The organism is Empedobacter sedimenti, assembly GCF_030005555.1.
In the GTDB taxonomy this organism is placed as follows: domain Bacteria; phylum Bacteroidota; class Bacteroidia; order Flavobacteriales; family Weeksellaceae; genus Empedobacter; species Empedobacter sedimenti.
In genome coordinates, this window is sequence record NZ_JASCQG010000012.1 from 57672 (window position 1) to 115342 (window position 57671).

Annotated in this window: 63 protein-coding genes, 1 other RNA gene and 1 pseudogene (2 of these 65 cut by a window edge); 16 read left to right on the forward strand and 49 right to left on the reverse strand. The window is 31.2% G+C overall.

The features are described from left to right. The 4 genes in view from thiE to QHG34_RS11955 are tightly spaced (each overlapping or abutting the next) and all read left to right on the forward strand, a layout consistent with a single transcriptional unit that may run on beyond the window. Positions 1 to 469: the 3' portion of a thiamine phosphate synthase gene (thiE, locus tag QHG34_RS11940; protein ID WP_282630435.1), read on the forward strand. 191 nt of this gene lie to the left of the window's left edge; the window shows 469 of its 660 coding nt (coding positions 192–660); its start codon lies off the left edge, out of view; the stop codon is at positions 467 to 469. Continuing rightward, positions 444 to 1280 (forward strand): bifunctional hydroxymethylpyrimidine kinase/phosphomethylpyrimidine kinase, encoded by an 837-nt coding sequence (thiD, locus tag QHG34_RS11945; RefSeq protein WP_282630436.1) that lies wholly within the window; start codon positions 444 to 446, stop codon positions 1278 to 1280. The genes thiE and thiD overlap by 26 nt, the downstream gene beginning before the upstream one ends. Next, positions 1264 to 1926 (forward strand): thiaminase II, encoded by a 663-nt coding sequence (tenA, locus tag QHG34_RS11950; protein ID WP_282630437.1) that lies wholly within the window; start codon positions 1264 to 1266, stop codon positions 1924 to 1926. Before thiD ends, tenA begins: the two co-directional genes overlap by 17 nt. After that, a complete protein-coding gene (locus QHG34_RS11955; RefSeq protein WP_282630438.1) occupies positions 1911 to 2546 on the forward strand; it encodes an HAD family hydrolase in 636 nt (211 codons plus the stop codon). Before tenA ends, QHG34_RS11955 begins: the two co-directional genes overlap by 16 nt. A gap of 59 nt (positions 2547 to 2605) precedes the next feature. On the opposite strand, the gene rpsN is transcribed toward QHG34_RS11955, so the two are convergent. From rpsN to rpsL, 19 genes are all read right to left on the reverse strand, one after another. Then, positions 2606 to 2875 (reverse strand): 30S ribosomal protein S14, encoded by a 270-nt coding sequence (rpsN, locus tag QHG34_RS11960; RefSeq protein WP_282630439.1) that lies wholly within the window; start codon positions 2873 to 2875, stop codon positions 2606 to 2608. A 6-nt stretch (positions 2876 to 2881) separates the two neighbouring features. Beyond that, positions 2882 to 3445, reverse strand: coding sequence for a 50S ribosomal protein L5 (gene rplE, locus QHG34_RS11965; protein ID WP_038335516.1), 564 nt, complete (start codon positions 3443 to 3445; stop codon positions 2882 to 2884). Position 3446: 1 nt separating this feature from the next. Then, complete coding sequence (gene rplX, locus QHG34_RS11970; RefSeq protein ID WP_038335509.1) at positions 3447 to 3761, reverse strand: 50S ribosomal protein L24; 315 nt, start codon at positions 3759 to 3761, stop codon at positions 3447 to 3449. Between the two features lie 9 nt (positions 3762 to 3770). Then, complete coding sequence (rplN, locus tag QHG34_RS11975; RefSeq protein WP_019974196.1) at positions 3771 to 4139, reverse strand: 50S ribosomal protein L14; 369 nt, start codon at positions 4137 to 4139, stop codon at positions 3771 to 3773. An 8-nt stretch (positions 4140 to 4147) separates the two neighbouring features. Then, positions 4148 to 4402 (reverse strand): 30S ribosomal protein S17, encoded by a 255-nt coding sequence (gene rpsQ, locus QHG34_RS11980; protein WP_019974197.1) that lies wholly within the window; start codon positions 4400 to 4402, stop codon positions 4148 to 4150. Between the two features lie 16 nt (positions 4403 to 4418). Continuing rightward, entirely contained in the window at positions 4419 to 4607 is a 189-nt protein-coding gene (rpmC, locus tag QHG34_RS11985) for a 50S ribosomal protein L29 (RefSeq protein ID WP_282630440.1), read from the reverse strand. A 23-nt stretch (positions 4608 to 4630) separates the two neighbouring features. Beyond that, positions 4631 to 5050 carry a 50S ribosomal protein L16 gene (gene rplP / locus QHG34_RS11990; RefSeq protein WP_019974199.1) on the reverse strand — a complete coding sequence of 140 codons (420 nt, stop codon included), beginning with the start codon at positions 5048 to 5050 and terminating at the stop codon, positions 4631 to 4633. Positions 5051 to 5086: 36 nt separating this feature from the next. Next, positions 5087 to 5815 carry a 30S ribosomal protein S3 gene (gene rpsC / locus QHG34_RS11995; protein WP_282630442.1) on the reverse strand — a complete coding sequence of 243 codons (729 nt, stop codon included), beginning with the start codon at positions 5813 to 5815 and terminating at the stop codon, positions 5087 to 5089. A 4-nt stretch (positions 5816 to 5819) separates the two neighbouring features. After that, positions 5820 to 6236, reverse strand: coding sequence for a 50S ribosomal protein L22 (gene rplV, locus QHG34_RS12000; RefSeq protein ID WP_282630443.1), 417 nt, complete (start codon positions 6234 to 6236; stop codon positions 5820 to 5822). Positions 6237 to 6245: 9 nt separating this feature from the next. Further along, positions 6246 to 6524: a 30S ribosomal protein S19 gene (gene rpsS / locus QHG34_RS12005; RefSeq protein ID WP_171623142.1), complete on the reverse strand. Its 279-nt coding sequence runs from the start codon at positions 6522 to 6524 to the stop codon at positions 6246 to 6248. Positions 6525 to 6527: 3 nt separating this feature from the next. Then, entirely contained in the window at positions 6528 to 7352 is an 825-nt protein-coding gene (gene rplB / locus QHG34_RS12010) for a 50S ribosomal protein L2 (protein WP_282630444.1), read from the reverse strand. 15 nt (positions 7353 to 7367) lie between these two features. After that, positions 7368 to 7652, reverse strand: coding sequence for a 50S ribosomal protein L23 (gene rplW / locus QHG34_RS12015; RefSeq protein ID WP_282630445.1), 285 nt, complete (start codon positions 7650 to 7652; stop codon positions 7368 to 7370). 7 nt (positions 7653 to 7659) lie between these two features. Then, on the reverse strand, positions 7660 to 8289 hold the full coding sequence (rplD, locus tag QHG34_RS12020) for a 50S ribosomal protein L4 (RefSeq protein ID WP_282630446.1): 630 nt from the start codon (positions 8287 to 8289) through the stop codon (positions 7660 to 7662). Next, positions 8280 to 8909, reverse strand: coding sequence for a 50S ribosomal protein L3 (gene rplC / locus QHG34_RS12025; protein ID WP_282630447.1), 630 nt, complete (start codon positions 8907 to 8909; stop codon positions 8280 to 8282). Before rplC ends, rplD begins: the two co-directional genes overlap by 10 nt. A gap of 194 nt (positions 8910 to 9103) precedes the next feature. Next, positions 9104 to 10657: a hypothetical protein gene (locus tag QHG34_RS12030; protein ID WP_282630448.1), complete on the reverse strand. Its 1554-nt coding sequence runs from the start codon at positions 10655 to 10657 to the stop codon at positions 9104 to 9106. 113 nt (positions 10658 to 10770) lie between these two features. Beyond that, positions 10771 to 11076: a 30S ribosomal protein S10 gene (rpsJ, locus tag QHG34_RS12035; protein ID WP_019974208.1), complete on the reverse strand. Its 306-nt coding sequence runs from the start codon at positions 11074 to 11076 to the stop codon at positions 10771 to 10773. Positions 11077 to 11086: 10 nt separating this feature from the next. After that, entirely contained in the window at positions 11087 to 13210 is a 2124-nt protein-coding gene (gene fusA, locus QHG34_RS12040; RefSeq protein WP_282630449.1) for an elongation factor G, read from the reverse strand. A 6-nt stretch (positions 13211 to 13216) separates the two neighbouring features. Further along, positions 13217 to 13693, reverse strand: a complete 477-nt coding sequence (rpsG, locus tag QHG34_RS12045; RefSeq protein ID WP_121933331.1) for a 30S ribosomal protein S7 — start codon at positions 13691 to 13693, stop codon at positions 13217 to 13219. A gap of 12 nt (positions 13694 to 13705) precedes the next feature. Beyond that, a complete protein-coding gene (rpsL, locus tag QHG34_RS12050) occupies positions 13706 to 14089 on the reverse strand; it encodes a 30S ribosomal protein S12 (RefSeq protein ID WP_019974211.1) in 384 nt (127 codons plus the stop codon). A 365-nt stretch (positions 14090 to 14454) separates the two neighbouring features. Here rpsL and QHG34_RS12055 point away from each other — a divergent pair, with 365 nt between their 5' ends. The 3 genes from QHG34_RS12055 to QHG34_RS12065 all read left to right on the forward strand — a co-directional run bounded on the left by QHG34_RS12055 (position 14455) and on the right by QHG34_RS12065 (position 17430). Continuing rightward, positions 14455 to 15099 carry a DUF47 domain-containing protein gene (locus tag QHG34_RS12055; protein ID WP_282630450.1) on the forward strand — a complete coding sequence of 215 codons (645 nt, stop codon included), beginning with the start codon at positions 14455 to 14457 and terminating at the stop codon, positions 15097 to 15099. A gap of 24 nt (positions 15100 to 15123) precedes the next feature. Continuing rightward, a complete protein-coding gene (locus tag QHG34_RS12060; RefSeq protein WP_282630451.1) occupies positions 15124 to 16230 on the forward strand; it encodes an inorganic phosphate transporter in 1107 nt (368 codons plus the stop codon). A 102-nt stretch (positions 16231 to 16332) separates the two neighbouring features. Next, entirely contained in the window at positions 16333 to 17430 is a 1098-nt protein-coding gene (locus QHG34_RS12065; protein ID WP_282630452.1) for an inorganic phosphate transporter, read from the forward strand. Between the two features lie 68 nt (positions 17431 to 17498). Here the strand turns inward: QHG34_RS12065 and QHG34_RS12070 are convergent, their stop codons facing one another. Genes QHG34_RS12070 through QHG34_RS12085 form a run of 4 tightly spaced genes read right to left on the reverse strand, consistent with a single transcriptional unit; the run spans position 17499 to position 21484 of the window. Then, positions 17499 to 19214, reverse strand: coding sequence for a phospho-sugar mutase (locus tag QHG34_RS12070; protein ID WP_282630453.1), 1716 nt, complete (start codon positions 19212 to 19214; stop codon positions 17499 to 17501). 10 nt (positions 19215 to 19224) lie between these two features. Then, entirely contained in the window at positions 19225 to 19929 is a 705-nt protein-coding gene (locus tag QHG34_RS12075; protein WP_282630454.1) for a GIN domain-containing protein, read from the reverse strand. Positions 19930 to 19948: 19 nt separating this feature from the next. Continuing rightward, positions 19949 to 20911: a glycosyltransferase family 2 protein gene (locus QHG34_RS12080; protein ID WP_282630455.1), complete on the reverse strand. Its 963-nt coding sequence runs from the start codon at positions 20909 to 20911 to the stop codon at positions 19949 to 19951. Between the two features lie 3 nt (positions 20912 to 20914). Then, positions 20915 to 21484, reverse strand: a complete 570-nt coding sequence (locus tag QHG34_RS12085) for a DUF4199 domain-containing protein (protein WP_282630456.1) — start codon at positions 21482 to 21484, stop codon at positions 20915 to 20917. A 187-nt stretch (positions 21485 to 21671) separates the two neighbouring features. Between QHG34_RS12085 and ffs the strand changes: the two genes are divergently transcribed. The 4 genes from ffs (at position 21672) to QHG34_RS12105 (ending at position 26106) form a co-directional block, all read left to right on the forward strand. Further along, positions 21672 to 21770, forward strand: an RNA gene (gene ffs, locus QHG34_RS12090) — signal recognition particle sRNA small type. 81 nt (positions 21771 to 21851) lie between these two features. Then, positions 21852 to 23504 carry a CTP synthase gene (locus tag QHG34_RS12095; RefSeq protein ID WP_282630457.1) on the forward strand — a complete coding sequence of 551 codons (1653 nt, stop codon included), beginning with the start codon at positions 21852 to 21854 and terminating at the stop codon, positions 23502 to 23504. Continuing rightward, positions 23482 to 25326, forward strand: a complete 1845-nt coding sequence (gene yidC, locus QHG34_RS12100) for a membrane protein insertase YidC (protein ID WP_282630459.1) — start codon at positions 23482 to 23484, stop codon at positions 25324 to 25326. Before QHG34_RS12095 ends, yidC begins: the two co-directional genes overlap by 23 nt. 213 nt (positions 25327 to 25539) lie before the next feature. Beyond that, positions 25540 to 26106, forward strand: a complete 567-nt coding sequence (locus tag QHG34_RS12105; RefSeq protein ID WP_282630461.1) for an acetate uptake transporter — start codon at positions 25540 to 25542, stop codon at positions 26104 to 26106. A 65-nt stretch (positions 26107 to 26171) separates the two neighbouring features. Here QHG34_RS12105 and QHG34_RS12110 read toward each other — a convergent pair whose 3' ends face one another. Continuing rightward, positions 26172 to 26486, reverse strand: coding sequence for a GlsB/YeaQ/YmgE family stress response membrane protein (locus QHG34_RS12110; RefSeq protein ID WP_282630462.1), 315 nt, complete (start codon positions 26484 to 26486; stop codon positions 26172 to 26174). 123 nt (positions 26487 to 26609) lie between these two features. Between QHG34_RS12110 and glmM the strand changes: the two genes are divergently transcribed. The 4 genes from glmM (at position 26610) to QHG34_RS12130 (ending at position 31817) form a co-directional block, all read left to right on the forward strand. After that, entirely contained in the window at positions 26610 to 27992 is a 1383-nt protein-coding gene (gene glmM, locus QHG34_RS12115) for a phosphoglucosamine mutase (RefSeq protein ID WP_282630463.1), read from the forward strand. A 91-nt stretch (positions 27993 to 28083) separates the two neighbouring features. Beyond that, positions 28084 to 29457 (forward strand): tetratricopeptide repeat protein, encoded by a 1374-nt coding sequence (locus tag QHG34_RS12120; protein WP_282630464.1) that lies wholly within the window; start codon positions 28084 to 28086, stop codon positions 29455 to 29457. 74 nt (positions 29458 to 29531) lie between these two features. After that, positions 29532 to 30125 (forward strand): acyl carrier protein phosphodiesterase, encoded by a 594-nt coding sequence (locus QHG34_RS12125; RefSeq protein ID WP_282630465.1) that lies wholly within the window; start codon positions 29532 to 29534, stop codon positions 30123 to 30125. Between the two features lie 63 nt (positions 30126 to 30188). Further along, positions 30189 to 31817 carry an acyl-CoA carboxylase subunit beta gene (locus QHG34_RS12130; RefSeq protein ID WP_282630466.1) on the forward strand — a complete coding sequence of 543 codons (1629 nt, stop codon included), beginning with the start codon at positions 30189 to 30191 and terminating at the stop codon, positions 31815 to 31817. Positions 31818 to 31871: 54 nt separating this feature from the next. Here QHG34_RS12130 and QHG34_RS12135 read toward each other — a convergent pair whose 3' ends face one another. From QHG34_RS12135 to QHG34_RS12235, 21 genes are all read right to left on the reverse strand, one after another. Next, complete coding sequence (locus QHG34_RS12135; protein WP_282630468.1) at positions 31872 to 32447, reverse strand: sugar transferase; 576 nt, start codon at positions 32445 to 32447, stop codon at positions 31872 to 31874. Between the two features lie 5 nt (positions 32448 to 32452). After that, on the reverse strand, positions 32453 to 34936 hold the full coding sequence (locus tag QHG34_RS12140) for a polysaccharide biosynthesis tyrosine autokinase (RefSeq protein ID WP_282630469.1): 2484 nt from the start codon (positions 34934 to 34936) through the stop codon (positions 32453 to 32455). Then, positions 34936 to 35721 (reverse strand): polysaccharide biosynthesis/export family protein, encoded by a 786-nt coding sequence (locus QHG34_RS12145; protein ID WP_282630470.1) that lies wholly within the window; start codon positions 35719 to 35721, stop codon positions 34936 to 34938. The genes QHG34_RS12140 and QHG34_RS12145 overlap by 1 nt, the downstream gene beginning before the upstream one ends. Before the next feature lie 9 nt (positions 35722 to 35730). Continuing rightward, the gene (locus QHG34_RS12150; protein WP_282630471.1) at positions 35731 to 36825 is read right to left on the reverse strand and encodes a glycosyltransferase family 4 protein; all 1095 of its coding nucleotides are present in this window, start codon (positions 36823 to 36825) and stop codon (positions 35731 to 35733) included. Beyond that, entirely contained in the window at positions 36812 to 37576 is a 765-nt protein-coding gene (locus tag QHG34_RS12155; RefSeq protein WP_282630472.1) for a glycosyltransferase family 2 protein, read from the reverse strand. Before QHG34_RS12155 ends, QHG34_RS12150 begins: the two co-directional genes overlap by 14 nt. Beyond that, complete coding sequence (locus QHG34_RS12160) at positions 37561 to 38586, reverse strand: EpsG family protein (protein WP_282630473.1); 1026 nt, start codon at positions 38584 to 38586, stop codon at positions 37561 to 37563. Before QHG34_RS12160 ends, QHG34_RS12155 begins: the two co-directional genes overlap by 16 nt. Before the next feature lie 98 nt (positions 38587 to 38684). Next, positions 38685 to 39674, reverse strand: coding sequence for a glycosyltransferase family 2 protein (locus tag QHG34_RS12165; protein ID WP_282630474.1), 990 nt, complete (start codon positions 39672 to 39674; stop codon positions 38685 to 38687). Continuing rightward, a complete protein-coding gene (locus tag QHG34_RS12170) occupies positions 39674 to 40738 on the reverse strand; it encodes a glycosyltransferase (protein ID WP_282630475.1) in 1065 nt (354 codons plus the stop codon). Before QHG34_RS12170 ends, QHG34_RS12165 begins: the two co-directional genes overlap by 1 nt. A gap of 6 nt (positions 40739 to 40744) precedes the next feature. Further along, entirely contained in the window at positions 40745 to 41293 is a 549-nt protein-coding gene (locus QHG34_RS12175) for a serine O-acetyltransferase (RefSeq protein WP_282630476.1), read from the reverse strand. 3 nt (positions 41294 to 41296) lie between these two features. After that, the gene (locus QHG34_RS12180; protein ID WP_282630477.1) at positions 41297 to 42439 is read right to left on the reverse strand and encodes a glycosyltransferase; all 1143 of its coding nucleotides are present in this window, start codon (positions 42437 to 42439) and stop codon (positions 41297 to 41299) included. Beyond that, a complete protein-coding gene (locus QHG34_RS12185) occupies positions 42439 to 43947 on the reverse strand; it encodes a hypothetical protein (protein ID WP_282630478.1) in 1509 nt (502 codons plus the stop codon). The genes QHG34_RS12180 and QHG34_RS12185 overlap by 1 nt, the downstream gene beginning before the upstream one ends. A gap of 31 nt (positions 43948 to 43978) precedes the next feature. Beyond that, positions 43979 to 44569: an HAD-IB family phosphatase gene (locus tag QHG34_RS12190; protein ID WP_282630480.1), complete on the reverse strand. Its 591-nt coding sequence runs from the start codon at positions 44567 to 44569 to the stop codon at positions 43979 to 43981. Then, the gene (locus tag QHG34_RS12195) at positions 44569 to 45294 is read right to left on the reverse strand and encodes an SDR family NAD(P)-dependent oxidoreductase (protein ID WP_282630481.1); all 726 of its coding nucleotides are present in this window, start codon (positions 45292 to 45294) and stop codon (positions 44569 to 44571) included. Before QHG34_RS12195 ends, QHG34_RS12190 begins: the two co-directional genes overlap by 1 nt. Beyond that, a complete protein-coding gene (locus tag QHG34_RS12200) occupies positions 45291 to 46613 on the reverse strand; it encodes an FAD-binding oxidoreductase (RefSeq protein WP_282630482.1) in 1323 nt (440 codons plus the stop codon). Before QHG34_RS12200 ends, QHG34_RS12195 begins: the two co-directional genes overlap by 4 nt. Beyond that, entirely contained in the window at positions 46603 to 47478 is an 876-nt protein-coding gene (locus QHG34_RS12205) for a UbiA prenyltransferase family protein (protein ID WP_282630484.1), read from the reverse strand. The genes QHG34_RS12200 and QHG34_RS12205 overlap by 11 nt, the downstream gene beginning before the upstream one ends. Further along, the gene (locus tag QHG34_RS12210; protein ID WP_282630485.1) at positions 47478 to 48236 is read right to left on the reverse strand and encodes a hypothetical protein; all 759 of its coding nucleotides are present in this window, start codon (positions 48234 to 48236) and stop codon (positions 47478 to 47480) included. The genes QHG34_RS12205 and QHG34_RS12210 overlap by 1 nt, the downstream gene beginning before the upstream one ends. 74 nt (positions 48237 to 48310) lie before the next feature. Then, entirely contained in the window at positions 48311 to 49468 is a 1158-nt protein-coding gene (locus tag QHG34_RS12215; RefSeq protein WP_282630486.1) for a glycosyltransferase, read from the reverse strand. 1 nt (position 49469) lies between these two features. Continuing rightward, positions 49470 to 50405 carry a hypothetical protein gene (locus QHG34_RS12220; protein WP_282630487.1) on the reverse strand — a complete coding sequence of 312 codons (936 nt, stop codon included), beginning with the start codon at positions 50403 to 50405 and terminating at the stop codon, positions 49470 to 49472. A 3-nt stretch (positions 50406 to 50408) separates the two neighbouring features. Further along, the gene (locus tag QHG34_RS12225) at positions 50409 to 51851 is read right to left on the reverse strand and encodes an MBOAT family O-acyltransferase (RefSeq protein ID WP_282630488.1); all 1443 of its coding nucleotides are present in this window, start codon (positions 51849 to 51851) and stop codon (positions 50409 to 50411) included. 3 nt (positions 51852 to 51854) lie between these two features. Further along, positions 51855 to 52766 carry a glycosyltransferase family A protein gene (locus QHG34_RS12230; RefSeq protein ID WP_282630489.1) on the reverse strand — a complete coding sequence of 304 codons (912 nt, stop codon included), beginning with the start codon at positions 52764 to 52766 and terminating at the stop codon, positions 51855 to 51857. After that, entirely contained in the window at positions 52753 to 53937 is a 1185-nt protein-coding gene (locus tag QHG34_RS12235; RefSeq protein ID WP_282630490.1) for a glycosyltransferase, read from the reverse strand. The genes QHG34_RS12230 and QHG34_RS12235 overlap by 14 nt, the downstream gene beginning before the upstream one ends. A gap of 106 nt (positions 53938 to 54043) precedes the next feature. Here QHG34_RS12235 and QHG34_RS12240 point away from each other — a divergent pair, with 106 nt between their 5' ends. Next, positions 54044 to 54559, forward strand: a complete 516-nt coding sequence (locus QHG34_RS12240) for a hypothetical protein (RefSeq protein WP_282630491.1) — start codon at positions 54044 to 54046, stop codon at positions 54557 to 54559. Positions 54560 to 54606: 47 nt separating this feature from the next. On the opposite strand, the gene QHG34_RS12245 is transcribed toward QHG34_RS12240, so the two are convergent. The 4 genes and pseudogenes from QHG34_RS12245 to QHG34_RS12260 all read right to left on the reverse strand — a co-directional run. Further along, positions 54607 to 55257, reverse strand: a complete 651-nt coding sequence (locus QHG34_RS12245; RefSeq protein WP_282630492.1) for an alpha/beta hydrolase — start codon at positions 55255 to 55257, stop codon at positions 54607 to 54609. A 114-nt stretch (positions 55258 to 55371) separates the two neighbouring features. Continuing rightward, the gene (locus QHG34_RS12250; protein ID WP_282630494.1) at positions 55372 to 55956 is read right to left on the reverse strand and encodes a helix-turn-helix domain-containing protein; all 585 of its coding nucleotides are present in this window, start codon (positions 55954 to 55956) and stop codon (positions 55372 to 55374) included. 134 nt (positions 55957 to 56090) lie between these two features. After that, positions 56091 to 56360, reverse strand: a pseudogene (locus tag QHG34_RS12255) (DUF2400 family protein); the annotation flags it as partial. 17 nt (positions 56361 to 56377) lie between these two features. Next, positions 56378 to 57671 carry the 3' portion of a recombinase family protein gene (locus tag QHG34_RS12260; protein WP_276681396.1) on the reverse strand. 452 nt of this gene lie beyond the right edge of the window, so the window shows 1294 of its 1746 coding nt (coding positions 453–1746); its start codon lies off the right edge, out of view; it ends in the stop codon at positions 56378 to 56380.

Sequence of the window (57671 nt, forward strand, 5' to 3'; positions counted from 1 at the left end):
TCTATATAACATTCCGTTAATTATCAATGATTCTCTAGAAGTTGCTATTAGTGTTCAATCGTGGGGAATACATGTTGGACGAAGCGATATAAAACCATCAGAAATAGATAGAAATACAAACTCTCCAAAAAACATTGGCTGGTCTATAGAACTTTGCGATCAATTAAATGAAAAACAAATTGATTATGTCAATCACTTAGGTGTTAGCCCTATTTTTTCTACTTCTACTAAAACGAATACCATTACCGAATGGGGATATGAAGGAATACATAAACTGAAGAAGCTAACAACTCTTCCTTTAATTGCAATAGGAGGAATTAATGAAATCAATGTCTCTGAAATAATTAAAGCTGGTGCAGATAGCGTAGCTGTGGTCTCTGCTATCTGTGGAAGCAGTAATCCCAAAAGATCAGCTCAAATATTAAAACAAATTATCAACAACAATGAGTATAATCCAAAAAACATATAGTGTCTTAACAATAGCAGGATTTGACGGGAGTGGTGGTGCTGGAATACAGGCTGATACCAAAACAATTTCTGCGCATGGTTGCTACGCAACAAATGTATTAACAGCATTACCCATACAAAATACGCAGGGAGTAAAAAATATTTATGAAATCTCAACTGAATCCATTCGAGAACAAATTCAATCTATTTTAGAAGATATTTATCCAGATGCAATCAAAATAGGAATGGTTCATAGTATAGAACTAGTCAATATCATTGCTGAAGAATTAAAAAATTATAACAATCCAATAGTATTTGATCCTGTCATGGTATCAACAAGTGGTCATCAATTAATCAAAAAAGAAACAATTACGGCTTGTATTGAGAAACTTTTTCCTTTAGCAACGCTCATAACTCCAAATCTTGATGAAGCAAGTGTTTTGGCAAATCATAAAATAGACTCTGCAGAATTGATGTTAATACATGGAGAAAACATCATGAATTTAGGTTGTCAAAATCTATTATTAAAAGGTGGTCATCTGGAGCAAAAAGAAATTGTAAGTTATCTATTTCAAAAAAATCAACCTATCCAAAGTTATACTTCAAAAAAAATTGATACAAAAAACACCCATGGTTCAGGTTGCTCATTATCTTCAGCTATTGCATGTAATTTAGCTTTAGGTTTTTCTCTTTCAGAAAGTGTACAATTTGCTCAAGAATATATTGAGCGGGCAATACTTGGTAGCAAAGATTTAACAATTGGCAAAGGAAATGGACCTTTAAATCATTTTTTCAATCCTCAAAAATTAAAAACATATGACATTCACAACTAAAGCTTGGGAAACTATAACGCCTATTTATAATGATATTCTAAATATGCCATTTATAAAAGAATTAGAAAATGGAACATTACCAATAGAAAAATTTCAGTTTTACATGTTACAAGATGCAAAATATTTAGAACATTTTGGTCGTGTGTTAGCAGCAATTGGAGCAAAATCTGTAGACAATCAACAAGCTATTGATTTTTTCGAATTTGGTAAAAATGCCTTGATTGTTGAACGCGCTCTACACGAATCTTATTTTCAGGATTTTGGTTTGACTCAAAACGTAAAGATAGAAATAGAACCAGTATGTCATCATTATTCACATTTCTTAAAAAGTACAGTAGCATTCGACCCCATCGAAGTTGCTTTGGCTGCAGTTTTACCTTGTTTCTGGATTTATAAAGAAGTTGGCGATGAGATTATCAAAAATCAATCTAAAGAAAATAATCCGTACCAGAAATGGATTGAAACTTATAGTGGAGATGAGTTTGGTGAAGGTGTAAAAAAAGCTAAAGACTATATTAATAAAGCGGCAGAAGAAACTACTGATAAGATAAAAGATCAAATGTTAGAAGCTTTTGTAAAAGCTAGCGAATTAGAATATCAATTTTGGAAAGCTGCCTATGAAAATATTACATGGAACAGAAAATAAAAGCCATCTTTTTTGATTTTGATGGAGTAATTGTAGATAGTTTACAATTGTGGAATTTGATGTTTGATAAAGTTGTAGAAACATACAAACTAGATGCAAGCTGCTTACTTGAAAATGATGGATTAAATTTCACCACAAACGAAGCAATACAATTAATGTTAGAATATCAGTTACGATTTACAACAGATTTATACAACGAAATTCTTGATTGGACAGAAAAATTTTATGAAGATCACTTTCATCATTATATAAAACTAAATCAATATGTTATTGAAATTTTAGAAGAACTAAAACTTCATCAAATTCAGATTATTCTTGTTTCAAATTCATCTAGAAAACAAATTGATTTTGCTATCAAACAATTAAATCTTCAAGGATATTTTGATAACACCATTACAGCAGACGATGTAATAAAAGGTAAACCAAATGCAGAACCTTATCAAAAAGCATTGTCATTATCAAAATTAGCTAAAAATGAAGTCTTAATTATTGAAGATTCAACGACTGGAATAACTGCTGCTAAAAATGCAGAAATAGCATACAAAATTTATAATAATCCAAATTTTATCCATCACACTAATTATTTGAATGACTTTAGAGATATCATCAAATTTATATAACAAAAAAATCCTTACTCAATAAAGAGTAAGGATTTAATATTTCTAAAGCTATTGGTAAATTACCAAGACGCTTTTTTAACACCTGGGATTAACCCTTCGTTCGCCATTTCACGGAATGTTACACGAGAGATCCCGAAAGTTCTCATGTATCCTTTTGGACGACCTGTTAATTTACAACGATTGTGTAAACGTACAGGAGAAGCGTTTTTAGGTAATTTTTGTAATGCTTCGTAGTCACCAGCTTCTAATAAAGCAGTTCTTTTCGCAGCATACTTAGCAACTAATGCTTGTCTTTTGCGCTCACGCGCTTTCATTGATTCTTTAGCCATGACTTCTTATTTTTCTTTAGTAAATGGTAATCCGAATTTAGATAATAAAGCTTTCGCTTCTTTATCAGTATTCGCTGAAGTTACAAAGGTAATATCTAAACCTTGAATTTTCTTGATTTTATCAATATTAATTTCTGGGAAGATAATTTGCTCTTTGATACCTAAGTTATAGTTACCTCTACCGTCGAAACCTGTAGAAGAAATACCGCTAAAATCACGTACACGTGGTAAAGCTGCAGATACTAAACGATCTAAGAATTCGTACATTTTCTCACCACGTAAAGTTACTTTAGCACCAATTGGCATTCCTTTACGTAATTTGAAAGCTGCTTCATCTTTCTTAGAGATAGTTCCAACTGCTTTTTGACCAGTGATTAATTCTAACTCTTCAATAGCGTAATCAACGATTTTTTTGTCAGCTGTAGCAGCACCTAAACCTTGAGATAAAACAATTTTCTCTAATTTAGGAACTTGCATAATAGATTTGTATCCAAACTCTTCTTTAAGAGCAGCTACAATCTCTTCTTTATATTTAACCTGCGGACGAGGTGTGTATGTTGTTGTACTCATCTTAGATAGCTTTTCCTGATTTTTTAGCAATTCTTACTTTTTTCCCTCCTTCTTCTTTGATCGCTACTTTCGTTGCTTTCCCAGTTTCTGGATCTACTAAAGCCAATTTGCATAAATAGATTTGAGCTTCTTTCTCAACAACTCCACCTTGTGGATTTTGTGCGCTTGGCTTTACACGTTTTTTTGCAATATTAACCCCTTCAACGATAGCTTTAGCTTTGTCAGGGAATACGCGTAACACAGTACCAGTTTGACCTTTGTTAGATCCTGATAATACGACTACTTTGTCTCCTTTTTTAATTTTTAACTTTGCCATGTTGTTCTATTATAATACCTCTGGGGCTAATGATACAATTTTCATATATTCTTTATCACGTAACTCACGAGCAACTGGACCGAATACACGAGTACCACGCATTTCTCCTTGAGTGTTCAATAATACACATGCATTATCGTCGAAACGGATATATGAACCGTCTTTTCTGCGAACTTCTTTTTTAGTTCTAACTACAACAGCTTTTGATACAGCACCTTTTTTAACGTTTCCTGAAGGTGTAGCTTCTTTAATCGCAACAACGATTTTGTCACCTACTGATGCGTATCTTCTTTTAGTACCACCTAAAACGCGGATTACTAATGCTTCACGAGCTCCTGTGTTATCTGCAACTTTTAATCTAGATTCTTGTTGTAACATAACTTATATTATTTAGCTCTTTCAATGATTTCTACTAATCTCCATCTTTTGTTTTTAGACAAAGGACGAGTCTCCATGATACGCACTGTGTCACCTTCGTTACACTCGTTATTTTCGTCGTGCGCTGTATATTTCTTCGTTTTTAAAACGAATTTCCCATAGAATGGGTGCTTTTGTTTCTTAGTTTCAGCTACAACAATGGTTTTTTCCATTTTGTTTGAAGTAACTAAACCAACTCTTTCTTTTCTTAATTTTCTTTCCATCAGTTACAGATTGCTGTTATGATTGTTTTTCGTTTAAAACGGTATTCAAACGAGCAATTGTTCTGCGTAATTGTCTGATACCGATTGGATTTGCGATTGGCGAAACTGCGTTAGTCAATTTTAATTGATCGTAGTTTGCTTGTTCTTCAGCTATTTTAGCTTGCAATTCCTCTACACTTAGATTTCTAATATCTGCTGCTTTCATTTTTTCTTAATTTTTTGAAATAATTAATTTTGGAAATCACGTGCAACGATAAACTTAGTCTTAACAGGTAATTTCTGAGCTGCTAAACGCAATGCTTCAGTTGCAACCTCTAATGGCACACCTCCTACTTCGAATAAGATACGACCTGGTTGTACAGGAGCTACCCAATATTCTGGTGCACCTTTACCTTTACCCATACGTACCTCTGCTGGTTTCTTAGTAATTGGTTTATCTGGAAATATTTTAATCCATAATTGACCCTCTCTCTTCATGAAACGAGTTGCAGCAATACGAGCTGCCTCGATTTGACGAGCTGTAATAAACGCTTCGTCTAAAGATTTGATCCCGAAAGTCCCGTAAGCTAATTGAGTTCCTCTGTGAGAAACACCTTTCATCTTACCTTTTTGGGTTTTTCTAAATTTTACTCTTCTCGGTGATAACATATCTACTTAATTCTTTATGTTAGTTGTTAAACTAAATTATCGCTTTCTATTATTAGATCTTTCACCTCCTTTTCTGTTACTGTTGTTATCAGATTTTTTTTGTTTTTTCTGTAACCCAACTAACGGAGATAATTCTCTCTTACCATATACCTCACCTTTCATAACCCATACTTTGATCCCTAAACGACCGTAAGTTGTGTGAGCTTCTGAAATGTGGTAATCAATGTCTGCACGGAATGTAGACAAAGGAATACGTCCATCTTTGTAAGTTTCTGAACGTGCCATCTCTGCACCGTTTAAACGACCCGAGATTTGAACTTTAATTCCTTCAGCGTTCATTCTCATTGCAGATTGAATAGCCATTTTGATTGCACGACGGTAAGAAATACGATTCTCAATTTGACGAGCGATACTATCACCTACTAAGATTGCATCTAATTCTGGTCTCTTAATTTCGAAGATGTTAATTTGAACCTCTTTACCAGTGATTTTCTTTAACTCTTCTTTTAATTTGTCAACTTCTTGTCCACCTTTACCAATAATGATACCTGGACGAGCAGTAGTTACAGTTACTGTAACCAATTTTAAAGTACGATCGATGTAAATACGAGAAACTCCGGCTTTAGACAAACGCGCTCTTAAATAAGTACGAATTTTTGCATCTTCTGCGATCTTATCACCGTAATCATTTCCACCGTACCAGTTAGAATCCCATCCTCTGATGATTCCTAAACGATTTCCGATTGGATTAGTTTTTTGTCCCATATTCTTAATCTTGTACTTTTTGTTTATCTTCTTTAGTTCCTAAAACCAAAGTTACATGGTTTGAACGTTTTCTGATTCTATGTGCTCTACCTTGAGGTGCAGTACGAATTCTTTTTAATTGACGTGCACTGTCAACAGAGATTTCTTTTACATATAATCCAGCTTCTTCAACATCAGCTCCTTCGTTTTTAACTTGCCAGTTAGCGATAGCGCTTAATAACAATTTTTCTAAACGGATTGAAGCGTGGTTTTTAGTATATTTTAAAATACCTAAAGCTTTTTGAATTTCAACTCCACGGATAATATCTACTACTAATCTCATCTTACGAGGAGAAGTAGGAACATTATTTAATTTCGCAAAAGCTACCTGCTTGTTAGCTTCTTTGATTTTTTCGTTACTTAATCTTTTTCTAGATCCCATGGCCTTCTACTATTTTTTTCCTTTGTTTTTAGCTCCGGCATGACCTCTAAAAGTACGTGTTGGAGCGAACTCACCTAATTTATGACCTACCATATTCTCAGTAACATAAACTGGGATAAATTGTTTCCCATTGTGTACTGCGATAGTTTGACCAACAAAATCAGGAGAAATCATAGATGCTCTTGACCATGTTTTGATCACGTTTTTGCTACCCGCTTCTACGTTAGCTAAAACTTTCTTTTCTAATTTATAGTGGATGAATGGTCCTTTTTTTAATGAACGTGCCATAAATTATTTTTTTCTTCTTTCAACAATATATTTGTTAGACGCTTTCTTCTTGTCACGAGTTTTGTAACCTTTAGCTGGAATACCGTTACGAGAACGAGGAATACCTCCTGTCGCACGACCTTCACCACCACCCATTGGGTGATCAACTGGGTTCATAACCATTGGACGAGTTCTTGGACGACGACCTTGCCATCTAGAACGACCTGCTTTACCAGAAACTTCTAACTGATGATCTGTGTTAGAAACAACACCTACTGTTGCTTTACACTCCACTAAAATCATTCTTGATTCACCACTTGGTAACTTAACGATAGCATATTTACCATCACGCGCAACTAATTGAGCATAAGTACCTGCACTTCTTGCCATAACAGCTCCTTGCCCTGGACGTAACTCAATACAAGAGATTACAGTACCTAATGGCATACTTTTAAGCTTCATAGCATTACCTACTTCTGGTTCTACGTTATCTCCTGAAACAATTACTTGTCCAGCTTTCAAACCATTTTGAGCAATAATGTAACGTTTTTCACCATCTTCGTAAGATAATAAAGCGATGAATGCAGTTCTGTTAGGATCGTATTGTACAGATTCTACAGTTGCAGCACCTTCTTTATCACGTTTGAAGTCGATGATACGATATTTTTGTTTGTGTCCACCACCGATATAACGCATTGTCATTTTACCAGTGTTGTTACGTCCACCCGATTTAGATTTTCCTTCAACTAATGTCTTTTCTGGCTTAGCATTTTTATCTACTGCCGCAAATTCATTAACCACTCTAAAACGTTGTCCCGGGGTGATAGGTTTTAATTTTCTTACTGACATTTTTTAATTCTTAAATTATCCGAACAACTCTATTTCTTGACCTTCAGCTAAGCTAACGATCGCTTTTTTCAACTTATTTGTTTTTCCAGTTTGAAAACCTGTTTTTGTGTAACGAGTTTTCACTTTTGGCATAGAAACTAAAGTACTAACAGAAACAACAGAAACACCGTAAGTTTTTTCTACAGCTTCTTTGATTTGTAATTTGTTAGCTTTTGTATCTACATAAAACGAATATTGCCCTAATAACTCACTGTTACTAGTTGCTTTTTCTGAAATTACTGGTTTAATTATGATTCCCATTTTCGTCTTATTTTGTTAAATTTTCTTGAACTGTTGCTAAAGAATCTTCTAAAAACACAATTTGAGAAGCATTGATTAAATCAAAAACATTTAATTCTGAAGTAGTTACTACTTTTACTTTTTTCAAATTACGAGAAGACAAATATACGTTATTATTTGACTCTCCTAAAACGAATAAAGATTTAGTATTATCTAATCCTAAATCAGTTAAAACTGTTTTGAATTCTTTTGTTTTTGGAGCTTCGAATGAAAAGTTTTCAACAACTTTAATTTCGTTTTCAGCTAATTTTTGTGATAACACAGATTTTTTAGCTAATCTCTTTTGTGCTTTGTTTAATTTGAAAGAGTAGTTTCTTGGACGTGGTCCGAAAACTCTACCTCCTCCTCTAAACACAGGAGATTTAATAGAACCTGCACGAGCAGTACCTGTTCCTTTTTGTTTTTTGATTTTACGAGTTGATCCCGCAATCTCAGCTCTTTCTTTTGCTTTGTGAGTTCCTTGGCGTTGAGCTGCTAAATATTGTTTAACCTCTAAGTACACTGTGTGTGTAGAAGGCTCAATTCCAAAAACTGCCTCGTCTAAAGAAACTTTTCTTCCAGTCTCTTGACCTTTGATGTTTAATACTACTACTTCCATCTTCTAACGATTACGTATGAATTTTTAGGACCTGGGATAGCTCCTTTTACTACTAAAAGGTTTTTCTCAGCATCAACTTTAAGTACTTTTAAGTTCTGAACAGTAACTTGTTTACCACCCATTCTTCCAGCCATACGCATTCCTTTGAATACACGAGATGGATCTGAACCAGCACCGATAGAACCTGGAGCTCTTAAACGGTTATGTTGACCGTGTGTAGCTTGACCTACTCCACCAAAACCGTGACGTTTTACAACACCTTGGAAACCTTTTCCTTTTGAAGTACCTGTAATACTTACAAATTCTCCCTCGTTGAATAATTCAACGTTCACTTCATCTCCTAAATTAATAGAGTTTACGAATTCTTCTCCGTAAAACTCAACTAATTTTCTTTTTGGAGTTGCACCTGCTTTTTTAAAGTGACCTTTTAAAGCATTAGTCGTGTTTTTTTCTTTTGCGTCATCGAAACCAAGTTGAGCAGCAACGTACCCATCTTTCTCTACGGTTCTGACTTGAGTAACCACACATGGCCCAGCCTCTACGATAGTCACAGGAATATTTTTCCCGTTCTCATCAAATAAGCTAGTCATCGCGATTTTTTTACCAATGATACCTGACATTTGATTAAAATATGTTAATAATTTGTTTAATATTTCAGAGAATGTGGGCTTTCGACCACTAGAGATCTTCTCTAAAATTAGCATGCAAATGTACAAAATATTTTATAAACTACAAATTTTCAATTAATTATTTATTTTGATTATCAAAATTGATCTAACCAAAATAATTAGTAAATGAAGATTTCTATATTTTACTAAAGTTTTTTTCCTTGTAATGAATAAATTGTTTCTTTATAGTCTTCTGTTTTTGCAACCCATTTACCATCCTTATAAACTACATTATAATAAATTAATGGCACAACAATTTCTCCCGTCAAACCATTTACAACACCTTCTTTACCATTAATTCCTTTTTCTACAATACAATATTTTTCATCATACAACTCTAAACTATCTGGAATATAATCAACTAATTTCAATGTTTTATTCTGATGATCAAACCAGTATACTCGATCATAACTCTTTTCATCTGATGTATCACCATAATCAATCTGATCTCGGTAGAAATATTTATTCATTTCTCTAACATACTCTGTTAAGAATGGCTTTACTACCCAATTACCTTTTACATCAAGAATTCCATAAAAATCTGAATTCAGATCTTTTGAAAGGATAAATTCTTTATCATCATTCCGTACAGTTGCTGAAATTTTAAACAACTCTGGTTGATCTTCTAAGTTAAGTACCTTAATTTTTAAATGATCGATTGGTCCTGCGAAATCAAATTTGTAATTGTAATTAGTTGGTTCGAAATAATTACTGTCAGAAAATGGAGATTTTGTATTAATAAATTTCTTTAACTGATCAATATTTTGAATTGATTTACGATTTACTTCAGTTTCTGCCAATTCATAAACGTGAAGTAGATCAGCAAAACCTTTCTTCTGCTCATCACTATAAACAGTATTTGAGTTTTGTGACAATTGCTTCATTACTCTTCCGTCTTTATAAATTGCGTATATCTCAAATTTCTTTTTAAGTTGAGATGGAATCAGAAGACTTGCGGTTGCATTAATTATTTCAAGCAATTTGATTTCACCAAAGCTAGTTGAAGCAACTTTATTCGCTGTCGATAAAATATAAGTTTCAGATCGTGGAATTACAAATTCAATTTGATAATCTAATGAAGCTACTGGCTTAGAAGAATTAATCGCAAAATGATATTTGAATGTATTACTTTCGTTCCATATCAACTTTTCTATATCAGATAATTTTTCTTCATCAACATCTACAAAACCATCCTCATCTTCTATTCCATATTTTTTCTGAATCGTTTCAACTGATATTTTATACTTATCTGCATTTATAGATGTACCATCCAAAAAATTTATTTTAGTTGGAACAAACGAAGCTTCTAAATGAGGATTATTCATAAAATAAAAATTATCCATTCCTAAGAATTTAATCAAATCAAATTGATCTTTATCTATATTAAAAACATTATAAGGATAAATAGAACTAACACCTACTCTTAGTTCTTTAAAAAAAGAATCCAACGCAACCTTAGAAACAGTGTGATCAAACTTGATTTTATCAAAGTTTGAATTATCTTTTGGATTAAAATCTTTACTTCCTGCTTTAAGTTTAAAACTTAAATTCTCAATATTAGCTAAGTAATTGATTGTTTCTTTTTCACTTTTTAAAGCTTCAAGTAATTCCTCTTGCGTTTGACTTTTACAAATACCAACACACAAAAGGAGAATAAATGTAAAATAATAGCAAAATTTTGAGTTAGATAATTTTTTCATAGAATAAAGGATTGAATAATTTAAAGTTAAAAAAAATAGCAAAATAAATTGCACAAAAAAACCCTGAGATGTGCACTTCTCAGGGGTTATATTTATTTAAAGTTAGCTGATAACTATACTTTAATTTCTACTTCAACACCACTAGGTAATTCTAACTTCATTAAAGCATCAACTGTTTTAGATGAAGAAGAATAAATGTCTAATAATCTTTTGTGAGCTGATAATTGAAATTGCTCACGAGATTTTTTGTTAACGTGTGGAGATCTTAAAACTGTAAAGATTCTTTTGTGAGTTGGTAATGGAATTGGTCCATTAACAACAGCTCCTGTAGCTTTTACAGTTTTTACGATTTTTTCAGCTGATTTATCAACTAAAGAATAATCGTAAGATTTTAATTTTATTCTAATTTTTTGACTCATTTTTCTTGAATTAAGCGTTACCTTTTGCTTTAGCGATTACAGCTTCAGACACGTTTGTTGGTGCTGGAGCGTAGTGATCAAATTCCATTGTAGATGTAGCACGACCAGAAGATAATGTACGTAATGATGTTACGTATCCGAACATTTCTGCTAATGGAACTAAAGCTTTAATAACTTTTGCGTTATTTCTATCGTCCATACCAGAAACTTGTCCACGTCTTCTGTTTAAGTCACCTACAACATCTCCCATGTTTTCCTCTGGAGTTAATACTTCTAACTTCATAATAGGCTCTAAGATTTGAGCACCAGCAGCTTTAGCAGCAGCTTTGTACCCCATTTGAGCAGCTAATTCGAAAGATAAAGCATCAGAATCCACAGGGTGGAAAGATCCATCTTTTAAAGTAACTTTTAACGAATCCATTTCGAATCCTGCTAAAGGTCCATTCTTCATTGCAGCTTTGAAACCTTTCTCGATTGAAGGGATATATTCTTTTGGAACGTTACCACCTTTAATTTCAGAAACGAATTCTAAACCTGTTTTACCTTCATCTGCTGGTCCCATTTCGAAAACGATATCAGCAAATTTACCACGACCACCTGATTGTTTTTTGTAAACCTCACGGTGATTAGCTGGTTTTGAGAATGATTCTTTGTACTCTACTTGAGGCTCACCTTGGTTAACCTCTACTTTGAACTCTCTTCTTAAACGATCAACAATGATATCTAAGTGTAACTCACCCATACCAGAGATAATTGTTTGTCCAGAAGCTTCGTCTGTTTTAACAACAAATGTAGGATCCTCTTCAGCTAATTTAGCTAAAGCCATACCTAATTTATCAACGTCAGCTTTTGTTTTAGGCTCAACTGCGATACCAATTACTGGATCTGGGAAGTCCATAGACTCTAATACGATAGGTGCTTTTTCTTCACATAAAGTATCTCCTGTTTTGATATCTTTGAAACCTACTGCAGCTCCAATATCACCTGCTTCGATTCTCTCGATAGGCTCTTGTTTGTTAGCGTGCATTTGGAAGATACGAGAAATACGCTCTTTGTTACCAGAACGAGTATTCAATACATAAGAACCTGCGTCTAAAGCTCCAGAATAAGCACGGAAGAAAGCTAAACGACCTACGAATGGGTCAGTAGCAATTTTGAATGCTAATGCTGAGAATGGCTCATCAACTGAAGGTTTTCTTGAGATAGGCTCATCAGTTTTTGGGTCAGTACCGTGAATCGCTTCTTTATCCATCGGAGATGGTAAGTAACGACATACAGCATCTAACATGAATTGTACACCTTTGTTTTTGAACGAAGATCCACAAGTCATTGGGATGATAGACATATCTAATGTTGCAGCACGTAATGCAGCGTGAACTTCTTCTTCAGTAATAGAGTTTTCGTCCTCCATGTACTTCTCTAATAAGTTCTCGTCGTACGCAGCTACTTCTTCAATTAATTGACCACGGAATTGTCTTACATCGTCAACCATATCAGCTGGGATTTCAACAACATCAAATGTAGAACCATGATTCTCATCATGCCATACAATTGCACGGTTTTTAATTAAATCTACAACTCCTTTAAAATCTGCTTCGTCACCGATTGGTAATACGATAGGAACAGCGTTTGATCCTAACATTTCACGTACTTGACGACATACATTTAAGAAGTCAGCTCCTTGACGGTCCATTTTGTTAACGAAACCTAAACGAGGAACTTTATAGTTATCTGCTAAACGCCAGTTTGTTTCAGACTGAGGTTCAACTCCATCTACTGCTGAGAATAAGAAAACTAAACCATCTAAAACACGTAAAGAACGGTTTACCTCTACTGTAAAGTCAACGTGACCAGGAGTGTCGATAATATTAAAGTGGTATCCTTTAGCGTCTGGTAATGGTTTACCTTGTTCTGTTGGGAATGTCCAATCTACTGTTACAGCTGCAGAAGTAATTGTAATACCTCTTTCAGCCTCTTGCTCCATCCAGTCAGTTGTAGCTGATCCTTCGTGAGTTTCTCCAATTTTGTGATTCTTACCTGAATAGAATAAGATACGCTCTGTCGTTGTAGTTTTTCCTGCATCGATGTGAGCAGCAATACCAATGTTTCTTGTGTATTTTAAATCTCTTGCCATCGTGTATTAGAATCTAAAGTGTGAAAACGCTTTGTTAGCTTCTGCCATTTTGTGAGTATCTTGACGTTTTTTAACGGCAGATCCTTCTTCTTTAGCAGCTGCAATAATTTCTCCAGCTAATTTTTGTGCCATAGATTTCTCATTACGCTTACGTGAATAAGAAATTAACCATTTCATTGCTGTTGAAATTTTACGGTCTGGACGAATTTCCATTGGAATTTGGAATGTAGCTCCACCTACACGGCGAGAACGTACTTCTACGTGAGGCATTACATTAGATAATGCTTCTTTCCAAATGTCTAATGAAGTTTTTTCTGCATCTTCTTTACGAGAATCTACGATTTCTAACGCATCATAGAAAATTTTGAATGCTACAGATTTTTTTCCGTCATACATTAAGTTGTTTACGAAACGAGTTACTAACTGATCATTAAATTTAGGATCTGGAAGTAAAGGTCTTTTTTTAGCTCTTGTCTTTCTCATCTTACCTTAAATTTATTTTTTAGCATCTTTAGGACGTTTCGCTCCATACTTACTTCTACGTTGAGTACGTCCGTTTACTCCCGCAGTATCTAACGCACCACGAACAATGTGGTAACGTACACCTGGTAAATCTTTAACTCTACCACCTCTAACCAATACTATCGAGTGCTCTTGAAGATTGTGACCTTCACCACCGATGTACGCGTTAACTTCTTTTCCATTTGTTAATCTAACACGCGCTACTTTACGCATTGCTGAGTTAGGTTTTTTTGGAGTTGTAGTGTAAACACGTGTACAAACACCGCGGCGTTGTGGACATGATTCCAATGCAGCCGATTTACTCTTCTTGGTTAGTTTTTTTCTACCTTTTCTAACTAATTGTTGAATTGTTGGCATACTAATTAAATTTCCTTTTAAATTTGGATTAAACCCATTTTTTGGGCATGCAAAACTACAAATTAATTTGTGAAATAAAAATATTTATCCATTTATTTTACACTGATTTATAATTTTTTATAAATAAATAAGTAATTCTTTATAATTTATTTACAATAAGATAACATCTTAAAAAATTCACAACAACGTATTGTTTATAGCTTTCATTTATACTTTTACTACTACAACCGTCATCATCAACTAAATTAAAGGACTCTATATGATATTTATTTTATTATTTCTTTATGGTTTATTGTTACGAAAACATTTATTTAATGTTAACTTTACATTAGAAAAATTAATTTTGCACCACAAAACATTATTAAATGTCAGTAAACTCATTTTTTAAATTATTTACTCCAAAGGATAAGGTATTCTATCCTTTGTTCGAGGAAGCTTCAAAAAGTTTAATCAAATTAGCTGAATTATTACACGAATGTGTAAATGCTCCTATTGAAGAACGTGAAGATTACATTGCACAAATCTCTAAAATTGAAAGTAAAATTGAGTACTTAACTCAAAAAACAAATTTAGAGTTAAGTAAAAACTTCATTACTCCTTTTGATAGAGAAGATATTTACTCATTAGTAAAATCTATCGATTATGTTGCAGATAACTTAAATGGTGCTGCTAACAGAATCAACATCTATCAAGTAGAAAAAATCACAAAATCTATTCGTAAAATTACAGCTGTTAACTTAGAAGCTTGTCAATTAATCGGAGAAGGTATTGAACAATTAAAAGATTTAAGAAATGTAGAACGCATTTACGAAATCTGTGAGCGTATCAATAAATTAGAAAACAAATCGGATCGTATTTTTGATAAAGCAGTTCAAGAAATTTTCGAGAACGAGACTGATGCAAAAAATATCATCAAATACAAAGAGGTTTTATCATCTCTTGAATCTGCAACAGACAAATGTAAAAGTGTTGCAAATGTGTTAGAAGCAGTAGCCGTAAAACATTCGTAAAAATTTAATCTTAAACATTAAGATATGACAGAATTTTTCAATGCGTTTTCGAGTATGCTCACGTCAACGCCAGGGATTTTATTGATAACAATTATCGTTTTATCATTCGTTTTTGATTACATCAATGGATTTCATGACGCAGCAAATTCAATTGCAACAATTGTTGCTACAAAAGTATTAACTCCATTTCAGGCTGTACTTTGGGCTGCATTATTCAACTTTGCAGCATACTTTATCTCGGTTTATTGGATTGGAGAATTTAAAATTGGTAATACAATTGCAAAATCGGTTAACGAGAACTTCATTACATTAGAAGTTATTTTAGCCGGAATTATCGCTGCCATTTCTTGGAATTTACTTACTTGGAAATTTGGTATTCCTTCTTCTTCATCTCACACATTAATTGGTGGATTTATTGGAGCTGCATTAGCTCACGCTGGCGGTTTTTCTGCTGGTGGTGAAGATGTAATTGTTTACAAAAAAGTTGTTCCTATTGTATGCTTCATTGTTTTAGCACCATTAATTGGTATGACAATCGCTTCCATATTAACCATTATTACACTTCATATTTGTAAAAAAGCCAAACCAGCTAGAGCTGAATGGTGGTTTAAGAAATTACAATTAGTTTCTTCTGCCTTATTCTCTTTAGGACATGGTATGAATGACGCGCAAAAAGTAATGGGTATTATTGGAGCAGCAGTTATTTTTTACCATATGAATGTTGATTTTGATCCTGCTTATGTACAAGCAGAAGATAAATTTCAGTATTTTGTATCTCACTGGATGTGGGTTCCTATTACATCATTTATTGTTATCGCATTAGGTACAATGGGTGGTGGGTGGAAAATCATCAAAACAATGGGATCTAAAATTACAAAAGTAACACCATTAGAAGGTGTAGTTGCAGAAACATCTGGAGCCATGACGCTTTATATTTCTGAACATTTCGGAATTCCAGTATCTACAACACACACAATTACAGGTTCTATTATCGGTGTTGGATTAACGAAACGTGTTTCAGCAGTACGTTGGGGAGTAACAATTAGTTTACTTTGGGCATGGGTACTTACCATTCCTGTCTCAGCTTTATTAGCAGCTCTAATTTATTATATTATAACATTATTTGTTTAATACATAACGATTTAAAAGGAACTCATTAAGAGTTCCTTTTTTTATTAAAATATTTTCTACTAATCCATTATAATAATTTTCAGAAAGTTTTAAATTTGCGCAATGCAATTAACTGTATTATTTATTATAATCGGACTAGCTATCTTATTCGATTTCTTAAACGGTTTTCACGATGCTGCAAACTCTATCGCAACCGTTGTCACAACAAAAGTTTTAACACCAGTTCAAGCAGTTATATGGGCTGCTTTTTTCAATTTTGTTGCTTTTTTTATCGCTAAATTCGTCATTGGAGAATTTGGAGTCGCAGACACAATCGCTAAAATCATCAAAGAAGATGTTGTCGTCGCATTGGGCTCTAATCCTTCTATAGTTGTTATGGCTGCACTTTCTGCAGCAATCACTTGGAATATTTTAACTTGGAAATTAGGAATCCCTTCTTCCTCATCTCACACATTGATTGGGGGATTAGCTGGAGGCGCATTAGCCGCAACAGGTTATGATTTTTCTGCGATTAACAGTACAATTATCTTAACAATTATCGCGTTTATCTTGGTTGCACCAATTATTGGTTTAGTTGCGGGTAATGTTATTTACATCATCACACTAAATCTTTGTCGAAATGCAAAACCGCATAAAGCAGATGCTTGGTTCAAAAAATTGCAATTGGTTTCTTCTGCAATGTTAAGTATTGGTCATGGTTTGAATGATTCACAGAAAGTAATGGGAGTAATCACGTTTGCTTTACTTGCCAATCAAACTGCGATTATTAATACTGATATGAATGGTTGGATTTTGAATGACGTTTTCGATTGGAAACATTGGTTCATTACTTCGAGTAGCACTGATATTCACGATTGGGTTCCGATTATGTGTTTCTCGGCAATTGCTTTAGGAACTTTAGGTGGCGGAATGAAAATCTTAAAAACGATGGGAAATAAAATTACAAAAATTACTCCTATCGAAGGTTTTACAGCGCAAACAGCTTCTGCTATTACCTTATTTTTTACAGAACATATCAAAATGCCAGTTTCTACAACGCACGTTATCACAGGATCAATTATTGGTGTTGGAATGGTAAAAAGAGTTTCTGCAGTTCGTTGGGGAGTTACAATTAGTTTATTATGGGCTTGGATTTTGACAATTCCAGTTTCTGCACTTATTGCAACAGGATTTTATTATCTATTTTCGATGTTTTTCTAACATTAAAATTTAATCATAAAAAAATAGCTGTCAAAATTGACAGCCATTTTCTATTTATTCTTGAATGATTATTTGCTAAAATCTTCTTTCAACAAATCGATTTTCGCTAACAATTCTTTTTGAACAGCTAGATAATCTTCTTTGTTAGAAAGTGGAGCATTTACAGAGAAATAATATTTAATCTTTGGTTCTGTTCCAGAAGGTCGACAAGCTACTTTACTTCCATCTTCTGTATAGAAAATCAATACATTTGACTTTGGAATTTCTATCGCTTTTTCATCACCTGAGATTAAATCTTTATCGATAGAAGATTGAAAATCTTTTACACGAACAACTTTAGAACCTGCTAATTCTTTTGGAGGATTTGATCTACATTCCACCATCATTTTAGCAATTAATTCTGCACCTTCTTTTCCTGGTTTTACAATACTAATTAAATCTTCTTGATACGCTTTTCCGATTTCAAGATAGATTTCCATTAACTTATTATACAATGAACTTCCTTTTGCTTTTTGTACAGCAGCAATCTCAGAAACCAATAAAGCTGATGTTACAGAATCTTTGTCACGAATAAAATCGCCAACCATAAATCCAAATGACTCTTCTCCTCCTCCAACAAAACTTTCTTTGCCTTCGAATTTACGAATCATATCAGCAATCCATTTGAAACCTGTTAATCCAACTTTACAATCAACATTGAATTTTGCAGCAATATCATAAAAAATATCAGACGTAACAATTGTCGATCCGATAAATTCTTTTCCAACTAATTTACCAGCTTCTTGCCATTTTTCTAATAAATAATAAGTCAAAACAGTGTTCATTTGGTTACCATTTAATAAAACAATTTCGCCCTCATTATTACGCGTTGCAACACCTACACGATCCGCATCAGGATCTGTTCCAATTACAACATCAGCACCAATTTCATTTGCTAAAGCAACTGCCATAGTCAACGCTTCTGGTTCTTCTGGATTTGGCGATTTTACTGTTGGGAAATCTCCACTTGGAATTGCTTGCTCAGCAACTTGATGTACTTGTGTAAAACCAGCTTCCTCAAAAGCTTTTGGCGTAATTGCAACTGCAGTTCCGTGAATAGAAGTGAAAACAATTTTTATATCTTCTTTACCTTCTTTCGTAAAACTTCCGTTTGCTACACAAGCATCAATAAAAGCTTCATCAATTTCTTTTCCGATATATGTCAACAATGTATCGTTCCCTTGAAATTTGATTTCTTCTACTTTTACATTATTAACTTCGTTGATAATTTCTCCATCTTGTGGCGGAACAATTTGCGCACCATCATTCCAATAAACCTTGTAACCATTGTAAATTGGAGGATTATGAGAAGCTGTTAAAACAATTCCAGCATCACAACCTAAATGACGAACTGTAAATGACAATTCTGGCGTTGGACGGAAAGATTCGAACAAATAAACATTAATTCCATTCGCAGTCAAAACATCTGCAACCATTTTTGCAAACGTATCCGAATTATGACGAACATCGTATGCAATCGCAACTTTTTTCTCCTTATTCGGAAATTGTTGATTGATATAATTTGCTAAACCTTGTGTTGCTGCACCAAGTGTATATTTGTTTAAACGATTTGTTCCTACTCCCATTATACCACGCATTCCTCCTGTTCCAAACTCTAAGTTTTTATAAAAAGAATCGTCTAATTCGGTTGGATTATTATCAATTAAATCTTGAACAGCTTTTCTTGTTTCCGCATCATAAGCGTCAGAAAGCCATAATTTAGCATTATCTAAACTTGAAGTCATTCTTATTTTTTTATTTTTTTAGTACTTGGGCGCGGTCAGCAATTTTTGTATCCTTATTTGGATCGCCCATAAAGTTTACGATTGAGTTTCCTTTTGCAGAGCCATACAATGTATTGCGTGCATTAATATTTAATATAACATTATCATCAGTTGTTATATCAGCTTCATTTACTTCGTATTTGAACAAACTTAATTTTGCATCTCCATAAGCTTTTACTTTCATTGCATCAGCAGTTCCTTCAAGGGTAACATTTGATTGATTATCAGCTTTTAAATCAAGATTATTTGTAATCAAGAATGTTTTACTAATAAGAGATTGTCCTGCAACAGATAAACTTAATTCATCTACATTTAATGTTCCTGAAGTTGTCAAAGAAGTTTGCTTTTCTATCGATAAATTCTTCAAATCACGAGTTACATACACATATACATCATAAGCACTGTACTGATTTACATTACTTTTTTCTTTGATTTTTAATGAATTATTTTTTGCTTCGACTTCCAGATTATCAATGATATTTTGGTGCGATTCTACTTTTACACCAGTTTTATCTCCTGGCACTAAAATTACATCACAGTTACACGAAACATTCAACTCTTTGATGTTATCTGCTGTATATTCTTTTTGAGCCGTCGCTGCACCTTCTCCTTTAATTGGAGATGAACACGAAGTGACAAGCGCAACTAATAATCCGAATAATAAAGTTTTTTTCATAGTTGGTTGATTTTTATTATTAATTAAGATTTACTTCTTTCTGAACTAAATACAATTGTTTATCGCGATTATTACGAACAATTAATTCGCCCAAAAATCCCGCCAAAAATAATTGTGTTCCCAAAATCATAAAAACTAACGAGATATAAAAAGAAGGACTATCTGTAATTAATCTTGCAGGCGAATGCGAAATGTAAACTTTAAACAATTTTTCGGCTCCTAAATAAAATGAAGCGAAAAATCCTAAAATGAACATCAACGTTCCCAATAAACCGAAAATATGCATTGGTTTGTTCCCGAATTTTGAAGCAAAGAAAAGTGTAATCAAATCTAAGAAACCATTTACAAAACGATTTGCTCCAAATTTTGAAACGCCATACTTACGCGCTTGATGCTTTACTTTTTTCTCGATAATTCTCGAATATCCAGCATTTTTAGCTAAAACAGGAATGTAACGGTGCATATCACCATACAATTCGATATTTTGAGTTACTTCCCAACGATAAGCTTTCAAACCACAGTTAAAATCATGCAATTTTACACCCGAAGTTTTACGTGCAACACCGTTAAATAATTTTGAAGGAAGATTTTTTGTCAATTTATTATCTTGACGATTTTCTTTCCACCCCGAAACAATATCAGCTTTTTGATTTTTTAGCATATTGTATAAAGCAGGAATTTCCTCCGGAAAATCTTGTAAATCTGCATCCATTGTAATGACAACATCACCTTTCACTTCTTTGAAAGCTGCGCTAAGTGCTGGAGATTTACCATAATTTTTACGGAATTTGATTCCTTTCACTTCTGGATTGAAGTTAGCAATATATTCGATAATTTGCCACGAATCGTCTGTACTTCCGTCATCTACGAAAATAACTTCGAATGAGTAATCATTTTGCTCACACACTTTTTTGATTCGGTAGAATAATTCTTCTAAGGAATCTTGTTCGTTCAATAAAGGAACAACAACTGAAATATCCATATGTTAAAAAACACGTTTTTTTAAGAATTGCGAAAACAATGCCGAAATAGCAATGTAGAAAGATAAGAAAATTGAGAATAATCCGAAAAAGTTTTTCACTGTAAATAAATTAAGTGTTTTATAATCGTCCGAATTTCTGAATGTTTCGATATCTTTTGAAGTTTTAGGATCTGACATATTTGCTGTAAAAGTATCTAACAATCCTTGTTTCAAACTATCCTGCGCCCATTCGCCATATGTATTAAAAAATACAAAAATGACAATAAGACTAATAACTCCTGCAAAGAAAATAGTGTAAAATCCTACTTTGAAACCTTCTTTAAATGTCATCAAATCTTCGATAGATTGATAATTAATTGCTTTTGCTTTAGCCAAATTAAGTACTGTAAAAAAACAGTACGTTGCATACAATGGCAAAACGATAAAACAGCAAATAAAGAAACTATAGATGTAGTAATCTTGTACAGAAACAGTTCCGTTGAACGAAAAATAGAAGTATAGTGCAAAAAACAATACTAAGGTAATTCCCGTCAGCACTAATGAATTTTTGAAAATTTTGTTGAAACTAATCATTTTGCAAAGATAATTATATCCTTTATTCTATAATACTTTATTTTATATGATTTATAGGAGTGATTATTCAAATTTTATACAATTATAAACATTTCAGAATGAAGAAGAAATCAATACAAATTGGATAAAAAGTAAAAAGTTTTTTCAAAACACTTTTATTTTTACAAAACTTTCTTACCTTTGCATCAGGCAAGTCCTACACAACCAGCTCCTGTTGAATCCTCCAGGACGGGAACGTAGCAAAGGTATACGGTCGTAGCGGTGTGATGTAGATCGCTTGCCTATTTTTATTTCTCGAAAATTCACTTTCACTTTTTTTTACCCCATAAATTATTCGTAAATTTGCAACCATTGATTTAAAGATTCAATGGAAACAAACAAAGCACCAAAGTACATTTTCGTTACCGGAGGAGTAACATCGTCGTTAGGAAAAGGAATTGTAGCATCATCATTAGGAATGCTACTAGAAGCAAGAGGATATAGAGTAACAATTCAGAAATTGGATCCCTATATAAATGTAGACCCAGGAACACTTAATCCTTACGAGCATGGAGAATGTTACGTTACGGAAGACGGTGCAGAGACCGATTTAGATTTAGGACATTATGAGCGTTTCTTGAACCGCGCAACATCTCGTGCTAACTCAGTTACTACAGGTCGTATTTATCAAACAGTTATAGAAAAAGAACGTCGTGGAGATTATTTAGGAAAAACAGTTCAGGTTGTTCCTCATATCACAAACGAAATCAAACGTCGTATCAAATTATTAGGTAATACTGGTGATTATGATATCATCATTACTGAAATTGGAGGTACGGTTGGAGATATAGAGTCTTTACCATATATCGAAACAATTCGTCAGTTAACTTGGGAGTTAGGAGAACATAATTCATTAGTAATTCATCTAACATTAGTTCCTTATTTAGCTGCTGCAGGCGAATTAAAAACAAAACCAACTCAACATTCTGTTCGTACACTAATGGAAAGTGGTATTCAGGCTAATATTTTAGTAACTAGAACTGAACATCATTTACCAAAAGATGTAAAAGCTAAATTGGCTCAATTCTGTAATGTTCGCAAAGAAAATGTGATCGAAAGTATGGATGCTGATACAATTTATGAAGTTCCATTCTTATTACATGAACAAAATTTTGACGAAGTTGTTTTAAAAGGCTTAGATTTGCCAACTGATCAAGAACCAGATTTTACAGTTTGGAACAAATTCTTATCAAATCATAAAAATCCTAAAAACGAAATCGAGATTGCTTTAGTTGGTAAATACGTTTCGTTACACGATTCTTATAAATCAATTACTGAAGCATTTACACATGCTGCTGCAACTTGCGAAACGAATGTAAAAGTTCGTTGGGTATATTCTGGCGATATAACAGAAGACAATGTTGGAGAGCAATTGAAAGGAGTTTCGGGAATTTTGATCGCACCAGGTTTTGGAGATCGAGGAATTTTAGGTAAAATAATTGCTGCAAATTATGCACGAAGAAATAATATTCCAACATTAGGAATTTGTTTAGGAATGCAAATTATGGCAATCGAATTTGCGCGTAATGTTTTAGGTTACGAAAAAGCAGATTCTGCAGAAATGGATTTAACAACTCCACATCCGGTAATTAGCTTGATGGAAGATCAAAAAGATGTATCGGACAAAGGAGGAACAATGCGTTTAGGAAATTGGAAATGTGAATTAGCTCCTAATTCAAAAATTGAGAAAGTTTACAATTCATCAGAAATCTTAGAACGTCATCGTCATAGATATGAGTTTAACAACGAATATTATACAGAATTCGTAGAAAACGGATTTATGCCAGTTGGTAAAAATCCTGAGACAGAATTAGTAGAAATTCTAGAACATAAAGAACACCCATATTATATAGGTGTACAATTCCATCCGGAATATAAAAGTACAGTTGCTTCGCCACATCCTTTATTTATAAGTTTTATCGAAGCTTCTTTATTGAATAAACAAAATGATTTATTAAATGCAACAAGAGAAAAAATTTGATTTTAACCAAACGATTGGTTTTATTTTAATTGCGATTCTTTTTGGTGTTTTCTATTTCTTGAATAAGCCTTCGGAAGAACAAATCGAAGCTGAAAAGAAAGAATTAGTTCAAAAACAGCAACAAGAACAAAAGCAAGCACAATTAAACAAAGCAGCTTCCACTCAAGCTTTTCAGGCTGTAGATCCTACACTTGCAAAAGATGTTGAAGTAAGTAATGATAAGCTTAAAGTAAAATTTTCGCCAAAAGGAGCACAAATTGCCGATGTACAAATTATTGGTTATGACGCTTATAACGCGAAAAAAGACGGGCACAAGGATCCTTTACATTTAGTAAAAAATGGATCAAGTAAGTTCAATCTATCATTCAAAACGAAACAAGGAACTGTTCTTAATGTTGCAGATTTAGTATTTGTTCCACAAGTACAAAAAAATGCGAACAATACAATTGTGACATTTACAGCCAATGCGCAAAATAGTCAAATTCAATATATCTATACATTAGGAGATTCTTATGGAATCGATTTCGAAGTTAAAACGCAAGGTTTATCTAACATTACGTCTGATAACAAAGTAGATTTAGCTTGGACAATGGATGGATATAGTACAGAAAAAGGGAAAGATCAAGAAAAATATTGGTCGCATACCTATTTCCAATTCAAAGGGAACAAAGACATCGAGTACGAATTATTTGGAGCTGACGAATGGGAAGAAGAGGAAGCAATTTCTTGGGTAGCGAACAAACAACAATTCTTTGCTACTGTACTCTCTAACGAAGAAGGTTTCAAAACAACAAAAGGAGGTTCTGTTAACACAGAAAAAGAAGACTCTGAACACAGTAAACATTATCACTTAAACTCTAAAATGGAGTTAAAAAATAGTGAGATGAACTATAAATTCACTTGGGATTTTATTCCATTGGATTATAAAATGTTGAAAGATTATAACGACAAAGGTTTCCAAAACTTAATTGATTTTGGTTGGGGAATCTTAGGTTGGTTAAATAAATTCTTCTTCTTAAATATCTTCAAATGGTTAGCTTCTGTAGGAATAACTTACGGATGGGTAATCTTCTTGATGACAATCGTTGTAAAAATTATTTTATCTCCAATTACGTACAAACAATACCGTCAATCTGCATTGATGAAAGTTGTTCGTCCTGAATTGAATGAAATTAACGAAAAATACAAGGATCAGAAAGATGCAATGAAAAAACAACAAGAAACGATGGCTATTTATCGTAATGCAGGTATCAATCCTCTTGCAGGATGTTTACCAGCCTTATTACAAATTCCTATTTTCTATGCATTATTCCGTTTCTTCCCTAACTTAATTGACTTAAGAGGTGTTCCTTTCTGGTTTGTAGAAGATTTAACAGCTTTTGATGATCTAATCAAATTACCAGAATGGGTGCCATTCTTGAATGGTCACTTAAGTATTTTTGCAATGTTATATATTGTTGCGATGATGGTTTATTTCAAGATTTCAGGATCAATGGACAACTTCCAAATGCCGCAACAAGAAGGAATGCCAAATATGCAATTCATGAAATACATGATGTATGTAATGCCAGTTTTCTTCTTTGTATTCCTTAATAATTATGCATCCGGTTTATCTTGGTATTACTTAGTTTCGAATACAATTAATATCTTCATTGTACTATACATTAAGAAGTTTATGATTCACGAAGCGAAGATTCATCAAATCATTGAAACAAATAAAACGAAACCTAAAAAGACAGGTAAGTTTGCTTCGAAAATGCAAGAAATGATGAAACAAGCACAAGAAATGCAAGAGCAACAACAAAAAAATAAAAAGAAATAATTAAATCATATTTCAAATCTTAAAAATCCGTTAATAATAATTAACGGATTTTTTATTTATTTAAGACGACAAAGCTAAGTAGACTTAAACCTAATGATTACCAAAACTTTATTCAACAAAATTAACTTATTAGTGTATGTTGTACACTTTTTATTAATAAAATTTTTGATATTTATTATTTTCAGATTATTATTGTCTCAAAATAATAAATATATGGATAATATTCACTCTATCAAAGATCAAGCAGCCAATCCAGGACCATTAGGACTATATGGCTTCGCCATGACAACTATTTTACTAAACATACATAATGCAGGTTTTTTTCCTGTAAATAGTATGATAATGGGAATGGGCATTTTTTTTGGTGGCGCAGCACAATTTATAGCTGGTGTTATGGAATGGAAAAAAGGGAATAACTTTGGTAGTATTGCATTTATGTCTTACGGATCATTCTGGCTAACATTGGTTTTTACGTGGCTAGCGCCAATGTTTGGAGTAGAAAAACCTGGCGGGAATGCTATGGGATGTTATTTAGGAATGTGGGGATTATTTACATTAGTTAATTTTCTACAAACGTTGAACGGAAACTTAATTGGTAAACTATTATTTGCTTCATTAACAATATTATTCTTTCTACTTGCAGCAGCTAATTTTACAGCAAGTGAAAGTATTTTACACTTTGCAGGATGGGTAGGAATCGTCTGTGGTTTTATTGCTTTTTACGAAGCTTCTGCAATTATGATTAATCAGAAATACGAAAAAACAATTCTTCCTTTATAAATTATATTAAACAAAAAACCTTTATCAGAAACTGATAAAGGTTTTTTTATACATGATATAAATATTTATTTATTAAACATCGGAGCTAATAACTTCTTCCAAATAAATAATAAAATTAATGATCCAATAATCGAGAATAACCAATCTAATGGACTAAAAAAACTTACTTCTCCATCATGAGAAATTCCTAAAAGCGTACGCATATATGCTCCCAAATAAGCCCCAACAATACCAATTAATGCTGTAACCCAAAATCCTCCAGGATCTTGCCCTGGCATAATAGCTTTCGCAATTCCAGCACAAATCAAACCAAATACTAGGTATACCAAAAAGCTCCAAACTCCTGTGATACCTAACATAATAAATGCAGTTGTCATCATAATAATTATTATTTTTAAAGTTGTTTGTAAATAGTTAAATATATCTTAACTAAAATCGTTCCAAAAAGATAAGAAAAAAATTTTGTATTTTGTAGATTTGTATCACTATAAAAAATAAAATTTATGTCTCTAATTAAATCAATTTCAGGTTTTCGAGGAACAATCGGAGGAAAACCAGGAGATAATTTAACTCCAATTGATGCTGTAAAATTTGCAGCAGCTTACGGAACTTGGTTAAAAAATCAATCAAATCAATCAGAATATAAAGTAATTGTAGGTCGCGACGCTCGTATTTCTGGACAAATGGTTTCACAATTAGTTTGTTCTACTTTACAAGGATTAGGAATTAATGTTATTGATTTAGGTTTATCTACAACGCCTACAGTTGAAGTTATGGTTACACATTTGCATGCAGATGGAGGTATTATCTTAACAGCTTCTCACAATCCAAAAGAATGGAATGCATTAAAATTATTAAACGCAAAAGGAGAGTTTGTTTCTGCAGCAGACGGAGCTCAAATTTTAGCTTTCGCAGATAAAGATGATTATACTTTTGCAGAAGTTGATGATTTAGGATCTTATGAAACTTTTGACGATGCAATTGATTTACACATCGAGAAAATTTTAGCTTTACCATTAGTTAATGCAAAAGCAATTCAAGAAAAGAATTTCAAAGTTGCAATTGATGCGGTAAATTCAACTGGAGGAATTGCAATTCCGAAGTTATTACAACGTTTAGGAGTGATTCATTACGATATGTATTGCGAGCCAAACGGACAATTTCCTCACAATCCAGAACCTTTGAAAGAGCATTTAGGTGATATTTGTAAAAAAGTAATTGACGAACAAGCTGATTTCGGAATTGTTGTTGATCCAGATGTTGACCGTTTAGCGATTATTGACGAAAAAGGTGAAATGTTTGGTGAAGAATATACATTGGTTGCTGTGGCAGATTATGTTTTATCAAAAACACCTTCGGCAACAGTTTCTAACTTATCATCTTCTCGTGCTTTACGCGATATTTCGGAGAAATATGGTCAAAAATATTCGCCATCAGCAGTTGGAGAAGTTAATGTTGTAGTTGAGATGAAAAACGTTGACGCTAAAATTGGTGGAGAAGGAAACGGAGGAATTATTTATCCAGAATTGCACTACGGACGCGATTCTTTAGTAGGAATTGCTTTATTCTTGACGTATTTAGCAGAACAAGATAAATCGGTTTCTGAAATTAAAGCTTCTTATCCTGCTTATTTTATGGCGAAAAAGAAAATTGAATTAACACCAGAAATTAACGTTGACGAATTATTAGTTAAAATTCAAGAAGTTTACAAAAACGAAGAAATCAATACAGTTGATGGAGTTAAAATTGATTTCCCTACAGAATGGGTTCATTTAAGAAAATCAAATACAGAGCCTATTATTCGTATTTATACTGAAAGTACTTCAGAAGAAAATGCCAATAAATTAGCTAACAAAATGATCGAAAGCATCAAAAATATCATCTAAAACAATCTGTTTTAAGTGTTTAACAAATGTGCAAAACTCTAACAATTCGTTATGATTTTTGCACATTTTATTTTGTAAATTAGTCTATTATATGGACGAAGATTTTTTTAATAACGAACTGATTGAAGGTTTTGAGCAAATGCTTGATAATCGTGAATATAAATATTACGACTCAGAGGATTTGGTTGAAATTATTGAATTTTATCTAGAGGTAAATGATAGCGAATATGCAAAACGAGCATTGGATTTCGCGGAAAAAATGCATCCTGAAAATTTAGAAATCAAGATCAAAAAAATAGAATATCTTCTTACTATAAATGAATTAAAAAAATCTGCAAAACTAATTCTAGAGTTAAAAGATTTAGCGAATAATGAACTTGATTATCTGCTTGTACAAGCTCGCTTTTGGGGATTAAAAAATATGCCAAGAAAAGCAATTGGCTTTTACGAAGATGCGTTGTTAATTGATGATGAAGAAACTGATTTTATTTGCAATTGTATCGGGAATGAATATTTGAATTTAGATGAAGTTCATTCTGCTTTGATTGCTTTTAAAAAAGCACTAAAATACAATCCTGAAAACGATTATTCCTTCTACTCTATTATTCAATGTTACGAAGAAATTCATAATCCTGATGACTGTATTGATTTTCTAAAAGATTTTATAGACGATAATCCATATTCGGAAGTTGCTTGGTTACAACTTGGCTTATTGTATAATCATAAAAAAATGTACGCCGAAGCTATAAATGCATTAGATTATGTAATTGCTATCAATCCTAATTCTATTGCAGGACACTCTAATAAAGCTGCTTCATTAGAAGAGTTAGGCGATTACAATCAAGCGATTGAAACTTTAGAAGAAACATTAGAATATGACGATTCACCAGCTGTAACACATCTTAAAATTGGTGAATTATACGAAAAGTTAGAAAAACCTCAAAAAGCTTTAAAATCATATCATATAGCTATCAAAGAGGATCCGCAATTAGATAAAGTTTGGGCAAAATCTGCATCTTTGTATGATAAATTAGGAAATTTAGATGAGGCTGAATATTACATTCAGCGTGCAATAGAATTAGACGATAATAATCCTGAATATTATACCAATCAAACTTATTATTTTTTAAAATTAATGAAGTTTGAGGAAGCTATAAAAAGTTTGGTAAAATTAGTTGAATTAAAACCGTTGGTTTTTAACTCTTGGTACGCTTATATTGAAACTTTGATTGCAATAGGCGAATATGAACAAGCTGTAGCAGTTATAACAGGCGGAGCATTAAAACACTTTAATCGTGCTGAATTTTTTTATCAATTAAGTAATGTTTATTACCTATTAGATCAAAACAAATTGGGTAAAGAAGCACTAGCAAATGCATTAAGTTTGGACCGAAATATTAAAGACGCGATGATTGAACATTATCCTATTTTAATTGATAAAATTGAAAATCTAAACCAAGAATAACAGTCATTTTGTTGATGTTAACGTTACTTCATATTTGATTAAATAAATGTATCTTTAAATATCAACTATTCTATATGAACTTTGTCGCACATCAATATCTATCATTCGGAAATCAATCTCTTCAAATAGGGAATTTACTTGGAGAAACTGTAAAAGGAAAACAATATTTAGATTTTTCAGAGGAAATACAGAAAGGAATTTTATTGCACCGTTCAATTGATACATTTACAGATTCTCACGAAATTGTCAAGCAAAGTTCAAGCTATTTTCACGATACACAACATAAATTTGCTCCCATTATTATAGATGTTATTTATGATTACTTCTTGATTAAATATTGGAATGATTTTTCTGACACACCTTTCGAAAAATTCAAACTTGATTGTTATCAATTATTTAAAAATGAATACAATTCATTCCCAAAAAAATTACAAGAAACCATTTTTTATTTATTGAAATATGATTGGTTCAAGAATTATTCTACCATAGAAGGTGTTCAAAAAACATTGAAAGGAATAGGAAGTCGAGCAAAATTTGAAAATAATTTGCATCAAATCATTCCTGAATTTGAAGAACATTATTCTAAGCTTGAACAAGATTTTCTAACTTTTTTTCCTCAATTACAATTGCATTGCAAAAACTTTGTATTCAATAACTCTCAAGTCTAAATTTCATTTTAAGAATTCGATAAAATTCATTAGTTTAGGGCTGTAAACAAACAGAAAACCACAATGGATTTAACTTTCAATAAAAGAGAGGATCATAACAAATTATTACTTTCTAAACTTCGTCAAAAACTAAATCAAGTTTACCTTGGCGGAGGTCAAAAAAGAATTGATGCGTTGCATAGCAAAGGTAAAATGTCTGCAAGAGAACGTATTGATTATCTTTTGGACGAAAAAAAACCGAACATAGAAATTGGAGCTTTAACAGGTGATGAAATGTACAAAGAACATGGCGGATGTCCTTCGGGAGGCGTTGTTGTGAAAATTGGTTACATTTCTGGCAAACAGTGTATTGTTGTTGCTAATGATGCGACCGTAAAAGCTGGTGCTTGGTTCCCAATTACAGGTAAAAAGAATTTGCGTGCTCAAGAAATTGCGATGGAAAATAAATTACCAATTATTTATTTGGTGGATAGTGCAGGTGTTTATTTGCCAATGCAAGATGAGATTTTCCCAGATAAAGAAATGTTTGGTCGTATTTTCCGTAATAATGCAATTATGTCATCAATGGGAATTACTCAAATTTCTGCTGTGATGGGAAGTTGTGTTGCTGGTGGAGCGTATTTACCAATCATGAGTGACGAAGCTATGATTGTAGACAAAACAGGTTCTATTTTCTTGGCAGGAAGTTATTTGGTAAAAGCAGCTATTGGAGAAGATATTGACAATGAAACTTTAGGTGGAGCAACAACACATTGCGAAATCTCTGGGGTGACTGATTATAAAGCCAAAGATGATAAAGATGCTTTGGATAGAATAAAATCTATCGTTGGTAAAATTGGTGATTATGAAAAAGCTGGATTTAATCGAATTGAAGCTGCAAAACCTGCTTTAGACGAAAAAGAAATTTATGGTATTTTACCAGAATCTCGTGCGGAGCAATATGATATGTACGAAATTATTAACAGACTTGTTGATAACTCTGAATTAGATGAATATAAACCTGATTACGGAAAATCAATTATCTGTACCTATGCGCGTATTGATGGTTGGGCAGTTGGAATTGTGGCGAATCAACGTAAAATTGTGAAGTCTAAAAAAGACGGAATGCAGTTTGGTGGCGTAATTTATTCGGATTCTGCTGATAAAGCAACTCGTTTTATTGCGAATTGTAACCAAAAGAAAATTCCGTTAGTTTTCTTACAAGATGTGACTGGTTTTATGGTTGGCTCTAAATCTGAACATGGGGGAATCATTAAAGATGGAGCGAAAATGGTGAACGCAGTTTCTAACTCTGTTGTTCCAAAATTCACAATTATTGTTGGTAATTCTTACGGAGCTGGAAACTATGCTATGTGCGGAAAAGCCTATGATCCTAGATTAATTGCTGCTTGGCCTTCGGCTCAATTAGCAGTTATGGGAGGTGAACAAGCGGCAAAAGTTTTATTACAAATCAAAGAAGCTACATTGAAAGCGCAAGGTATAGAAGTTGATGAAGTAAAAAAGCAAGAACTTTTAGACGAAATTACAGCAAAATACAATGATGAAACAAGTCCTTATTATGCGGCAGCACGTTTGTGGACAGATGGTATCATTGATCCTTTAGATACGCGTAAATGGATTTCGATGGGTATTGAAGCTGCGAATCATGCTCCGATTGAGAAACAATTTAATTTAGGTGTTATTCAAGTTTAGAAAAACGAAAATATTTTTAAAAATAAAAGAGAATCCAATTTAGGATTCTCTTTTTTATTTTTTGAATATTGTTTGAAACATATAAATCAAGTCTTGTTTAAAACTCCAATTCTTTACATATTCTACATTAATCTTGACTTTATCTGGCCAAAGAATTTCATCATTGTACTTAATCGGATCATCAACTTCTGAAAGTAATTCGTCTTCTTTTCTGTACTTTAACTGAGCTGGACCTGTAATACCAGGTTTAACTTTGAGCATTATTCTATCCTCTCCAATCAATTTATCTGCATAACCAGCAACATCAGGACGAGGTCCTACAAAGCTCATTTCTCCTTTTAGGATGTTAAATAATTGCGGTAACTCATCTAGCTTATAATCACGAAGAAATTTTCCAAATTTTGTAATCTGATGCTCATCTGTTATGATTGAAGATTGTGAAAAGCCTTTCATGGATCTAATTTTATACATCTTGAAAGTTTTACCTTCACGTCCAATCCTATTTTGAACAAAAACACCAAACTGGTTGGTATCTAAAGAACTTACGATTACTAACAAAACAATTAATCCCACTAAAAAAATTAGTAGGATTAATGCAAGTATATAATCAAATATGTTCTTTAAGATCATTTCAATTAAAAGAATTTACTTTTAATTCGAGAAGCTAGCCTTTTAACTTTACCAAATGATGAATTATCAAAATCCTCATCACCTGAAAAATATCCATAGCCATATCCGTAACCGTATCCATAACCATATCCGTAACCGTATCCATAACCATAACCGTAACCAGTTTTAATTTGGAAATCATTAAATATAATTCCGACATTAGACACTTCACCTTCATCGTATTTATTAGAGATAGCCGTAATAAAGTTTTTCTCTGAATAATTGTAACGAATAACGTATAATGTACAATCAGCATGACGCATCAAATCGTAAGAATCCGTAACCAATCCAATTGGAGGTGAATCAATTATTATGAATTCATACTTTTCTTTCAACTCAGCAAATAACTGATCCATTTTGTTACTCAAAATTAATTCAGATGGATTTGGAGGAATTGGACCTGCCGTAATAATATCCAAATTAGGTAGAATTGTACGTTGAGTAATATGATTTAAATCTAACTCTCCTGCTACAAAGTCAGAAACTCCAGTTTTATTATTAATATTAAAATCGTCAAAAATCTTTGGTTTACGTAAATCTAATCCAATTAAAACAGTCTTTTTATCCATTGACCCAATTGAACTTGCAATATTCATTGCATTGAAAGTTTTTCCTTCTCCACCAATAAAGGAAGTAACCAAAATTGTTTTGTTCTTATCATCTAAACCAGGGCTCTTGTATAAAAACTTAAGGTTAGAACGTATCGATCTAAATGACTCTGAAATTCCTGACTTCGGATTATTAATTACGACTAAAGGTGAATTATCTCCTAATGGACCAACTAAACCAACAATAGGAATATGCGTACGAGAAGTAATGTCTTTTAGTACACGTACTTTAAAATCTAATAACTCTTTAATAATCACATAAATTAAAGGAATTAAGAATCCGATTGCTAAGGCAATTAAATAATTACGTTTTGGGTCTGGGTAAATAGATCCTTGGCTTTGATTTTTAGCAGGATCAATTACAGAAATATCTGATACAATTGATGCTAAAGATAAATCTGTCGTATTTAATTGATTAATTAAATTTGAATACAATGTACTATTCAATTCAAAACCTCTATTTGCCTCAACGAATTCTATTTCTTCATAAGGTAAATCTTTCGCTTTAAACTCATTTTCAGACAATTTACCATTAACTTGAGCTAAATCTGTATTTAATTTTTGTAAATGAGCGTTAACTACATTTGTAATATTATTTCTTGCTTTAGCTATTTGTCTATCAATCTCTCTGATTTCATCAGTGTTAGATTTATAAACTTTTAACATTTGCTGTCTTTGATTCTCTAGATCATCGATTTGATTAACATTTGTCATATAATAAGACACGTCAAGTCCTGCAATATTAAGCGCAATTAAATTATCAACACTACTTGATTTCTTAGGCATCAAACGATGTAAAGCGGCAATTTTTTCTTCAACTTCAATACGTTCTTTGTCTAACTCTGTTAATTTACCTAAAATATCCCCCTTTTTTGTATCAAAGTTATAAACACCTGTTTTATTCTGTAACTGCTGTAAATTATTAGTTGCACTATCTAACTTAATTTTAACATCAGCAATCCTTTCTTTCAAATACTTTCTTGTCTGAAAAGCAGATAAATTTCTTTCAGCTAACTCATTTTCGATTAAAACTTGAACCGAATTATTTAATAAATCAACTGCTTCGTTTAAACTTTCCGCATTTTTTGATACTGAAATAATACTTGCAATTTTAGACGCATTTGTTACATTAAAGTTTTGTGTTGCTCTTCCAGTAGCTTCTTTAAGTTGAACTAATCTAAAACTAAATTTACTTTCAGAATAAGGAATCTGGGTTTTTGTAACCATTAATTTATAGTCTTTCCCCTCAATCCATTGATTATAACGAGCAACTTTTGGCAAGTTAAGATCAGCATTTCTAATGATACTATCTTTAGAAAAATTATAAAGCGAACCTCCTCTATTTTCTATTTTAAAGTAAAAAGAATGATTATCTTTTGGTTCAACCAATACTTCTACGTTCGCTATTTGAGCGTGAGTAGTATCAATATGAACATTATAAGGAGCATCTAACTTGTAAACATTCGATTTTTTAAGTTTTCCTTCTTCTGTATAATAAATATATGATTCTGTTCTTTTTACAACTTTTTCATTGTGAACACGCGAAGATAAAGTATAGGATAATCCATCTACTTTATTTGCACTACCTCCCCAAATAAAGTTAATTGAGTTTGACGCTAAAGCATTATTAGCAGAACTATTGTCTTTAATCTTAAAAGTAGTACTCGCACTATAAATTTTATTGAACTTATAGTTATTTAAGTAATAAGCAATTCCAAGTGCAATTAAAATACAAATAATGTATAAATACCAAGCATTTAATATCCTTGGTATAAGCCTTTCTACATCGATAAAGTCAGAGGTTTTCTTTCCTTTCGATTTATTATTATTTAATTCTGTCATTATATTTTATCAAAGAATAAATAAACACCTAAAATTGTAGCTATTGCTCCCATTACAGTAGTCACAACAGTTAAAGGATTTAGTCCAATTCCCCATACTTTTTCTTTACGAGGATTAACTACGATGATATCGTTATTCTGAACCCAGTAATACTCTGAATTCATAATTGATTCTTTTGTTAAGTCTACGTAGACTTGTTTAGTACCATCTAAATCTGTTCTAATTATACGTACATTCTTAAGATCTGCATATATATTTCCTGATCCAGATTGCGCAAAAGCATCTAATAAAGTAACATTTTTCTTTGGAGCTCTAAATATACCTTGACTTGCTTCCCCTACAATCGTATATTCTATTCCAGCAAGATTAACATCTATGAAAGTTCCTTTTTCTTCATAAATCTTGTAAAATTCAGTCTGAATTTTCTTTCTCGCTTCTTCTATCGTAAGACCTTCTAATTTTATTTTACCAATGCGTGGTAATTCAATAGCTCCGTCTTCACGAACATACACACCATTTCCTCCTTCTACACTATTTCCTCCACTAACAAAATCACTCATGATTCCCATAGAAGCACCCGAAGCAGATGAAACATTGATCAAAATTTGATCATCTTTTTGTATGTGATAAACAGGTTTAGTAAATGCTATTTTACCTTTTTGATCTAATTTTAAATTAGAGTCTGGTTGTATTAACTGTACATCTTTCAACGAGATACAAGAAAACAAGTTAAAAATAACAATTAGAATAAATGATTTGGATAAGGTTGATTTTAAGTTAAGCATATTATATGATTATTTTACTTTCTTTTTATTACTCACAATAACTCTTAATGAGACTACAAAACTAACTGATAATAGAATAAATATCAAAAATAGTTTATTAATTTCAATATTTCTAAAATAATATCCTATCAGGATAAAAATAATATTGATAACAACTAGAATTATAGAGGTTTGTATATGATAGAAGTTAAGTTTTAAAAACTGATGATGTAAGTGATTTTTATCTGCAGTGAACGGACTTATTCCTTTCAAAATTCTGATAGAAAATACCGTTATTGTATCCAAAATTGGAATAACAAAAATAAATAACAACAATACTGGTGCTGTTTTTAAGCCAAGATTTGATGCCTCACTAACATACAAAAATCTGATTGCCATAAAAGTTAGAATAAACCCAATGACCATAGATCCTGTATCTCCCATAAAAATCTTTAACTCTTTTGACAAATTATAACGTCCAAATCCTAGTAAAACTGCAATTGTACTTACCGCCAAAATTCCAATTCCATAATCAAAAATTCGATAAAAAATAAATACAAAGCATAAGCTAATTACGATACCAACGCCTGTTGCTAAACCATCAATACCATCAATTAAATTAAAAGCATTAATCAAAACAACAAAGACAAAAAGTGTCAACAAAACTCCAATAAAATAAGGAATTTCATAAATACCAAATAATCCTGAAAAGGAATTAATCATAATTCCTGAACCAAAGATGATTAAAACTGTACTAATCAGCTGTCCATATAATTTTTTATCAGGCGCAACAACAAGTAAATCATCCATTAAACCAATAAAAAACAAAATGGTAATTGCTGATAAAAAGAATGAATAATTAACACCTAAATCGGTTGCAAAAATTGAAGTAGAGACTACAATACCGAAAAACAAAGCAACTCCCCCTAATGTCGGAATTTTTATGCTATGAGAACTTCTTTCACCAGGAACATCCATCAATTGTTTTTTATACGATATTCTAATAATTTTAGGGATAGAAATTAACGTAATAATTAACCCGACGAAGAATGCACCAATAATATTAATAAAAATTGGTGAAAGATTAAGATTGTATAGATAATCTAAAATTTTAAAGTTTTCCATACTTTTTCATTCCATTTAACGCCCAAAAAAAAGTGTAATAAGATGATTTAAAAAAGTTCATTTTTAAATACTTTCTATAAACTTCAAATTGTTTAACAGCTATTTTTAACTTATTTCTTGATACTGAATTATTTCTAATTCTGTAAATTGCTAAAGGTTCAGCTATTGCTCTTGCATATTTTATCTTTTCCAATAAATCGATCCACATCGCATGATCTTCTCTTAATTCTGCTTCAGGAAAAGGTATTTTACCTATTCTTTTAGAATCATATACAGAAGTTAGCATTGGTATTGGACAATTATATAAAATTCTATTTCTATCTATATTGTCAATAGCTACAAAATCTACTAGCAAAGGATTTAGCTCTTCATCTACTCTTTTATAGCTAGAATAAACCAATTCCTCTTGATTATTTATTAGAAAACCTATTGATTTATTCAAAAAATCTGGTAGCCATAAATCATCACTATCTATAAAAGTAATAAACCTTCCTTTCGCTAATTCTAATCCTTTGTTTCTTGCTTCTGATGCTCCTTTATTATTTGATTGTTGAAATAATTTAACTTTATTATCATCAAATGATTTTATGATCTCTACCGAATTATCTGTCGAACAATCATCAACTATTATCCACTCCCAATTACTATATCCTTGATTCTTTATTGAGTTATACGTTTCTGTAATGTACTTCTCTGAATTATAACAAGGAGTTATAATTGATACTAATTCTAACTCTACTCCCATTTCCATAATCCGTAAATAGCTTCTTTACTTAAAAAAGTAGTATAGTTACTAAAATTTGATTTATGAGCTTGTTTAACCTGAAACCAAAAGAGTAAAAACACTGTATATGAAACGAAACTTAAATAAACAAAGTTTCTCTTAAACTTATCTCCTTTAAATGAATAAATTAATCGACCAATTGTTAAACCTAAAAAAACCAAATAAAATCCTGGCAAACGAACCCCGAATATTCCTTTTCCTAAAAAGAAATAAAGCAATACTCCAAAAACAAATAAATTTCTGAAATAACAATATAGTTTATCTTCAACAGCGTATTTATTATAAAGGATAATTGAAATAATTGAAATAATCTTAACAAAATCACCTACAGCTACACCATCCCCTTGATCATACAATTGACTTTGATAACTCTCAAATTTATCTGCTCCGATAGGCATATATTGCATGATAACTTCTATAATAGAATTTAAACCAGTATAAAATCCTATAATAGCAAAAACAACAAGCCATCCAATAAATTTTTCATCAAACTTCATTGGCGCAATCCAATAAGCAACTATAAAAATGATAATAGATTCATGAAATTGATATCCAATAGCAAGACAGATCAAAAATTTAATCAAACTACGATCTATAACATATCGAATAGAGTATATTGCAATTGCATTAGCTAATCCTTGACGAATATGGACATGTTCTTCAAACAAAAAATTAGGCATAGCATAAATAAAAAGGACTAAAAAAGGTAATCCTCCATATTTATAAAAAGTAGTTGATTTAAGAATTAAAGAAGTTGAAGCTATTATCAAGGTTAACATTCCGAAATCAAAACCGTAATCTCCTAGAATTTTATTCAATCCAAGAAATCCTTTTTCCATAATAGCCATTTCAGCAAAACGACTAAATTCTCCCCAACTAACATCAGGAAGCATTCTGAACGTCTTAAAATAAGCTAACCAGTCTGGACTTAATGCATAACCCAAACCAGCTGTTAAAGCCATAATAAGTACGATCAATATATACAGCTGTTTGCTAACTTCCTTCTTAGAGAACTCTAAAATAGAGGCTACTAATAAAAATCCATAGATGAAAAGGTAAATAAAACTCACTTAAATTATAGTTTATATAGTAGGTTAAGGTTAAATAAAGTCATTTTGTAAAATACTTTTTTCTTAAATGGTAATGATTTTAAATAATTATACTCAAATCGTTTATAGTTTTTAATTTCTTTCTTTGAAATATCGTATTCTTTCAGAAAGTTTTTCAACTCAATAGTCATTTCATATTTTAACTTTTTATCCTTCACATACGCAACATACGCTAAGTAAGAATAATACCCTTGAACAATTTGAAATCTTTTCAATTCTTTCACAAATGTATTGTAATTACTTAACTTAAAATAATCTGTCACTTCATTTATCGCAAAAAACATATCCAAACCTTTCTTTGTATGTGACTTTGTAATAGAATCTTGTCGTTCAAAATATTTATAAAAAGGTTCATTGATCTTTGAAATAATCATAGAATCTAAAACTAATTTCGGAATCAATTCTATATCCTCGAAATGTATTCCTTTTCTAAATCGATGATTCTCGAACAACGATTTTTTAAAGATTTTATTACATGCAAAGCAACTCATTTCACCAAAAATCGTAAAATCTTCTGCCAAAACAATTTTCTCAGATAATTGTGGCGACTGTGGTAAATCACGAAACTCAGTTCCGTTTTCATCCACTTTCACCAAATCACACAAAACAATTTCAGATTGATGTTTTTGACTCAAATCATACATCTTTTCTAACATTATAGCATCAATGTAATCATCAGAATCTATAAATGCGATAAATTCTCCTTGTGCTTTATCAATTCCAACATTTCTCGCATCACTTAATCCTCCATTTTCTTTCTGGATAGAAAGTACACGAGAATCTTTTTCAACGAAATCAGCAATAATTTCTTGCGAATTATCCTTAGAACCATCATTTACAACAATCACTTCAATTTCTTTCAATGTTTGATTCAAAATCGAATCTAAACATTTCGAAAGATACTTTTCTGTGTTATAAACAGGTACAATGACTGATATTTTAGGCTGAATTGACATTATATTTTATCAAAAATTGATTCGTATTGATGAATAATTTTTTCTTTACTAAATCTTGAATGAATACTCTTAATTATTTGTTCTTCTGTATGTTTTTCCTGTAAAACTTCTTTCATTTTCACAGCAAAACCTTTCGAATCCTCTATCGGAAAAATCTCAGCATTAATCCCTTCCTGAACAATTTCATTAATTCCTCCCGGACAATTATTTGCCAAACTATAAGTTCCACAAGCTCCAGCTTCTAACAAAACGTTCGGAAAGCCCTCATAACGAGAAGAAAGTACAAACAAATCTGCATTTTTTAGGTAAACAAATGGATTTGAAACTTTTCCTTTAAGCGTTACATTATTCAAACTCAATTCATCTTTCTGTTGAGCTAGTTCATCTTTAAAAGCTCCATCTCCAAGAATCGTTAAATGTATTTTTTGATCTTGTAATTCATTCATTACATTCAATAAAAGATCAAAACCTTTTCGTGGTGAAAGATTTCCTATTGCAACAATATTTTTATAGCTCGTGTCAAAATCGATATTTATATTTTCTATTTTTAATCGATTAATTAAATCAAAATCAACTGGATTATTAATTTTTAAAATTTTATTTTCCGAAATTCTAAAATTCTCAATCAAATCATTTTTCATATCGTCACTTTGAGCAATAATTTGATGAAAGTTGTTATAAAACCGATAAAAGAATAGAATCTCTTTTCGTTTTACATGTTCAGAAACCACATTTGTTTCTCTTGTAATAAACTTCGTTTTCGGAAAAAATGAAATGATTGGTGATAAAAAAGCTGAAATTTCTCCCCATCCTGTAAAAACGATTTCTGGTTTCAACTTTTTAATCAATGGTATAATCTTAAAAATCGAATAACGAATACGAGAAACGTTTAATTCAATAATTTCAATATCATCTTTCAAATGATTTAAATAATAACCTTCTTTTTTGAACAACACCAATTTTGGACAGAATTTCGTTCGATCCAATTCATTACAAAGCGTTGTAATTACTCGCTCCGCTCCACCTTGGTTAAGATCTGGTAATATGAAAAGTATAGCTTTCAAAAAATTTTATTCAATTCTATTATTAATATATCCTTCTGTTGCGTTATCGTTTGGAATAATCTGCATCGGATTTCCTGTCACAACCGAATTATCCGGTACATCTTGCGTTACATAACTGTTTGGCGCAATCAACACATTATTTCCAATTGTAATTCCACCAACAATTACAGCATTTGTACCTACCCAAACATCGTCTTTCAAAATTGGAAACCCTTTCGATTTTCCTCTATTTGTCTGACCTAACGTAACGCCATGCGCAATGTTACAATTTTTTCCAATTTTACATTTTGGATTAACAACAACAGTTCCCCAATGCCCTAAATTTAACCCTGCTCCAATTTCTGTTTTTGCAGAAATTTGATAACCGTATTTAATCGAATAACGACGCAACAATAAACGATAAACTAAACCTAAAGGATGTTTAACAGAATATTGTTGAGCTTTTCTTAAACAATAAATAAAACGAAAACCCGGACTCATAAAACCTTTCAATAAAGGAGAATTTGTCCAATATCCAAAGTTTCGATAAAAATCTTTCTGAATAATTGTTTTCATAATTTAGTTTAAATATTTTTCGATTGAATTTACTGCATTACCCAACTCAAAAGGTAATGTTTTTCCTTCAATGATTTGTTGATATTTTTGAGCAATTTCAGGATTTTGAATAAAATACTTCATTCCAGCATAAATTGCTTCTTCTTCATTATCGATAATATATCCTAATTCGCCATCATTCAACATTTCTCTAACTCCCGAAACATCTGTTGCTATAATTGGCTTTTCTAAAACCATCGCTTCAAACAAAACTGTTGGATAACCTTCGTAACGAGAGGATAAAATATAATAATCTGCCTGAACAAAATAGGGATAAGGATTCTCTTTGAAACCTATTAAATGAGCAGTTTCTTCAACTTTTAATTCATCAATCAATTTTTTGATATTCGGAAAATCATAACCGTCGCCAACAATCCAAACTTGATGTTGAAAACCTTCGTCTAACAATCTGCGATGCGCTCTCAATAGACGATCAAATCCTTTTTGCGGGAAAACTGTTCCAATTGAAACAAATGTTGGTTGATCCGTCTTTTTCTGAATCTCACAATGTTCTAGTGCTGACTTTTTAATTTCATTGACATCAATTGGATTATAAATCCTAACAACTTTTTGTTTTTTTTCCTCTGAACTTGCTAAACCTAAAAATAATTGATTAATCTTTTCTGAAATCACTAGAATTTGATCAAACTTGAAAAAGTTTTTCAATTGCACTGTTGTATATTCAGGAATATTCGACAAATCATTGTGAATCCAAACTATTTTTTTAGAAGATTTAATCGGAGAATTCAAGATTTCATCTGCCATTCCATGAATTGCCGCAAACTCTATATCGTATTTTTTATTTGGTAAAATAAATTTATAAAGCAATTTTGGAAACGATGACAAAATCTTTTGATAAATCACTCGAAAAGCTTTTTGCGGAATATCCTGCGGACGATTTGTCGTAATCATTTCACCTTTATTCAAATAATAAATATTTATCCAAGATGGAACATCTTTGAGATATTTACCCGAATAAAGATTTAACAACAAATCAACTTCGTATTTATCTGGTGAAAGATTTTTGAGAAAAGTGACCAATACTTTTTCTGCACCTCCATGACGAAGTGATCCAATACGTATTAGTATTTTCTTTTTAGTTGCCATTATTTCGCCGTCGATTTTCGTTTGTATAAATAAAAATCTCGACCAGAAGGTTTGAATTTATATATCTTATCTAAAATAGGATTATCAGATTTTGCAACATCAGCTATTTTAAATTCCTTGATTAACTCGTAGTCATTATAAATCGACTTATCAGCCAATTCACCTTTAAACATTGGTTTAAAATCTTCTAATATATATTTTGGTTTTGCTTTATTGATTAGATTAGAAAAACCAACTTCCTTACCATTTTTTACGATATTTTCTTCCGTTAATCGTTTATCAACTAAACCGACATAATCAATCACTTTTAACTTAGAAAAATAAGGGATATAACCTGCTGGTTCCAAGAAAATATAATTATTTTTATCTGGCTCTATAGAATCTAAATACAAACCTATTTTACGTGCATGATTCCACTCTCCGTGACCTGTAGCAATAGAATGTACTGCTTGATAAGCAGTAAAAGGTATAAAAAAGACAATGAAATAAGCGATTGATAATATTTTGTATTTTTCTGAATCTAAAACAACTAATATAATTGGTAAAAAAAGACAAATTTGCGGAATCCAATAATACCAATCGAACCACGAGTTTGCAGCACCAAAAATTATTGTTTTTGTAGTACCAAATAAAAATAAAAACGAAACAACTTTTCGTTTATCAACATTCCATTTTTTGTTTAATAGAACTAAACAAACCAACGAAATTATAAATAATAAAATGGTTGAAAAATTATAAATAGATGTTGGAAATTTAATCATTCCAAAATAATTTGGACCAAAGAATTTGAATTCCGTCCAGCGTTCAAATAATGTTGGATTTACATAATTATTTTTTTTAGAAGTAATGGTATTATTTACAATTTCTCCAAAGTAAAACCAATTAAATGCTACTGTTGATAAAACAGCTAAAATACCACCAAACATCAATGCAATATTCCATTTACGTTGTTGAATTACATCATAAATAAATAATAATCCTAAGAAAATACAAGTGTCAATACGTGTCCAAAGAATTAGAACTGGCAATAAAATAAATGCCCAACTTTTTCTCTCTACAAAACCATATTTGATTAATGCCATGTAAAAAAAGAAAAGCATACCGAATTCCATTCCTAAAATGGACATTTTTATAGCTGGAGGCAAAAAACTAACAAATAATATGAATAGAATTATACGACTAGTTGAACTTAAAAATAGTTTTCCAAGCCAATAAATACCAATTGTTAGTAGAATTGTATTAAAAATAAGTAAAGGATAAATAAAATTTCCTTCTCCGAAAATAGATTGAAAAATTACCCCTACAAAAACATATAAATGAGTTGTTGATGCCGAAATTTTTTCAGCCCCATTGTATCCGTACACCCCATATTCGATAATATTTCGTGCTACTCTCCAAGATATCAACGCATCCTCTTGAATATGTCTTGTAAAGAAAAAAACTGATTTTAATAAAATAATCAGAATTGAGGCAATAAAGATCTGACTTTTATTCAAAGTATCTTTCATAGTATTGGTTTGGTCGTGCAAATATAGCCCTTTAATTAAAATATCTAAAATTAGATTGTGTTGAAATAGAGAACATCGCTTCATCTCCTTTTGTATCACCAAAAGAGATAATTTCATCATAAAAAGTTAAATCAATTTCATTTTCGATTCTATTCTTTTTTTCATGATAATTACAATTTGGCGAAGCAAATTTACCTGTAAAAAAACCATTATCATCAAACTTTGCTTTTGTACAAATTAGTCCCATTCCATAATAATCAGCAAAGGGTTTTACCCAAAAATCGATAGAAGCTGAAACGATAAACTTGTCATTATAATTACTTAATGATTTTATATATTCATCAGCTTTTGAATAAATTAATTCTTGATGATTTTTTTCGAAATAATTTTGAGCTAATCGATTAATTTCAACATAAGATTTTCCTTTAAAAAATTTCGAAATGAACATTTCTTTTACAAAACCAGCATCAATTATCTTCAATTTCGAAACGATAAATAATGGAATAAATATCAGATAATTAATGAAGTAAACTTTAGGAAAAGAGAATTTCAAAAAATCGAATAAGGTATCTTTACAAGTTAATGTACCATCAAAATCAAAAAGGTATAAATTGCGATTCATTACATTTTCAATTTTTTGAAAATAAATTCAGGAACATTACGAATTATCATCATAATTCCCCACCACAAAAATGTTACATAAACAACATTTTTCTTTTTGACATAAGCCTTATAAATAATATTCGCAGCTTGATCTGGTTGAGCAGTTAATGGTTTTGGTGTTTCGATATCAGCTGTCATTTGTGTATCCATAAAACCAGGAATAACAGTCATTACATGAACTTTTTTATGAAATAAATAATTTCTCAAACCTGCTAAATAGGCTGTAAAACCAGCTTTAGCAGATCCATAAATAAAATTACTTTGACGACCACGTTCCCCCGCAACAGATGATAAACCAATGATAGTTCCCGAACCTTTAGCCTCAAATTTCTTCGCAAAATAATTCATCAAAACAATTAATTTTGAGTAATTAATTTCTACAATTTGCTTTGTATTCCAATCATCGTACAAACCTTCTTCCGAATTTTTGCCTAAATAACCAGCAGCACAAAAAAGTAATTCAGAATCAATATGGTCTAGCTTAGAAAAGTCATTCTCTTTTGTTAAATCAAAATGTACAATTTCACATTTTTGCTCATACTTAGCAAAAAAGTGTTGTGCCAACTTTTTTGTTTTTTCAATATTTGACGTAAACAAATAAACCATCGGAAAACGTTTCCCTTCATGTAAAACCTTTTCTACGAAAGCTACTGCAACATCTGAATTAGATCCTATTATTATCATTTCTGTTTAAATCTATTGATACGTTCGTTCTGCATTGATTCAAATTTCGGTGAATCAACATGTTGTAAATAATCTGTAAGCGCAGGATTAGACATTGCATCTTTCGTACGATAAATGTGCCCTCCGAAATCCATTACAATTTTATCTAAATTATTTATTAACTTTTCCAATTTATCATTCACTTTAAAATCCAATGCCAAAGTATATCCTTTCATAGGAAAAGAATTATAAGCTTGTTTATTATTATCTCCGAACAATTTTAGTACAACTAAAAAAGAACCATTTCCACTAGCAGCAATTGTTTCCAAAATCTGACGCATTCCTTCTTTTCCTCTTTCTTTTGGAATAACAAATTGATATTGAATAAATCCATTTTTCCCATAAATACGATTCCAATTATGCACCGCATCTAACGGATAAAAAAATGTTTCGTAATCCACATAGTTTTTTAAATGTTTTTTACCTTGTTTATTAAAATATAACCAATTGAAAATCTTGATTGATAAAGGATTCAACGCGAAATTTGGAAAGAAAAATGGAATATTTAAGTTTAATTTTTTCTTAATTTTTAAAGGATTCTTTTTGAATTTTTGAGGTAATTCGTCTAAGGTTGCATGTTCGCCACGCAACATAATCGATTTTCCTAAAGAAGTGCCTTTTTGTAAGCAATCTAACCACGCAACATTATACGTCCAAGATTCAGAAGATTCAAACAACTCGAAAATTTCATCTAAATTCTTTGCCTGTATTGCTTCGTTCCGAATATAAGCTGTCTCAATTGGTTTCAACATAAAACGTGCAGACAAAATAATACCCGTCAATCCCATTCCTCCTATCGTTGACCAAAATATGTCAGAATGTTCATTACGCGAACAGTGTAAAATTTCTCCGTTATCAATCATTAAATCGAAATGAATTAAATGATCAGAAAAACATCCATCAATATGATGATTTTTACCATGAACATCTGATGCAATTGCTCCACCAACCGTAATAAATTTGGTACCTGGAGTGACTGAAATAAAATATCCAGCTGGAATAGAAACTTCTAAAATATCTGATAATAAAACACCTGATTCGACCTCTATAATTCCATGCTCACGATCAAAATCGATAAATTTATTCCATTTTGAAGTTGAGATAATTGTATTTTGTAATGATGCATCTCCATAACAACGACCATTTCCTCTAGCAATTAATTCTTCATTAGATAAAACAGCTTCCTGAAACTCAAGAATTGTTGTTGGTGACACAACATTCGCTTTTATAGATGGATAAAGTCCCCAATTGGCTACTGGAGTTAATTTTTTATTTTCCATTGTTAAAATAAATCAATAATACATAACAAATTCCCCACAAAACAATCAAGATTTGCAGAAAATGATCTTTAAAAATCAATTTAGTAGGGGATTCTGTTTTTGCGAATACAAATGTCTGTTGCAAATAGCGCAAAACAGCTGCAAAAACAAAGACAAAGGTATAAATAATATAATGATGAAACTTGGATTGTGTTTCTGGCGAAAGGATAAACATCATATAACAAATCACAGCGACAGTACAGGTTATAGCTAAGGCCGAATTAAGAAAATTGAGATTATAACCATCTAATGATTTTCTTGTAACACCCTCTAATTCTGCATTAATTAATTCTCCTCTACGTTTTCCTAAAGCTAAAATCAAAGCCAAATCAAAAACCAATAAAATGGTCCAATCTGTTACGACTAATCCTGTCATATAACCACCTACAAAGACTCTTAACAGAAATCCAAAAGCAATAATCATAACATCTAAAATTGCTATTTGCTTTAATTTGAATGAATAAGCTAAATTCATAAAAAAATAAACAGCTACAAGTATTGCGACTTGTTTGTTCGCAAAAAAGAAAACTAAGGCACTTGTTATTGCAACTAAAAAAAAGAATAGGATTAATGCATTATTCTTTGAAATTTTTCCGCTTGCAAGTGGACGATTTTTCTTCTCTGGATGTTTCTTATCTTTCTCTATATCAACATAATCATTGATAATGTAAATACTACTCGCTACAAATGAGAAGATCAAAAATCCATAGAATGATTCAACAAAAAGGCTAGCATTCAGCAAATTACCTGAAAAAAATATCGGTAAAAAAACAAATAAGTTCTTTACCCATTGATTAACACGTATAAGTTTTAAATAGTTCAGCATTATTTATTTAATTTCCAGTCCAGATAAACCTGATTAGACTTTTCTCTTATCAAAACCAAATCATCAATATAATTGATTAATGGCTTTATTTTAGTTGAATAATTTTCTTCTACAAATTTTAACAAATCTGTCCATTCTTCATAAGATAACTCAGCATAGTTTTCGCAAGCGTAAATCTCTTTCTCTTTAGCATTAAGTCTTGCTTGATAGTTTAAACGACTAATTGGTGTATTGTATTGTGACTTATATACTTTCGAAAAAATATCCTGTTTGTACAATAGTTCTTTTTGAGTTAACGTAATAAAACTTCCTTTTATATTTGATGGAAATGGAACTGAAATATGATAAAAATACAATTTGATATTATTCTCAAATTGAGATAAAATTGATTGAAAAATCGTATTTACTTTAATATGCTCTAAATGCCAATCTATTGGAAATGGAATATAAACTTCTGTAAATTCATTAGTTGATACTAGTTTTTCTAAATCCGAGTATTCATCATAACTTGAAGAAACAATCAAATCAAAACTTACTTCTTTTTGCAAATTCTTCAATTCTGAAAGTCGAACTTGTTTATTCGTTTCATTATAATTATTCCCTAAAAATTGAAAATAATAAACTGTTGCGTTCTTTTTAAGTAAAATTTGACTATTCCCAATCCATTCATCATCTGCATGAGGCACCAAAATAAGAGGTTTAGAATCTGAATTAATCTTCATTTCTTCCATATTTTGATAAGATTGTATTTTATTCATTTTAAATTGAATAAACCACTTTATCAAATAACGTAAACGTCTAAATTTCAGTTTTACTATTCTTAATTTTTGATTCATTTCGTGCTAAAAATTAAATCCCATTGTTCTAAAATCTCCTTTTTACGCCACTTATACGAATTACGACTACATGTATGTAAAATTGTATTTAATTCTTCAGGCTGATTAATCAAGAACTGAAGTTTTTCTATAAATTGTTTCTGATCTGATTTCGGAATTAGAAATCCATTTGATTCATCAACAATATCTGAAGGTCCATAGTTACAATTATAAGAAATTAACGCATTTGACATCAAATTTGCTTCAATCAAAACCGTTGGTAAACATTCTGTTTTACTTGTGAAAAGAAATATTTTACTTTTGGTAAGTTCTTTATATATCTCTGTGATAGATTGACTCCCTAAAAATTGAACTTTATTTTTCAAATTTTCGTTCGAATTTAATTTATTCTCTAAGTCATTTCTCGAAGGTCCATCACCTATAATTTTTAACTGAAAATCGTTTAAATCAACTTGATTAACGATATCTAAGATCTCTCCAACATTTTTGTCTTGGTCTAAACGCCCTACATAAATCAAGGTATTTTCTTTTTGAGAAATCAAATTCTGATCAAAAGATTCAAAAGGTTCTCCAATTAAATTAGGAATTAAAAATGAATTTTTATTAATGCTTTTGTAATGTTGTAAAGAATTTGAATTAATACAAACTACCGCTTTCAAATTCTTATAATATTTTCGCAAAATATCAAACCACAACTTACCTCCAACCTCAAAATTGGCGTGTTCCCAAGCAATAGTCTTGTGTCTTACTTTTTTATTTAGCGCTAATTGTGCTGACAATTTATACCAAGAAGAAACGATAAGGTCGTAATCCTGATGATTTTTATTCATCCATTTATGCAACATTTCCCATTGACCAAAATCGTACACATAATTCTTGATGTTATTCTTGTAGGGTAATTTTGGCAAATACTTATTCAGATTAACATTTATTTTCTGAAATCCCCAATGCGAAAAAGTATCAATCACGATGAGATTAACACGCTTATCTAATTCAAAAAAACTTGCTGTATCGTTAATCATAATTGCAATAGAAACTTCATGTCCTTTTGCAACTAACTCATTAGCTAAAGAAACTAATACACGCGCTACTCCTCCTGCTTTGAAGAGTTTATAATAGACAAATAATATTTTTTTAGGTGGTTGGTTGGTCATTTTACTTTTTCCTTAAAATATTTTTCAAATCCTTACTCAAAATTACATTGAATTTCTCAACACCAATTTGATTCAAGTGATTGTTATCAAAAAAATCTGTCGAATCTTTTAATTCAACTAAATTTTGATAATTCTTATAATTACCTAATTTACCTAAAAATTGATCTACTTCTTCATTATTATTAATCGAATTATAAAGTGTTTTTGTTATTGGTGCTTGAATAATGTATACATCAATTCCTTTACTTTTTATAAAAGCAATATTATTCACAAACTCCTCTTTCTGATTTTCTCTTAAATCCCATTTTGAGATTTTCTCATCATTAAAAATATTTTTTCTGAATTTAGTTTCTACATATCCAGTTGGCGAAATGTATGTATCTTCTCCTTGTTGTGTCACTTCACTAAATGTTTTATTCAAGCCAAAAATTTGTCGAAATCCAGAAAAAATTAGAGTATTGTAAGCTAATAAATTATGAATTTCGTTCGCCATTTTGATCGAATTAATATCAATTTTATTGTTACTCAAAATATCCAGAGAAGACTCAACTCCATCTATATTCATCGTTCCTGCATAAGCCTCATATACAACTAGTTTTGGATTAATTTGTTCCAAATATTGATGCAAAAGTACTTTTGTATTAATTGGTGTTTGTGCGCTTGAACCTAAATTGAAGGCAGAAATTCCATCTTTTTTCAAAATTCTTGGATCAACTCCACGATAAGCATGCGAAGAACCAACAATTAAAACATCTACATTTTTGGTCTTTTGAGCATCTTGCATACGTGTAAATGTATGTCCGTAACACCCCATACAGCTTCTTACATTTTTAGACATATATGATGGAAGAAAAGAACTCCAAAGTGGCATTATTACAAGATAGAAGATAACTGCAAATAACCCAAATAAACCTATATTAATTAAAAATTTTTTCATGATTTAAAATTGAAAATAAATAAATGGACTTTCCTCTGTTTGCAAAAACAAAGCGATTATCATCACAACAAATGCATAAAAACACCATCTAACCCATCTTGGTTTAGAGATTAAAAATTTCTCAATACCATAATTATTTCTTCTACCAATCCATTCAATCACCAATAAAAATGCGATTAATACTAATGTTGCTAATGCACTTTTACGTAAAGTAGGGAGAGTGAAAAGTGATTGATTAAAAATTCCTCCTATATATTCAAACGCATGAGTAACTGAATTTGCACGGAAAAATATCCAAGCTAAAACTGTTAAACTAAACGTCAAAACCATATTAAATAACTCTCTGACATTTGGTAAAACTCTGTCTTGCGCTACAATTTCTAAATTATTACGATTCGTTTTCAGTAATATTGAAGGCATTATAAACAAAGCATTCAAAAATCCCCAAAAGATAAAAGTCCAATTGGCTCCGTGCCAAAAACCACTTACAATAAAAATAATGAATGTATTGCGAACACGCATCCAATTTCCTCCTTTACTTCCTCCTAACGGAATGTATAAGTAATCGCGAAACCATGTTGATAACGAGATATGCCAACGACGCCAAAACTCGGCAATATCACGAGAAAAATAAGGATAGTTGAAGTTTTTCAATAAATTAATTCCAAACAAACGTGCTACACCAAGTGCAATATCCGAATATCCAGAAAAGTCTCCATAAATCTGAAATGTGAAAAAAATAGCTCCTAAAACTAAATTAGATCCTGACTGTGATTCTGGATTAGAAAAAATCTCGTTTGCATAAATTGCACAATTATCCGCAATTACCATTTTCTTGAATAATCCCCAAAGAATTTGACGCATTCCGTCAACTGCTTGCGAATAATCAAAAACTCTTTTCTTCTTGATTTGAGGCAAAAGATGCGTCGCTCTTTCTATAGGTCCTGCAACTAACAACGGAAAGAAACTAACAAAAACTGAATAATCGACAATATTTCTTTCTGCTTTAAGCCTTCCGTAATAGATATCAATGATATAAGATAAGCCATGAAAAGTATAAAACGAAATACCAACTGGTAATATAATTTGCAATGTCCAAGGGTGAACTTCTAAGCCAAATCCATTCAGCATTTCAGCAAAAGAATCTGCAAAGAAATTATAATATTTAAAGAAACCTAAAAAACCAAGATTAATCCCAATACTAATTGTTAACCATATTTTTTTGAGACTTTGAGAAGTTGCTTCTTCTATTTTGATTCCAGAATAATAATCTAAAAAAGTTGAAAAGCCTAACAAAAACATGAAACGCCAATCCCAACATCCATAGAAATAGTAACTCGCTACTAAAAGTAAGATATTTTGAAATTTCAAATTCTTTCTTAATAACCAGTAAAGTGCAAAAACGATTGGTAAAAAAATCGCAAAAGAAATAGAATTAAATAACATATTTTATTTCTGTTTATAGTATATATACGACAACGGATAAACCAATGTTGACAATAATTTAAAATACTTCAATCCTTTATTTATTTCAAATAAACCACGTTTATTAATAATCGAATAGACTTGATATCCAACTAAATTACGAATTAAAGCTTTTGGATATCCAAAAAGTTTTGTTCCATAAGAATTCAGAAAAGAACGATAACCTTCCATCAAGCCAAATGTATTTTTTCCAGTCCATCGTGTATTCGAAACTGAATTTTCATCTTCATCATCCAAATGATAGTTACGAACAACTTTGTTAACAAACTTAGTTTGCACACCATCAGCATCATAGGTGTTAAAAAATACTGATTGAGGTATGTATCCTTTGTTTTTGTAAGGTGAGTAATCAAAGTTTTTCAACAATTGTTGATAAGTCTTTGTTATAAAAATTCCGAACTTATCTCCACGTACTTTGTACTTATAACGCATATCGAAAATTGAACCATCAAAACCATTATTTGGATATTGATTTCCTACGATTTTTCCATCTGTATATTGCGATAATCCCATTACGGAAATATATTTATCTTGATTTGAGATTTTCTCAACCTCATCAAATAATATTTGTAAAGAATCTGAGGGGTATGAATCATCCGAATCTACAATCATAAAATACTTTGAAGTCACTTTCTTAATTCCTTCAAAAACGGTGATGAATTTATGTTGATTTTGGTTCCAAAAATATTCAATTTCAATTAAATTTTCTGATTTGAAATTTTCAACAATTTCTTTGGTATTATCCGTAGAACCATCGTCCATAATAATCCATTTAAAATCTCTGAAAGTCTGATTTTTTAACGAATCATACACACGCGTCAACGTATGCGCACGATTATACGAAGGTGTTACAACAGTAATTTTAACCTCGCTCATTTTCTAATTTTAATTGATATTGTTGTTCAAAAACTTCAGAAACCTGACGATAGATCTCTTTTTCATCAAATTTGTTGTACGCATTTTCAGTCCCTCCAATAATTTTCTGAACCAATTCTGTATTCGTCATAAATGATTTCATTGATTCATACATTTCGTCTTCATCATATTTGATTAAAACTCCGTCTACTCCATCATCTATCATCTCAGCAATTCCTCCAACATTTGTCGAAATAATTGGCTTACGCATACACATTATTTCACCAATTACAAGCGGATACGACTCTGATTGTGTTGGTAAAATAAAATAATCGGATGCTTTGATATATGGATACGGATTGGTTTGAGAATCTAATAATAAAAAAGAATCTTTGACATTTAGTTCCTTACGTTGATTGATTAAATTTTCCATTTCATTTCCTCCTCCAATCACGGCAATTTTATGAACAAAACCATCATCTAATAATCGTTTATGAACTTTCATCAACGTGTGATAACCTTTGCGATGATGTAATCGTCCCATTGACGAAAAAACAGGAACGTCTGTTTCATAAGAATATTCAAAAAGTTCAGCTTTTTTCAAAACCTCATCAACTTTTATCACATTGTAAATAACTGTAGATTTTGGATAAGTCACTTGATACAAATCCTCGATTACTTGACGTGTTTGTTTTGAACCAAAAATCATAAAATCGAAACGCTTCATTTTTTCAATTCTACTCAAAACACGTTGTTGATCTTTATCATAACCAACATCAGTATGAAACCATCCCAATTTTCTCGATTTTTTATCTGGAGAATTTAGCACCATATCAAATTCTGCATAACCTGGAGAAACTTCGATATCGTATTTTTCTGGAACTTTTATTTTGTATAAAATTGAAGGAAATTTATCATAAACTTCTAATTTCATTCTGCGCCAAATTAATTGTAATTTCTGAATCATTGGATTAGAACTCATTTGTTCTTTTCCTTTTTCAACAACAATTAATTTTATATCAGTCGGAATATCTTTAATCAATTCGCCTTGATACAAATTTAGCATCAATGTAAAATCGAATTTATCTTTTGGCAAGTTTCGCAATAAATCTAAAACCACTCTCGGAACTCCACCCATTTCTAATGAGCGAAGCCTAAAAAGTACTTTTATTTTTTTAGGTTGATTTGACATTTGGTTGGTTTGATGCCACAAAAGTACAATATTGATTCTGAATTGAATAATACAATAATCTAAAAACACATAAAATTATTCTTAATTTTGTAAAAAATATGAAGAAATGTTCAAAATTGGAACAAAAGTTAAAGTGATAGATGATAATATTTCTGGGACAATCACCAAATTAAAAGGAGATTGTGTTTATTTTAACGACGAATTCGGTTTTGAATATGAATATCATCAAGACGAAATCATCAAAGATATTGAGATTGATTATGATGAATATCGTGATGAAGAAAAGAAAATTTTTACAAAACCAAAGTTTAAAACTTTCAGAAAATCTCATCGTCATCCGTATTTAACGCGAGAAATTGATTTACATATTGAAAATTTGGTGGATAATTGGCGCGATATGGATAACGCAGAAATTATCACAACTCAGCTTGATGTTGCAAGAAACGAGATAGAACGAGCAATGTTTGAAAGCCAAGTTCGGTTAATTTTAATACACGGCTACGGAAAAGGTATTCTAAAAAAAGAGTTAACCGAGCTATTATATCGTTACACTAATTTAGAATTCTATGACGCCTCACTAAAAGAATATCACGGAGACGCCATAGAAGTTAAATTTATATAAATCTTTATATGATGATAAGCTGAACTGAATTCAGCTTCACTTTGATGTTAAAATCTCTTGATCCAATCCATCAGATCATAATAATTTTGAGGAACAATTCCATGTCCACTTCTGTATTCATGGTATTCGAAATTGATGTTCAACGATTTTAAGAACTCTTCTCCCATTCTACCTAATTCTATTGGCAACACAACATCCTCTGTTCCGTGTGAAACAAAGAAATTTAAGTTAGAAAAATCTTTTGATAGATCAAAATCTCCAATAATTTTATCTTCTGGATAACCACTAAGAATAGCTACATTTTTAATCTTTTCTGGATAATTTAGAGAAATTGCATAACTCAAAATTGCCCCTTGACTAAAGCCCATCAATGTTACATTTGCTTCATCTAAATTCTCTTGCAGAACAATTGCATCAATAAACTCTACCAATTTATTACGAGACTCAACCGCTTGTTCTTCATCCATCCATTTTTCATTGTTAACAAAGTTGATATCGTACCATGCAAAACCTCCATAAGGAATATCGTAACGAGCGCGAACACTTACGATATGAGCATTTTGCGGCAAATCTTGCGCAAACGAAAACAAATCTTCTTCGTTACTACCATAGCCATGTATCAATACAAAAAGTGGCGTTTTATCTGTTTTAACAACTGGTAAACGTTCTATATATTTTATTTCATTCAATTCTTTCATACTAAATATTTTTAGCGAATTTAATTCTAATTTATAAATAAAAAAACGGCATTCAATTGAACTGAATACCGTTTCTCTATTACAAACGTTGCAAATTTATCTGTAAATTATATTTTAAATCTCGACATGCCCCCAGTTTTCACCAGATTTTATACGATATAATTGCATTTCACTAATCCCGAATTGTTTTGCAATCAATCTCAATCGTGTTTTACGATTTGGATTGGCTAACATTTTCTTGATTCGAATAACATCAGTTGTTGTTAATTTATTACCATCCATTTTCTGACGTGTTTTTTTCGATTTTTCAATTCCATCTTCATATAAAGGACTATTCATAAAATGATCTCGGAACTCTTCTTTCGTTCCCCATTTTAGATTCGTCACATTATCATTATCTTTTACAAAATCAATATGCAATAAATAGGTTTGATCTTCTGTTGGTGGCGGTAAAAATTTTTCAGCAACAAGATGATAAATCAAATTTTGAGTATACTTTTTACGACCAACTTCATCCTTATAACTGTAACGCAAAATTCTATATCCGTTTACATAACTGCCTTTTAAAAGTCTACCATCTTCTTCCAAATCGTATTGATAACTAACCAAACGTCCGAAATTGGAAATTGCATAATTATTTCTTAAAGTACCTTTTAGTTCTACTTCTTTAAACTCTTCTCCAACAAGTATCTTTACCATTTGTTATTATTTATTGTACAAAATCTACGAGGTAATTAGTAAGATGAAATCGAATTTAGTTTTTTTCAACTAGTTTATGCGTTAAAAAACACTTAAGTTAATCTTAAAAAACACAATTTTATATAATGCTTTACTCAAAATCCTTCAAAAACACCCAATCCAAATAACGCAAAATCATATTTCACTGGATCATTTATATCCATTTCACGCAATTTTGTATCCAATTCTTTTAACGCTTTTGCATCGTTTTGTTTTCGAATCAAAATATTAAGTTTTCGGGCAACATTACCTGAATGAACATCCAAAGGACAAGAAAGAATAGAAGTTGGTATGGATTTCCAAATTCCTAAATCAACACCTTGTTTGTCATCCCGAATCATCCAGCGCAAATACATGTTTGCACGTATAAATAAGGTAGCAATTAATTAATATAGTCAATTAACTGTAACTCTTTCAAATTTATGGTATAATCATTAACATCAAAAGGAGTATCCTTTATCACTTCATATTCTAACGCTATGTCATCAACGTAGTCACTATTAGAAAAATAATCATCTTGGTTCATCTTTAAATCAAGAAATTTTTTATTTTCTAATAAGGGAGTAATAAATTTTTGTGTGTGATTTTCTTCCAGTTTGTTTAACAAATCATTCTTTTGAATTTTATTTTTTGGTAATAACAGATTAAACTGTTCCATAATTTTTGTAGAATGAAACATTAGTGGTGTTGGGAATCCGGAAAACAAAATTTCAACAATAAATTCATTCGTAGAAAATTGTGAATGAATCTTAATATAATTTATGGTTTTATTAACGATGTCTTTTAGTTGTTGTTTACTAATATTTTTATAATTTAATTGTTGAATCTCCTTGATTTCATCTACAGGATTGTTTGTATTTATTGTCAACAACTCATTTTTATACAAACTTATATCATGTTCTAATTGAGCGATTTCTTTAACAATATTATTGAATCTTTCATGTAAATCTTCATCCTGAGAATCATCTATAGTATCAATAAAATTAAGTAGTTTCGTTTTACGTGTTTTTAGATTTTTCAAATCTCCTTTAGACTTTTTGATTTGATTTCCTAATTCCTTCTTCCTTTGATCTTGTGAATAAGTTTTAGATAAAACATCATCAAAAATTGTCGATAAAAAGATTAAGTTAACAATAAATGTATCAAACTTTTTAATGGTTAAATTAATTGAATCACGACATTCAATTTGTACTTGATGGTTCCTATTACTACAACGATATACAGAAGTTCTACTCGACGGTTTGTGCATTCCGACATATTTATGAACTCCTCCACATTGACCGCAAATCATTTTATCACTTAAAAGATAAGAATACTTATTCTTAACACCAGATTTGATCATTTTATTAGATCGAAAATCTTGAACTTTATCAAAAATTAATGGATCAATTATATGAAAATCTAAGTCATAACGAACCCTATTTTCTATATCACCTCTACTAAACCAAAATTCACCTTTATAAATTTTATTTTTAAGTATTCCATCTATTGTTGAACCAGACCATTTTTTATTCCCACTTTTGGTAATATAACCCCTAGCGGTCATTTTATTTGCTATTTCATAAACTCCAACTCCATTTATAGATAAATCAAATATTTCTCTTACAATTTTTGACTCATGTGGAATCTCTCTAAAATTATTATTTTCATCACGACCAATTCCAAGAGCTTTTACT

What these genes read in the sequence shown, in the direction of transcription:
- QHG34_RS11955 (WP_282630438.1), top strand. Translation starts at nt 1,911, where the DNA reads ATGGAACAGAAAATAAAAGCCATCTTTTTTGATTTTGATGGAGTAATT.
- QHG34_RS12055 (WP_282630450.1), top strand. Translation starts at nt 14,455, where the DNA reads ATGTCAGTAAACTCATTTTTTAAATTATTTACTCCAAAGGATAAGGTA.
- rpsS (WP_171623142.1), bottom strand. Translation starts at nt 6,524, where the DNA reads ATGGCACGTTCATTAAAAAAAGGACCATTCATCCACTATAAATTAGAA.
- rplV (WP_282630443.1), bottom strand. Translation starts at nt 6,236, where the DNA reads ATGGGATCTAGAAAAAGATTAAGTAACGAAAAAATCAAAGAAGCTAAC.
- rpsL (WP_019974211.1), bottom strand. Translation starts at nt 14,089, where the DNA reads ATGCCAACAATTCAACAATTAGTTAGAAAAGGTAGAAAAAAACTAACC.
- rplD (WP_282630446.1), bottom strand. Translation starts at nt 8,289, where the DNA reads ATGGAAGTAGTAGTATTAAACATCAAAGGTCAAGAGACTGGAAGAAAA.
- QHG34_RS12200 (WP_282630482.1), bottom strand. Translation starts at nt 46,613, where the DNA reads ATGGAAAATAAAAAATTAACTCCAGTAGCCAATTGGGGACTTTATCCA.
- QHG34_RS12150 (WP_282630471.1), bottom strand. Translation starts at nt 36,825, where the DNA reads ATGGAAAACTTTAAAATTTTAGATTATCTATACAATCTTAATCTTTCA.
- QHG34_RS12110 (WP_282630462.1), bottom strand. Translation starts at nt 26,486, where the DNA reads ATGATGACAACTGCATTTATTATGTTAGGTATCACAGGAGTTTGGAGC.
- rpmC (WP_282630440.1), bottom strand. Translation starts at nt 4,607, where the DNA reads ATGAAAGCAGCAGATATTAGAAATCTAAGTGTAGAGGAATTGCAAGCT.
- QHG34_RS12125 (WP_282630465.1), top strand. Translation starts at nt 29,532, where the DNA reads ATGAACTTTGTCGCACATCAATATCTATCATTCGGAAATCAATCTCTT.
- QHG34_RS12105 (WP_282630461.1), top strand. Translation starts at nt 25,540, where the DNA reads ATGGATAATATTCACTCTATCAAAGATCAAGCAGCCAATCCAGGACCA.
- QHG34_RS12145 (WP_282630470.1), bottom strand. Translation starts at nt 35,721, where the DNA reads ATGCTTAACTTAAAATCAACCTTATCCAAATCATTTATTCTAATTGTT.
- QHG34_RS12165 (WP_282630474.1), bottom strand. Translation starts at nt 39,674, where the DNA reads ATGTCAATTCAGCCTAAAATATCAGTCATTGTACCTGTTTATAACACA.
- QHG34_RS12215 (WP_282630486.1), bottom strand. Translation starts at nt 49,468, where the DNA reads ATGACCAACCAACCACCTAAAAAAATATTATTTGTCTATTATAAACTC.
- rplC (WP_282630447.1), bottom strand. Translation starts at nt 8,909, where the DNA reads ATGTCAGGTATCATTGGTAAAAAAATCGCGATGACTAGCTTATTTGAT.
- rplE (WP_038335516.1), bottom strand. Translation starts at nt 3,445, where the DNA reads ATGAGTACAACAACATACACACCTCGTCCGCAGGTTAAATATAAAGAA.
- rpsG (WP_121933331.1), bottom strand. Translation starts at nt 13,693, where the DNA reads ATGAGAAAGACAAGAGCTAAAAAAAGACCTTTACTTCCAGATCCTAAA.
- rpsJ (WP_019974208.1), bottom strand. Translation starts at nt 11,076, where the DNA reads ATGAGTCAAAAAATTAGAATAAAATTAAAATCTTACGATTATTCTTTA.
- rplP (WP_019974199.1), bottom strand. Translation starts at nt 5,050, where the DNA reads ATGTTATCACCGAGAAGAGTAAAATTTAGAAAAACCCAAAAAGGTAAG.
- tenA (WP_282630437.1), top strand. Translation starts at nt 1,264, where the DNA reads ATGACATTCACAACTAAAGCTTGGGAAACTATAACGCCTATTTATAAT.
- QHG34_RS12080 (WP_282630455.1), bottom strand. Translation starts at nt 20,911, where the DNA reads ATGGATATTTCAGTTGTTGTTCCTTTATTGAACGAACAAGATTCCTTA.
- rplX (WP_038335509.1), bottom strand. Translation starts at nt 3,761, where the DNA reads ATGGCAAAGTTAAAAATTAAAAAAGGAGACAAAGTAGTCGTATTATCA.
- rplB (WP_282630444.1), bottom strand. Translation starts at nt 7,352, where the DNA reads ATGTCAGTAAGAAAATTAAAACCTATCACCCCGGGACAACGTTTTAGA.
- QHG34_RS12240 (WP_282630491.1), top strand. Translation starts at nt 54,044, where the DNA reads ATGTTCAAAATTGGAACAAAAGTTAAAGTGATAGATGATAATATTTCT.
- QHG34_RS12175 (WP_282630476.1), bottom strand. Translation starts at nt 41,293, where the DNA reads ATGAAAACAATTATTCAGAAAGATTTTTATCGAAACTTTGGATATTGG.
- QHG34_RS12250 (WP_282630494.1), bottom strand. Translation starts at nt 55,956, where the DNA reads ATGGTAAAGATACTTGTTGGAGAAGAGTTTAAAGAAGTAGAACTAAAA.
- rplN (WP_019974196.1), bottom strand. Translation starts at nt 4,139, where the DNA reads ATGTTACAACAAGAATCTAGATTAAAAGTTGCAGATAACACAGGAGCT.
- QHG34_RS12245 (WP_282630492.1), bottom strand. Translation starts at nt 55,257, where the DNA reads ATGAAAGAATTGAATGAAATAAAATATATAGAACGTTTACCAGTTGTT.
- QHG34_RS12070 (WP_282630453.1), bottom strand. Translation starts at nt 19,214, where the DNA reads ATGACTTCAAGTTTAGATAATGCTAAATTATGGCTTTCTGACGCTTAT.
- QHG34_RS12060 (WP_282630451.1), top strand. Translation starts at nt 15,124, where the DNA reads ATGACAGAATTTTTCAATGCGTTTTCGAGTATGCTCACGTCAACGCCA.
- QHG34_RS12130 (WP_282630466.1), top strand. Translation starts at nt 30,189, where the DNA reads ATGGATTTAACTTTCAATAAAAGAGAGGATCATAACAAATTATTACTT.
- QHG34_RS12085 (WP_282630456.1), bottom strand. Translation starts at nt 21,484, where the DNA reads ATGATTAGTTTCAACAAAATTTTCAAAAATTCATTAGTGCTGACGGGA.
- QHG34_RS12185 (WP_282630478.1), bottom strand. Translation starts at nt 43,947, where the DNA reads ATGAAAGATACTTTGAATAAAAGTCAGATCTTTATTGCCTCAATTCTG.
- QHG34_RS12235 (WP_282630490.1), bottom strand. Translation starts at nt 53,937, where the DNA reads ATGTCAAATCAACCTAAAAAAATAAAAGTACTTTTTAGGCTTCGCTCA.
- QHG34_RS12065 (WP_282630452.1), top strand. Translation starts at nt 16,333, where the DNA reads ATGCAATTAACTGTATTATTTATTATAATCGGACTAGCTATCTTATTC.
- thiD (WP_282630436.1), top strand. Translation starts at nt 444, where the DNA reads ATGAGTATAATCCAAAAAACATATAGTGTCTTAACAATAGCAGGATTT.
- rpsC (WP_282630442.1), bottom strand. Translation starts at nt 5,815, where the DNA reads ATGGGACAAAAAACTAATCCAATCGGAAATCGTTTAGGAATCATCAGA.
- yidC (WP_282630459.1), top strand. Translation starts at nt 23,482, where the DNA reads ATGCAACAAGAGAAAAAATTTGATTTTAACCAAACGATTGGTTTTATT.
- QHG34_RS12230 (WP_282630489.1), bottom strand. Translation starts at nt 52,766, where the DNA reads ATGAGCGAGGTTAAAATTACTGTTGTAACACCTTCGTATAATCGTGCG.
- QHG34_RS12180 (WP_282630477.1), bottom strand. Translation starts at nt 42,439, where the DNA reads ATGGCAACTAAAAAGAAAATACTAATACGTATTGGATCACTTCGTCAT.
- QHG34_RS12075 (WP_282630454.1), bottom strand. Translation starts at nt 19,929, where the DNA reads ATGAAAAAAACTTTATTATTCGGATTATTAGTTGCGCTTGTCACTTCG.
- QHG34_RS12220 (WP_282630487.1), bottom strand. Translation starts at nt 50,405, where the DNA reads ATGAAAAAATTTTTAATTAATATAGGTTTATTTGGGTTATTTGCAGTT.
- QHG34_RS12225 (WP_282630488.1), bottom strand. Translation starts at nt 51,851, where the DNA reads ATGTTATTTAATTCTATTTCTTTTGCGATTTTTTTACCAATCGTTTTT.
- QHG34_RS12195 (WP_282630481.1), bottom strand. Translation starts at nt 45,294, where the DNA reads ATGATAATAATAGGATCTAATTCAGATGTTGCAGTAGCTTTCGTAGAA.
- QHG34_RS12095 (WP_282630457.1), top strand. Translation starts at nt 21,852, where the DNA reads ATGGAAACAAACAAAGCACCAAAGTACATTTTCGTTACCGGAGGAGTA.
- QHG34_RS12120 (WP_282630464.1), top strand. Translation starts at nt 28,084, where the DNA reads ATGGACGAAGATTTTTTTAATAACGAACTGATTGAAGGTTTTGAGCAA.
- QHG34_RS12205 (WP_282630484.1), bottom strand. Translation starts at nt 47,478, where the DNA reads ATGCTGAACTATTTAAAACTTATACGTGTTAATCAATGGGTAAAGAAC.
- rplW (WP_282630445.1), bottom strand. Translation starts at nt 7,652, where the DNA reads ATGGGAATCATAATTAAACCAGTAATTTCAGAAAAAGCAACTAGTAAC.
- QHG34_RS12155 (WP_282630472.1), bottom strand. Translation starts at nt 37,576, where the DNA reads ATGGAAATGGGAGTAGAGTTAGAATTAGTATCAATTATAACTCCTTGT.
- QHG34_RS12030 (WP_282630448.1), bottom strand. Translation starts at nt 10,657, where the DNA reads ATGAAAAAATTATCTAACTCAAAATTTTGCTATTATTTTACATTTATT.
- QHG34_RS12135 (WP_282630468.1), bottom strand. Translation starts at nt 32,447, where the DNA reads ATGATCTTAAAGAACATATTTGATTATATACTTGCATTAATCCTACTA.
- glmM (WP_282630463.1), top strand. Translation starts at nt 26,610, where the DNA reads ATGTCTCTAATTAAATCAATTTCAGGTTTTCGAGGAACAATCGGAGGA.
- fusA (WP_282630449.1), bottom strand. Translation starts at nt 13,210, where the DNA reads ATGGCAAGAGATTTAAAATACACAAGAAACATTGGTATTGCTGCTCAC.
- QHG34_RS12210 (WP_282630485.1), bottom strand. Translation starts at nt 48,236, where the DNA reads ATGAATAAAATACAATCTTATCAAAATATGGAAGAAATGAAGATTAAT.
- QHG34_RS12140 (WP_282630469.1), bottom strand. Translation starts at nt 34,936, where the DNA reads ATGACAGAATTAAATAATAATAAATCGAAAGGAAAGAAAACCTCTGAC.
- QHG34_RS12190 (WP_282630480.1), bottom strand. Translation starts at nt 44,569, where the DNA reads ATGAATCGCAATTTATACCTTTTTGATTTTGATGGTACATTAACTTGT.
- rpsN (WP_282630439.1), bottom strand. Translation starts at nt 2,875, where the DNA reads ATGGCTAAAGAATCAATGAAAGCGCGTGAGCGCAAAAGACAAGCATTA.
- rpsQ (WP_019974197.1), bottom strand. Translation starts at nt 4,402, where the DNA reads ATGGAAAGAAAATTAAGAAAAGAAAGAGTTGGTTTAGTTACTTCAAAC.